53 protein-coding genes and 1 tRNA gene are annotated in these 55,709 nt (G+C 66.7%); 22 read left to right on the top strand and 32 right to left on the bottom strand.

The genetic code is table 11. The features are described from left to right. Positions 1-109: 109 nt before the first annotated feature. A complete protein-coding gene (gene rlmN, locus ACWGQ2_RS17745; protein ID WP_452019563.1) occupies positions 110-1,336 on the bottom strand; it encodes a 23S rRNA (adenine(2503)-C(2))-methyltransferase RlmN in 1,227 nt (408 codons plus the stop codon). A 130-nt stretch (positions 1,337-1,466) separates the two neighbouring features. Between rlmN and ACWGQ2_RS17740 the strand changes: the two genes are divergently transcribed. Further along, on the top strand, positions 1,467-1,988 hold the full coding sequence (locus ACWGQ2_RS17740) for a GNAT family N-acetyltransferase (RefSeq protein WP_452019562.1): 522 nt from the start codon (positions 1,467-1,469) through the stop codon (positions 1,986-1,988). Between the two features lie 20 nt (positions 1,989-2,008). On the opposite strand, the gene ACWGQ2_RS17735 is transcribed toward ACWGQ2_RS17740, so the two are convergent. Then, a complete protein-coding gene (locus ACWGQ2_RS17735; RefSeq protein WP_452019561.1) occupies positions 2,009-2,830 on the bottom strand; it encodes a DUF1295 domain-containing protein in 822 nt (273 codons plus the stop codon). Between the two features lie 81 nt (positions 2,831-2,911). After that, positions 2,912-3,382 (bottom strand): nucleoside deaminase, encoded by a 471-nt coding sequence (locus ACWGQ2_RS17730; RefSeq protein ID WP_452019560.1) that lies wholly within the window; start codon positions 3,380-3,382, stop codon positions 2,912-2,914. A 174-nt stretch (positions 3,383-3,556) separates the two neighbouring features. On the opposite strand from ACWGQ2_RS17730, the gene ACWGQ2_RS17725 reads away from it, so the two are divergent. Next, the gene (locus ACWGQ2_RS17725; protein ID WP_452019559.1) at positions 3,557-4,372 is read left to right on the top strand and encodes an SMP-30/gluconolactonase/LRE family protein; all 816 of its coding nucleotides are present in this window, start codon (positions 3,557-3,559) and stop codon (positions 4,370-4,372) included. Here ACWGQ2_RS17725 and ACWGQ2_RS17720 read toward each other — a convergent pair. Together ACWGQ2_RS17720 and ACWGQ2_RS17715 are read right to left on the bottom strand one after the other, a co-directional pair. Beyond that, entirely contained in the window at positions 4,369-5,625 is a 1,257-nt protein-coding gene (locus tag ACWGQ2_RS17720) for an MFS transporter (protein ID WP_452019558.1), read from the bottom strand. The two genes, ACWGQ2_RS17725 and ACWGQ2_RS17720, sit on opposite strands and share 4 nt — an antisense overlap. A 164-nt stretch (positions 5,626-5,789) precedes the next feature. Continuing rightward, on the bottom strand, positions 5,790-6,959 hold the full coding sequence (locus tag ACWGQ2_RS17715) for an MFS transporter (protein ID WP_452019557.1): 1,170 nt from the start codon (positions 6,957-6,959) through the stop codon (positions 5,790-5,792). An 86-nt stretch (positions 6,960-7,045) separates the two neighbouring features. On the opposite strand from ACWGQ2_RS17715, the gene ACWGQ2_RS17710 reads away from it, so the two are divergent. Next, positions 7,046-7,615 (top strand): TetR/AcrR family transcriptional regulator, encoded by a 570-nt coding sequence (locus ACWGQ2_RS17710; protein WP_452019556.1) that lies wholly within the window; start codon positions 7,046-7,048, stop codon positions 7,613-7,615. A gap of 85 nt (positions 7,616-7,700) precedes the next feature. Here the strand turns inward: ACWGQ2_RS17710 and ACWGQ2_RS17705 are convergent, their stop codons facing one another. The 6 genes from ACWGQ2_RS17705 to ACWGQ2_RS17680 all read right to left on the bottom strand — a co-directional run bounded on the left by ACWGQ2_RS17705 (position 7,701) and on the right by ACWGQ2_RS17680 (position 14,487). Continuing rightward, positions 7,701-9,419, bottom strand: coding sequence for a CocE/NonD family hydrolase (locus ACWGQ2_RS17705; RefSeq protein ID WP_452019555.1), 1,719 nt, complete (start codon positions 9,417-9,419; stop codon positions 7,701-7,703). Positions 9,420-9,436: 17 nt separating this feature from the next. Beyond that, complete coding sequence (locus ACWGQ2_RS17700; RefSeq protein WP_452019554.1) at positions 9,437-10,369, bottom strand: MBL fold metallo-hydrolase; 933 nt, start codon at positions 10,367-10,369, stop codon at positions 9,437-9,439. Further along, entirely contained in the window at positions 10,369-11,301 is a 933-nt protein-coding gene (locus ACWGQ2_RS17695) for an alpha/beta hydrolase (RefSeq protein ID WP_452019553.1), read from the bottom strand. The genes ACWGQ2_RS17700 and ACWGQ2_RS17695 overlap by 1 nt, the downstream gene beginning before the upstream one ends. A gap of 12 nt (positions 11,302-11,313) precedes the next feature. Continuing rightward, entirely contained in the window at positions 11,314-12,435 is a 1,122-nt protein-coding gene (locus tag ACWGQ2_RS17690; protein WP_452019552.1) for an FAD-dependent oxidoreductase, read from the bottom strand. A 56-nt stretch (positions 12,436-12,491) separates the two neighbouring features. Next, complete coding sequence (locus ACWGQ2_RS17685; protein ID WP_452019551.1) at positions 12,492-13,424, bottom strand: phosphotriesterase family protein; 933 nt, start codon at positions 13,422-13,424, stop codon at positions 12,492-12,494. A 64-nt stretch (positions 13,425-13,488) separates the two neighbouring features. Further along, complete coding sequence (locus tag ACWGQ2_RS17680; RefSeq protein WP_452019550.1) at positions 13,489-14,487, bottom strand: phosphotriesterase family protein; 999 nt, start codon at positions 14,485-14,487, stop codon at positions 13,489-13,491. 242 nt (positions 14,488-14,729) lie between these two features. On the opposite strand from ACWGQ2_RS17680, the gene ACWGQ2_RS17675 reads away from it, so the two are divergent. Genes ACWGQ2_RS17675 through ACWGQ2_RS17655 form a run of 5 tightly spaced genes read left to right on the top strand, consistent with a single transcriptional unit; the run spans position 14,730 to position 19,653 of the window. Then, positions 14,730-16,445: an MFS transporter gene (locus tag ACWGQ2_RS17675; protein WP_452019549.1), complete on the top strand. Its 1,716-nt coding sequence runs from the start codon at positions 14,730-14,732 to the stop codon at positions 16,443-16,445. Between the two features lie 28 nt (positions 16,446-16,473). Then, the gene (locus tag ACWGQ2_RS17670) at positions 16,474-17,646 is read left to right on the top strand and encodes a cytochrome P450 (protein WP_452019548.1); all 1,173 of its coding nucleotides are present in this window, start codon (positions 16,474-16,476) and stop codon (positions 17,644-17,646) included. Beyond that, the gene (locus ACWGQ2_RS17665) at positions 17,643-17,834 is read left to right on the top strand and encodes a ferredoxin (protein WP_452019547.1); all 192 of its coding nucleotides are present in this window, start codon (positions 17,643-17,645) and stop codon (positions 17,832-17,834) included. The genes ACWGQ2_RS17670 and ACWGQ2_RS17665 overlap by 4 nt, the downstream gene beginning before the upstream one ends. Continuing rightward, entirely contained in the window at positions 17,831-18,988 is a 1,158-nt protein-coding gene (locus ACWGQ2_RS17660; protein ID WP_452019546.1) for an NAD(P)/FAD-dependent oxidoreductase, read from the top strand. Before ACWGQ2_RS17665 ends, ACWGQ2_RS17660 begins: the two co-directional genes overlap by 4 nt. A 53-nt stretch (positions 18,989-19,041) precedes the next feature. Continuing rightward, positions 19,042-19,653, top strand: a complete 612-nt coding sequence (locus tag ACWGQ2_RS17655) for a TetR/AcrR family transcriptional regulator (protein ID WP_452019545.1) — start codon at positions 19,042-19,044, stop codon at positions 19,651-19,653. A 92-nt stretch (positions 19,654-19,745) separates the two neighbouring features. Here the strand turns inward: ACWGQ2_RS17655 and ACWGQ2_RS17650 are convergent, their stop codons facing one another. The 7 genes from ACWGQ2_RS17650 to ACWGQ2_RS17620 form a co-directional block, all read right to left on the bottom strand. Beyond that, entirely contained in the window at positions 19,746-21,269 is a 1,524-nt protein-coding gene (locus ACWGQ2_RS17650; RefSeq protein ID WP_452019544.1) for a GMC family oxidoreductase, read from the bottom strand. A 40-nt stretch (positions 21,270-21,309) separates the two neighbouring features. Further along, the gene (locus tag ACWGQ2_RS17645; protein ID WP_452019543.1) at positions 21,310-22,734 is read right to left on the bottom strand and encodes an aldehyde dehydrogenase family protein; all 1,425 of its coding nucleotides are present in this window, start codon (positions 22,732-22,734) and stop codon (positions 21,310-21,312) included. 120 nt (positions 22,735-22,854) lie between these two features. Then, positions 22,855-23,814, bottom strand: coding sequence for an AraC-like ligand-binding domain-containing protein (locus tag ACWGQ2_RS17640; RefSeq protein ID WP_452019542.1), 960 nt, complete (start codon positions 23,812-23,814; stop codon positions 22,855-22,857). A gap of 123 nt (positions 23,815-23,937) precedes the next feature. Beyond that, positions 23,938-24,951 (bottom strand): NAD(P)-dependent alcohol dehydrogenase, encoded by a 1,014-nt coding sequence (locus ACWGQ2_RS17635; protein WP_452019541.1) that lies wholly within the window; start codon positions 24,949-24,951, stop codon positions 23,938-23,940. Next, a complete protein-coding gene (locus ACWGQ2_RS17630; RefSeq protein WP_452019540.1) occupies positions 24,948-25,841 on the bottom strand; it encodes a carbohydrate ABC transporter permease in 894 nt (297 codons plus the stop codon). The genes ACWGQ2_RS17635 and ACWGQ2_RS17630 overlap by 4 nt, the downstream gene beginning before the upstream one ends. Positions 25,842-25,844: 3 nt before the next feature. Beyond that, the gene (locus ACWGQ2_RS17625) at positions 25,845-26,789 is read right to left on the bottom strand and encodes a carbohydrate ABC transporter permease (RefSeq protein ID WP_452019539.1); all 945 of its coding nucleotides are present in this window, start codon (positions 26,787-26,789) and stop codon (positions 25,845-25,847) included. Continuing rightward, entirely contained in the window at positions 26,789-28,165 is a 1,377-nt protein-coding gene (locus ACWGQ2_RS17620; RefSeq protein ID WP_452019538.1) for an ABC transporter substrate-binding protein, read from the bottom strand. Before ACWGQ2_RS17620 ends, ACWGQ2_RS17625 begins: the two co-directional genes overlap by 1 nt. A 194-nt stretch (positions 28,166-28,359) precedes the next feature. Here ACWGQ2_RS17620 and ACWGQ2_RS17615 point away from each other — a divergent pair, with 194 nt between their 5' ends. From ACWGQ2_RS17615 to ACWGQ2_RS17605, 3 genes are all read left to right on the top strand, one after another. Then, on the top strand, positions 28,360-29,217 hold the full coding sequence (locus ACWGQ2_RS17615) for a sugar-binding transcriptional regulator (protein WP_452019537.1): 858 nt from the start codon (positions 28,360-28,362) through the stop codon (positions 29,215-29,217). Positions 29,218-29,297: 80 nt separating this feature from the next. After that, positions 29,298-29,374 (top strand) — tRNA-Met (locus ACWGQ2_RS17610). A gap of 161 nt (positions 29,375-29,535) precedes the next feature. After that, a complete protein-coding gene (locus ACWGQ2_RS17605; RefSeq protein ID WP_452019536.1) occupies positions 29,536-30,933 on the top strand; it encodes an APC family permease in 1,398 nt (465 codons plus the stop codon). Here the strand turns inward: ACWGQ2_RS17605 and ACWGQ2_RS17600 are convergent. From ACWGQ2_RS17600 to pstS, 3 genes are all read right to left on the bottom strand, one after another. Further along, positions 30,930-32,426 carry a mannitol dehydrogenase family protein gene (locus tag ACWGQ2_RS17600; RefSeq protein ID WP_452019535.1) on the bottom strand — a complete coding sequence of 499 codons (1,497 nt, stop codon included), beginning with the start codon at positions 32,424-32,426 and terminating at the stop codon, positions 30,930-30,932. The two genes, ACWGQ2_RS17605 and ACWGQ2_RS17600, sit on opposite strands and share 4 nt — an antisense overlap. A 97-nt stretch (positions 32,427-32,523) precedes the next feature. Continuing rightward, positions 32,524-32,724 (bottom strand): hypothetical protein, encoded by a 201-nt coding sequence (locus ACWGQ2_RS17595; RefSeq protein WP_452019534.1) that lies wholly within the window; start codon positions 32,722-32,724, stop codon positions 32,524-32,526. A 168-nt stretch (positions 32,725-32,892) separates the two neighbouring features. Further along, a complete protein-coding gene (pstS, locus tag ACWGQ2_RS17590) occupies positions 32,893-34,008 on the bottom strand; it encodes a phosphate ABC transporter substrate-binding protein PstS (protein WP_452019533.1) in 1,116 nt (371 codons plus the stop codon). 263 nt (positions 34,009-34,271) lie between these two features. Between pstS and ACWGQ2_RS17585 the strand changes: the two genes are divergently transcribed. Then, on the top strand, positions 34,272-34,655 hold the full coding sequence (locus tag ACWGQ2_RS17585) for a DUF1304 domain-containing protein (protein ID WP_452019532.1): 384 nt from the start codon (positions 34,272-34,274) through the stop codon (positions 34,653-34,655). Here the strand turns inward: ACWGQ2_RS17585 and ACWGQ2_RS17580 are convergent. The 8 genes from ACWGQ2_RS17580 to ACWGQ2_RS17545 form a co-directional block, all read right to left on the bottom strand. After that, on the bottom strand, positions 34,652-35,536 hold the full coding sequence (locus tag ACWGQ2_RS17580) for a DNA-3-methyladenine glycosylase family protein (protein ID WP_452019531.1): 885 nt from the start codon (positions 35,534-35,536) through the stop codon (positions 34,652-34,654). The genes ACWGQ2_RS17585 and ACWGQ2_RS17580 overlap by 4 nt on opposite strands. Continuing rightward, entirely contained in the window at positions 35,533-36,219 is a 687-nt protein-coding gene (locus tag ACWGQ2_RS17575; RefSeq protein WP_452019530.1) for an alpha-ketoglutarate-dependent dioxygenase AlkB family protein, read from the bottom strand. The genes ACWGQ2_RS17580 and ACWGQ2_RS17575 overlap by 4 nt, the downstream gene beginning before the upstream one ends. Further along, positions 36,216-36,815: a methylated-DNA--[protein]-cysteine S-methyltransferase gene (locus ACWGQ2_RS17570; protein WP_452019529.1), complete on the bottom strand. Its 600-nt coding sequence runs from the start codon at positions 36,813-36,815 to the stop codon at positions 36,216-36,218. The genes ACWGQ2_RS17575 and ACWGQ2_RS17570 overlap by 4 nt, the downstream gene beginning before the upstream one ends. Then, positions 36,812-37,282, bottom strand: a complete 471-nt coding sequence (locus tag ACWGQ2_RS17565) for an RNA polymerase sigma factor (RefSeq protein WP_452019528.1) — start codon at positions 37,280-37,282, stop codon at positions 36,812-36,814. Before ACWGQ2_RS17565 ends, ACWGQ2_RS17570 begins: the two co-directional genes overlap by 4 nt. Before the next feature lie 318 nt (positions 37,283-37,600). After that, positions 37,601-39,046: an AAA family ATPase gene (locus tag ACWGQ2_RS17560; RefSeq protein ID WP_452019527.1), complete on the bottom strand. Its 1,446-nt coding sequence runs from the start codon at positions 39,044-39,046 to the stop codon at positions 37,601-37,603. Positions 39,047-39,060: 14 nt separating this feature from the next. Beyond that, positions 39,061-40,236 (bottom strand): acyl-CoA dehydrogenase family protein, encoded by a 1,176-nt coding sequence (locus ACWGQ2_RS17555; RefSeq protein ID WP_452019526.1) that lies wholly within the window; start codon positions 40,234-40,236, stop codon positions 39,061-39,063. Then, a complete protein-coding gene (locus tag ACWGQ2_RS17550) occupies positions 40,233-41,117 on the bottom strand; it encodes an amidohydrolase family protein (protein WP_452019525.1) in 885 nt (294 codons plus the stop codon). The genes ACWGQ2_RS17555 and ACWGQ2_RS17550 overlap by 4 nt, the downstream gene beginning before the upstream one ends. Before the next feature lie 162 nt (positions 41,118-41,279). Continuing rightward, a complete protein-coding gene (locus ACWGQ2_RS17545; protein ID WP_452019524.1) occupies positions 41,280-42,794 on the bottom strand; it encodes a SulP family inorganic anion transporter in 1,515 nt (504 codons plus the stop codon). A 143-nt stretch (positions 42,795-42,937) separates the two neighbouring features. Here ACWGQ2_RS17545 and ACWGQ2_RS17540 point away from each other — a divergent pair, with 143 nt between their 5' ends. Beyond that, complete coding sequence (locus ACWGQ2_RS17540) at positions 42,938-43,516, top strand: GNAT family N-acetyltransferase (protein ID WP_452019523.1); 579 nt, start codon at positions 42,938-42,940, stop codon at positions 43,514-43,516. A gap of 28 nt (positions 43,517-43,544) precedes the next feature. Here the strand turns inward: ACWGQ2_RS17540 and ACWGQ2_RS17535 are convergent, their stop codons facing one another. Beyond that, on the bottom strand, positions 43,545-44,612 hold the full coding sequence (locus ACWGQ2_RS17535) for a serine hydrolase domain-containing protein (RefSeq protein WP_452019522.1): 1,068 nt from the start codon (positions 44,610-44,612) through the stop codon (positions 43,545-43,547). Between the two features lie 59 nt (positions 44,613-44,671). Between ACWGQ2_RS17535 and ACWGQ2_RS17530 the strand changes: the two genes are divergently transcribed. Both ACWGQ2_RS17530 and ACWGQ2_RS17525 read left to right on the top strand, forming a co-directional pair. Beyond that, positions 44,672-45,562 carry a dihydrodipicolinate synthase family protein gene (locus ACWGQ2_RS17530; RefSeq protein ID WP_452019521.1) on the top strand — a complete coding sequence of 297 codons (891 nt, stop codon included), beginning with the start codon at positions 44,672-44,674 and terminating at the stop codon, positions 45,560-45,562. Between the two features lie 94 nt (positions 45,563-45,656). Beyond that, entirely contained in the window at positions 45,657-47,342 is a 1,686-nt protein-coding gene (locus ACWGQ2_RS17525; RefSeq protein ID WP_452019520.1) for a RecQ family ATP-dependent DNA helicase, read from the top strand. Positions 47,343-47,382: 40 nt separating this feature from the next. Here ACWGQ2_RS17525 and ACWGQ2_RS17520 read toward each other — a convergent pair whose 3' ends face one another. Continuing rightward, the gene (locus tag ACWGQ2_RS17520) at positions 47,383-47,862 is read right to left on the bottom strand and encodes a CinA family protein (protein WP_452019519.1); all 480 of its coding nucleotides are present in this window, start codon (positions 47,860-47,862) and stop codon (positions 47,383-47,385) included. 125 nt (positions 47,863-47,987) lie between these two features. Between ACWGQ2_RS17520 and ACWGQ2_RS17515 the strand changes: the two genes are divergently transcribed. Genes ACWGQ2_RS17515 through ACWGQ2_RS17500 form a run of 4 tightly spaced genes read left to right on the top strand, consistent with a single transcriptional unit; the run spans position 47,988 to position 52,103 of the window. Next, positions 47,988-49,100: a glycosyltransferase gene (locus ACWGQ2_RS17515; RefSeq protein ID WP_452019518.1), complete on the top strand. Its 1,113-nt coding sequence runs from the start codon at positions 47,988-47,990 to the stop codon at positions 49,098-49,100. Continuing rightward, entirely contained in the window at positions 49,097-50,164 is a 1,068-nt protein-coding gene (locus ACWGQ2_RS17510) for a glycosyltransferase (protein WP_452019517.1), read from the top strand. The genes ACWGQ2_RS17515 and ACWGQ2_RS17510 overlap by 4 nt, the downstream gene beginning before the upstream one ends. After that, entirely contained in the window at positions 50,161-51,207 is a 1,047-nt protein-coding gene (locus ACWGQ2_RS17505) for a glycosyltransferase (RefSeq protein WP_452019516.1), read from the top strand. Before ACWGQ2_RS17510 ends, ACWGQ2_RS17505 begins: the two co-directional genes overlap by 4 nt. Then, positions 51,204-52,103, top strand: coding sequence for a glycosyltransferase family 2 protein (locus tag ACWGQ2_RS17500; RefSeq protein ID WP_452019515.1), 900 nt, complete (start codon positions 51,204-51,206; stop codon positions 52,101-52,103). Before ACWGQ2_RS17505 ends, ACWGQ2_RS17500 begins: the two co-directional genes overlap by 4 nt. A 40-nt stretch (positions 52,104-52,143) precedes the next feature. Here ACWGQ2_RS17500 and ACWGQ2_RS17495 read toward each other — a convergent pair whose 3' ends face one another. Then, positions 52,144-52,920 carry a glycosyltransferase gene (locus tag ACWGQ2_RS17495; protein WP_452019514.1) on the bottom strand — a complete coding sequence of 259 codons (777 nt, stop codon included), beginning with the start codon at positions 52,918-52,920 and terminating at the stop codon, positions 52,144-52,146. A gap of 274 nt (positions 52,921-53,194) precedes the next feature. Here ACWGQ2_RS17495 and ACWGQ2_RS17490 point away from each other — a divergent pair, with 274 nt between their 5' ends. The 3 genes from ACWGQ2_RS17490 to ACWGQ2_RS17480 all read left to right on the top strand — a co-directional run bounded on the left by ACWGQ2_RS17490 (position 53,195) and on the right by ACWGQ2_RS17480 (position 55,493). Beyond that, on the top strand, positions 53,195-54,076 hold the full coding sequence (locus tag ACWGQ2_RS17490; protein WP_452019564.1) for a manganese catalase family protein: 882 nt from the start codon (positions 53,195-53,197) through the stop codon (positions 54,074-54,076). A 200-nt stretch (positions 54,077-54,276) separates the two neighbouring features. Beyond that, positions 54,277-54,852 (top strand): TetR/AcrR family transcriptional regulator, encoded by a 576-nt coding sequence (locus ACWGQ2_RS17485; protein ID WP_452019513.1) that lies wholly within the window; start codon positions 54,277-54,279, stop codon positions 54,850-54,852. 239 nt (positions 54,853-55,091) lie between these two features. Then, complete coding sequence (locus ACWGQ2_RS17480; protein ID WP_452019512.1) at positions 55,092-55,493, top strand: hypothetical protein; 402 nt, start codon at positions 55,092-55,094, stop codon at positions 55,491-55,493. The last annotated feature ends 216 nt before the right edge of the window (positions 55,494-55,709 follow it).

Here is a 55,709-nt window from a genome sequence, read left to right as displayed (position 1 = left end):
GGGTTCGAAAACCCGGCCTCCCGCCGTCGTTGTTTATGTTTTGCTCCGTTTTGGGATCCTGCTCCGGTTCGCCGCGGAGCGTTTGGCACAAACCGGAGCGGAACCGGCGCTAGTCAGCCGCTGCGAGCTGGCCGCAGGCGCCGTCGATCTCCTTGCCGCGGGTGTCGCGGACCGTGGTGGGAACACCGGCGTCGATCAGCGTGTCGATGAACTCCTGGATCACGTCCGGTTCCGGCGAAGTCCAGATGGAGCCCGGGGTGGGGTTCAGCGGGATCGGGTTCACGTGGACCCAGCCGCGGCCGCGGGAGTTTAGCTTCTTGGCCAGCAGGGCTGCACGCCACGGGTGGTCGTTCATGTCCTTGATCAGCGCGTACTCGATCGAGACGCGGCGGCCGGTGGTGCGGTAGTAGTTGTACGCGGCGTCGAGCGCCTCATCCACCTTCCAGCGGCTGTTGACCGGAATCAGGTCATCACGCAGTTCATCATCCGGTGCGTGCAGGCTCAGCGCGAAGGTGACCGGGATGTTTTCCTCGGCCAGCTTCTTGATCGCGGGAACCAGCCCCACGGTGGAGACCGTGATGTTCCGGGCGCTCATGCCCAGGCCCTCGGGAGCCTCGGCGGCCATACGGTGCACGGCGTTCATGACGCGCTTGTAGTTGGCCAGCGGTTCGCCCATGCCCATAAAGACAATGTTGGTGACGCGCTCGGCGTCGTGTCCGCCGTCGCGGCGCTTGCCGCCCAGCCCGCCTTCGGCGATGACCCGGTTGGCCTGGACAATCTGGTCCAGGATTTCCGCGGTGGACATGTTCCGGGTGAGACCGGCCTGGCCGGTGGCGCAGAACGGGCAGTTCATCCCGCAGCCGCACTGGCTGGAAACGCAGAGCGTGATCCGGCCCGGGTAACGCATGAGCACCGATTCAACGAGCGAACCGTCAAACAGCCGCCAGAGGAACTTGATGGTGTCGCCCTTGTCCGTGGTCAGGCGCTTCACCTCGGTGAGCAGGGTGGGGAACATCTCCGCCACCAGCTCGTCGCGGCGCTCCTTGGGGAGGTCGCTCATCTTCTCGGGGTCTGTGGTGTAGTGCTGGAAGTAGTGCACCGAGAGCTGCTTGGCGCGGAACGCGGGCAGCCCCAGGGACTTGAGCTTCTCCTGTCGCTGGGCAAGCGTCAGGTCAGCGAGGTGTTCCGGGGGCTGGGAAACCCGGGGGGATTTGAACTGCAGCAGGGGCCGGCCGTCTGGCTCCTTGGCCTGCTCCCAGCCTTCGGTTGCGGGACGCACCTGCGGCTTGTCGCCGGGCACGCTCAGGGCAGCTGGGGAAGTTTTGGGGGAAGTCATCCCTTCCATTTTTGCATGTCTTGGCGAATCGTGTATTTGCCTTAGTCCAGTTCTCACACAGCGGAAACACGGCGGTAATCCGGGGTTCGTAGATTGAGGTGAACCAGTCCCGCAGGCCCAGGAGGTTCACTTGTTCCCGCTTCCCCCGAACCTGACCATCCGTGAAGTGCCCTGGTCCAACCCGGTGGGCGCGGACCTGCGGCGGGCGCAGCAGGCTGAACTTGACTCCCGCTTCGGGGGCACCGGGCACGACCCGTCCCCGCCCACCGAAGAGGACACAGCTGTGTTCGTAATCGCCTATGAACGCAGTTCGGGACAGCCGCTGGGGTGTGGGGGGCTCCGGCGGCTGGACCGCTCGACGGCGGAAATCAAGCGGATTTACGTGCTGCCCTACGCCCGCGGTTCAGGAATCGCCACAGCCATCCTGTCCTCGCTGGAATTCCGTGCCCGAGCCGCGGGTTTCGGAGCCGTCACGGCCGAGGCTGGATCGGCCCAGTCCGACGGGAAGCGGTTCTACTCCCAGGCGGGGTACACCGAGGTGCCGAACTTCGGTCCGTACGCCGACCTGCCGCATTCGACCTGTTTCGCCAAGGTAATTGAGCCCGGCGCACGGTCCACTCAGCTCAGCGCTTCTCTCACCTCGAAGCTGTAGCGCGCAGGCCTGCAGTACCCTCAGCCCGCTTCGAGCGGGCGGGAGCGGCCGCGCTGCGGCAGCGGAATGATGGGTGAGGTGCGCCGCTGGTACTGCGCGTACGCGGGATAACGGCTGGACGAAATGCTCTCCGTGAAGACCGTGGATCCGGCGAAGAGCAGCGTCAGCAGCACGGGGCCGGCGATGGTGAGGTGCAGCCAGACGCCGGAGGCGGTTACCGCGAAGCCGTAGAACAGCCACCACTGTGCCTGTTCGAAGAAGAAGTTGGGGTGCCGTGAATAGCGGAACAGTCCGGTCTGGACGAAGCCCTGCCCGGCTTCCCGGCCCGCGGCCCGTTCGGCCTTTTTCCACTGCTGGTAGTTCCACTGCTGCTGGTCAGCCGTGGTCTCCCCCGCGAGGGCTGCCACGAACAGGACGGCGAGCGCCCAGTCCCAGGCACTGAGCGGTCCCGGATTCTCGAATACCGTCAGGGCCGGAAGTGTCATCAGCCAGATGATCAGGTTCTGGTAGAGGCTAATGAATGCCAGGTTGAACAGCTGGAACTGCCATGGCCGCAGCCTGCCGCGAAGAATCGCCCACCGGTAGTCTTCGCCGCCGGGCGCGTAGCCGCCCTTGCGGGCGAAGTTGAAGGTGAGCCGGGCGCCCCAGAGCGTCACCAGGACTGCCATCAGCACCAGCCTTGCTTCCCAGCCCGACGCCGCGGCGAACACCCACACGTACGCCACCGGAACGATCGACCAGATCCGGTCTGTCCAGGAGTATTCGCGGGTGATCAGGGACAGGATCCACGTGGCGGCAGAAGTCGCCAGAAAGATCCACAGGCACACACGAACCGGGTCCATTCTTGGAGGATACGGCTCTCACTGCCGCCGCGGGACCCCCGCAGTGCCGGATGACCGGAACGGGCTCCAGACGCCGGCTGGTTAGTAGTCGATGCGCGACGCCGCGGCGTTCCAGGCGTCAAAGGGTGCGGTCCGGGTGTCACCGGGCAGCTGGTTCACGGGCATCGAGCGTTCCTCGAGAGGAGTCTCGAAGTATTCGTAGAAGACGACGTCGTCGAACCCTGCGGCCGCGGCGTCGTGCCGGTCCGCTGCGTAGACCACCCGGTCAATCCGCGCCCAGAGGGCCGAGGCCAGGCACATGGGACAGGGTTCGCAGCTGGTGTAAAGCACCGCACCGCTGAGGTTGAACGTTTCCAGTGCGGCGCAGGCGTTGCGGATGGCCGTCACTTCCGCGTGCGCGGTGGGATCATTGCTGGCGGTAACCCGGTTGACGCCGTCGAACGTCCTTCCGTCCGGGGTGACAATGACGGCTCCGAACGGTCCGCCGTTGTCTGCGACGTTTGCGGTGGCCAGCTCGATGGCCCGGGAAAGGTATGCGGCGTCTGAGTTCATGGGTACTGCCCCCTGCGATCATGGCCCCGGCGGTCTCTCCGGCCGGGAAATGCCAGGTAGTTAGCACCGGCCGGTGCCCGCCTTCGCAGAACTGAGATTAGCACCACGTCCCCCGCCGGAGCAGGCAGGTCCGATAGATTACTTCCGCACCCGCAATCCTCAGGAAAGGCAGGCATGGACCAGACACAGTGGACCCCGGTCAGTACCCACGCACTTGAACTCGGTGAAGGGCTGCGGCGCACCGCGGACGGCGCCCGGTGGGTGGACCTGGTGAACGGGGAACTCTATGCCTGGGCACCCGGGAACGGAACTCCGGTGCTCACCCACCGTCTTCCGGAGCCGCTGGGTTTTGCCGAGGACGATCCAATGGGACGGCTGATCGGCGCGGCAGGCACCGGCGTCGTCGAGCTGCTCGCTGACGGCACGTCCGTGCCGCTGGCTGGAACCGGCCTGGACCCGGCGCGCCATCGCGTCAACGACGGCGCCTTCGCGCCGGACGGATCACTGTGGTTCGGAACGATGGTCCACGACGGGTCAGACCCCGACGGCGCGGTGTGGCGCTGGGACCCGGCGGGCAACGCGGTCGTGCGGCTGCGCACCGGCATTCCCATTCCCAACGGTCCGCTCTTCCTGCCCGACGGCCGCAGTGTGCTGGTTTCGGATACCGAGGCGGGAACAATCCTGAAGACGACGACGGCGGACCCCGGTGCTGCGGAGGTGTTCGCCCGGGTGCCGGACGGGAATCCCGACGGCATGTCCGTGGACGCCGCGGGCCGGATTTGGAGCGCGGTATGGGGCGCCTCGCGGCTGGATGTGTATGGCGAAGACGGGAAACGGCTCACCTCGGTCCCGGTGCCGGTCCGGCAGCCCACCAGTGTTCTGGTTCTCGGAGACCAGGTGCTGGTCACGAGCGCGGCCTCGGGCCTCTCCGATCCCGGGGAACTGGACGGTTACACGATCACGGCTCCCCTGGCCGCGGTGCTGCCCTAGCCTGCGGTCGGATCGCCGACGAAGCGGGCGCGGCCGGCCAGGAAGCCCATGCCCGCGGCTGCGGCTCCGATGCCCAGGAACATCACCGCGGCGGGGGTGAAGGAGCCCGAGGCGGTGTGCAGGATGCCCACGAGCAGCGTTCCGGAGGAACCCACCCCGTAGCCGACGCACTGCATCATGCCGGACACGCGGGCCGCGGTGGCCGCGTCGTGCGTGCGCAGCACGATCATGGTCAGCGCCAGCGCCGTCAGGCTGCCCTGCCCGACGCCGAGCATTACCGCCCAGACCCAGATGAGGTCCAGCGGGCCCAGGATCGTGAGCGCGAATCCCGCGCCGGTCAGCAGCGCGATTCCGGCGTTCAGCCAGCCCTGGCTGCGCAGGCGGGCTGCCAGCGGCGGTGCGAGGAAGGACCCAAGGACCTGCACCACGATCGAGCCGGCCACCACATAGCCGGCCACGGTGCCGTCGATCCCCCGTTCCCGCAGGATCGGTGCCAGCCAGGCAAAGACGCTGAAGGACATCATGGCCTGCAGCGCCATAAAGCCGGTGATCTGCCAGGCCAGCGGCGAACGCCAGACCGAAGGGCCGGCGTCGGCCTGCGCTGCCGCCGGCGTCCGGCCGCGGCGCAAGGCCAGCGGCGCGAAAAGCAGGACCACCAGGGCCGCCGGGAGTGTCCAGAACGCGAGCGCCTCCTGCCAGGACCCGGTGGCCTGCAGCAGCGGCTGGGTGAATCCGGCTCCCAGCGCGGCGGCGGCGCAGATGGATCCCGTATAGAGGCCGCTCATCAGGCCCAGCCGGTGCTGGAAGTCGCGTTTGACCAGCGTGGGCAGAAGGACGTTGACGATGCCGATGCCTGCGCCGGCGGCGACTGTTCCGGCGGCCATGGCGGTGAAGTCGCCGGTGCCGCGGACGGCGAGCCCGGCGGTGAGGACCACCATCGCGGCGAGGATGGTGCGTTCAATGCCCAGTTTCCTGGCCAGCGCAGGAGCAGCAGGAGCGACGAGGCCCAGCAGCAGCACCGGTCCGGTCGTGAGCACGCTGACCAGGGCCGGCGGCATTCCGGAGGCGTCGGTGATCTCCGGGAGGATCGCCGAGAAGCTGGAGAAGACGGTGCGCAGGTTCAGGCCGATGAGCACAATGCAGACGGCGAGCAGGATTCCGGCAGTCCGCCGGGTTGGGACCTGCTGCGGGGGTGCGGTGCGCTCCGGCGCTGTGTGCTCCGGCGCCTGAACCGTGGCAGGGGTGTTGCCCATGTCTTCGGTGTCCTCTCCCGAGGACCAGCCCCGTACGTCGCAGGACAACGGTACGAGCAACCGTGTGGCCTGACCAAAACGCCCCCCTCGAGAGGCCAGTTACGGCCCGTTTGGGCGCCGTAACCAGCCGTAACTGGCCTCTCGATGGGAAGTGGGCACTCCGGCTAGGTGCGGCGGGCGCCGGTTCCGGCCGCGGAGGCAGCGCCGTCGTTCTCTGTCGCGGACGCACTCCCACGGACCCAGGCTGGAATGATCGACAGGACCCCGACGGCGGCGGCCAGGCCGAAGGCGGGCAACGGCGTCTCAGGCTGAAGAACGGCGCCCAGCCCCACGGAACCGCCTGCCTGGCCCACGGCGAGGGCAATAAAGAGGGCAACCGTTCCCGCAGAGCCGTTTCCGGGAAGAATCCGCACGGCCCAGACGATCAGCACTCCACTCAGCGCAATATAACTGGCACCGAACAGCGCTGCCGCGCCGTACGCGACGGCAGGGAACCCCGGTGCTGCAGCCAGCAGCAGCGTCGCGGCGGACATCAGTGCGGCAGTCACGGTCCACGCCGTGCGCAGGCTCCAGTTCTGGACAATCGATCCCGCTCCGGCGCCGAGCATCCCGAAGGCTCCCAGCACCATCCACGCGCCGATCGAGTACACCTCCGTGTCGGTGCCCGCAGCCAGGATGGTGCGTCCGAACGTCCAGACCGCAGCACTCGCCGCACCCGCCAGGCCCGCGGCCATCAGCGGCCGGCCCAGCAGCCCCAGTTCCTTCCGGCCCGGCCGTGGTGCCGGCGCCACCGCCGCCTTCTTGCGGTCGGAAAGCAGCGTCGCGATGGTGGACAGAACAACGACGGCGGCAATGGCCGCCCATCCGAGCCGCCACTGGCCTGCCACCAGGATCAGCAGAAGCCCTGCGGCCACGAGTCCGGCGCCGGTTCCGGAGTTGACGATGGTCTGTGCGTTCTCCTGGCTCCGGGACCCGACGTTGGACTCGATGAGGGTCACGAGACCAGGCGTCGCAAACCCGGCACCTGCGCCGGCAAGGATGACGGCTGCCGCCAGCACCCCCGCATTCGGTGCAGCGGCCACTCCAGCGGCGCCAAGCGCAGCGGTTGCCCCGGCCAGCAGAATCACCAGCCGCGGACGCCCGCCCAGCCGGGCCGCGAGCAGTGCGGTAACGCAGTAGGAGAGGAAGCTTCCGGCCTGGATCGCTCCGGACAGTCCGGGACCCAACTCAAAGGCTTCGGCGAACCGGGGCAGGAACAAGCCGTACCCGAACCGGGCCAGACCATAGGTGGCCGCGATCAGGGCCAGCCCGCTGGCCACGAGTTTCCACTGCACTGCCGGCCTCCCACTTCTTCGATCAGAACGGTCGTTACAGTCAAACAGAACTACCGTTACAGAACAAGGCTGGCTAGAGTTAGGCCATGACCACCGGCCAGAAACTCCCGGCCCGCGGGCGGCTGCTTGCCGCTGCCGAAGACGTGTTCTTTTCCCGCGGCATCCGGGCCACCCCCGTCGATGACCTGCTGCGCGCCGCGGACGTTTCCGCCGCCACGCTCTATGCCCACTTTGGCAGCAAGGACGGGCTCGTTGCCGAGGCACTGCGGGCCCGGCTGGCCGAATGGCAGGCAGTGTGGGACCAGTGCGTGGTTCGTGCCGGCAGTGACCTGGACCGGCTGCTGGCTGTCTTTGATGCCCTCGCTGCCTACCGGGAACACCAGCCTGCCGCCCGGTGGTGCGCTTTCCTTGCAACAGCAACCGAACTGCCCGACGCCGGAGAAGAGCTTGCCGGAGTTCTTGCAGCGGACACCGGCCTGCTCAACGAACGGCTGCGGCACTTTGCCCGCCCCCTGGCCGGTGACCGTGCCGCCGATCTGGCCGACGACGTCGTACTGGCCTACAACGGCACCCTGGCGGCGTACCTGCGCGGGTACCCGGCGTCGCCGATCGAGACCGGGCGCCGCGTCGCTGCCGCGGCAGCCGCCGCCTACTAGCTCCCTCCACCAATCGAAAGGCCAGTTACGGCTGGTCTGAGCGCTCAAACCGGCCGTAACTGGCCTCTCGGTGAATGGGGTACGGCTAGCCGACCGTAAAGGGAAGCACCAGCCGGGAGTGATGCTCGGCGTCGCGGTAGATCTTGTGCGTTACCGGCCGGCCCACCGGCAAATGGAAGGCATCCGGGGGCAGCAGAGCGTTGTGCTCATCGGCCAGCGGTTCGTTGTTGGACAGTTCCGCCACCAGTTTGTGCCCGGGAAGGAACGTGTTGGCGAACGGATACAGCCGCACCACGTACTCCTCGATCTTCCCCGGCTCCACCGGAACCGCCCGCGTGTGCGGATGGTACGGGTTGCCCTCGGTGGTGCGTTCCGTGTCCAGCTCCCGGTGCGAGGCCTTGAGGTAGCCGGTGGTGATGAGCTGGCGCTTGCCGTTGGGTGCCGCATCCCAGAGCCGCAGGATGAAGTTGGTGTCCGGCTGGTCAATCTCGACGAACAGGTGCGCCGCCCCGGTGCCGATCATTTCCGTCCGCTGCTCGAAGGCGTCGGTGGACCAGGAGAGGATTTCCACCTTGTCCGTCACGGTCAGCGGCGCCTGGTAGAAGCCGTCCGGCGCTGCGCACTGCGTGCCCAGCAGCTCCGGTTCGTCAGAGAGCTTGCGGCGGGTGCGCAGGTAAAGCGGCTTGTACTCCACGTCCTTCGGCGGCCATGAGTCGGCGGTGACAACCTCGCGCGACCCCTCCACGAAGACGCTCACGGCGGGTTCGTCCATGACACCGTTGTCGATGCCCTTGATCCAGTAGTCGTACCAGCGGAACATCTTGTCGTGTTCTTCGATGAACGGCCGGGACTGCATGGGCGGGTAGGGCCCAATGTCCAGTTTCTTCGGGCCCTTCAGTGCGTGAAAGAGCTCGATTGTGCCGTCCAGCGTCCAGCCGCGGCCCTGGTCCAGGTGGAGCCAGACCGGAATGTCGATGTTCGGGGCCAGCGTGATCGGATTGCGTTCCTCGTACCATTCGCCGTCGACGTCGTTCATCACAATGTCGAACCAGGCCTCGTGGTTCGTGGGGTAGTTCAGTACGTGGACCAGGTTCGGCCAGGCCGCGACGTCGGGATCCGCAAGGCGCTCGGCAACCAGCTTCTTCAGTTCCGCGGGTTCGAATTTCTCCACCATCCGGGACTTCACCCGGTCGGTGAACGCCCAGCCGGAGTCACCGCCGCGGCCTTCCCGGGCGGCCCGCGGCATAAACCACATGACACCGCCATGGTAGGTGGTCTCGTAGAAGTCGTAGTGCCCGCCGGAGACGAAGATCGCCTTCAAGTGCGGCGGCCGTTCGGCGGCGGCGAGGACCTGCATGGAGCCGAAGTAGGAAATGCCCACCATGCCCACGTTGCCGTCACACCAGGGCTGCTCGGCAACCCATTCGATGAAGTCATAGGCGTCCTGGCCCAGTGAGACTCCGCCGGCGTTGTAGTTGCCGATGTGCTCGCCGCCGGAGTCACCGGAACCGCGCAGGTCGCCGATCACGTGGACGTAGTCTTCCTTCACGATCCTGGCTATGTCCCCCGCCTCGATGCAGCCGTCCCACATGGGGCTGGGGCGGCGCTGCGGCGGCATGGTCAGCGCCAGCGCCTGCAGTTCCTTGCCGTACGGGCTGAGCGCCACCAGCGCAGGGCGCGGCTTGTCCCCGGCACCCTGGTAGGCGTCGGCAGCGAGTTCGACTCCGTCGCGCATCGGGATGCGCAGATCCTTCTGGACCGTGATCGGCATCCCGCCGGCCTGGATCGTCTGGAAAGTGGCCATGTGTGGTGCGGCTCCTTCTAGGAAAGCTTCCGGGTGTACTGCTTGCGGTAGGCATCGAGCGTCGTGAAGAACGGCGAGGGCTCCAGGGTGGGATCAGCGGTGTAATCCAGGTCCGCTGCAACCTTTTCGAACGGTGAATAGACCGAGCGTGTCTCCGTCAGGCCTGCCTCGAGCGCGACGGTGACGCTGGCCCGGATCCGGGCCTCCAGCGCCAGGGACTCGTCCAGGGCGCGCCTGGCCTGCCCGGCGTCGAGTTCGACGCCGTAGGGCTCGCCGTCCGCTCCGCGGTAAGGGTGGCCCAGGTATAGCCGCTCCGGCCGGACGGTATCGCGCAGGTATTTCAGGCTCGCACGGTAGGCATCCGGATCGGTGTACCCGGGGAACCGGTTCGCCGCTCCGTGGATCTGCACGGCGTCACCCACGAAGACGGCGCCGTCCAGCTGGTAGGCCACCGATCCTTCGGTGTGCCCCGGAACAGAATGCACCCGGACGCGCACGTCGCCGCCCAGGGAGAGGGTTTCCCCGCCCTTGAGCAGGACGTCAGGTTCCATCTCCCCTGAAATTACGGCCTGGGCGGACTTGGTCTGCTGTTCGATCCCGTCCGGCGCGTTCAGGTAGCGGTGCCGGCCGTGCACGTATTCGTCCACGTGCGCCTGGCGCGAACGCAGCAGCGGCGCATCGGCCTGATGAAGGACCACCTTCGCCTTGCCGCCGGTGAGCTCATGCAGCGCCTGTGCCCCGCCGAGGTGGTCAATGTGCCCGTGCGTGAGCAGGATCCAGCGGACCTCCTTGATGCTGCGTCCCAGTTCCTTCAGCGCCGGAAACAGTCCTTCCGCCGGCGACGACGCAATGCCGGTGTCCACGATCGCCGGTTCCGGCGCGTCGATGAAGTAGCTGTAGAGCCCAAACCGGCCCCACGGGGAGACCAGCGGGTGAACGGCGGCCGGCATCAGGATGCGCTTCTGGCACGGAGGAACTCCCCTGCTTCAGTCAGGGCGCCGTAGAGCTCCGGGATCCAGGAGAAGTTGGCCACGAACCCGTGGTTAGCACCGTCATAGCGGCTCAGGACCGTCTCGACGCCGGCGGCGCGGAGTCGCTCGGCGTAGAGCTCGCCCTCATCTCGCAGCGGGTCGAACTCCGCAGTGATGACCAGTGCCGGCGGCAGGCCGGAGAGGTCTTCGCGCTTGATGGGTGAGACCCGCGGATCCTCCGGGTCCGCCCCGCTGTCCAGGTAGAACGCATTGAACGGTTTCAGTCCGGCGGTTTCCAGCCCGTAGCCCACCGCGTTCTCCCGCATCGAGGCGTAACGGTCGACGTCGAAATCCAGGTCCAGCGACGGATAGAACAGGATCTGTCCGGTAATGGCGTCAAAACCGCGGTCCTTGGCGAGGGCGGTGACGGCGGCGGCGAAGGTTCCGCCGGAGCTGTCCCCGGCCACGGCCAGGTCCTTTCCGTTCCAGTTCAGCGCCTGGCCCTGCTCTGCCACCCATTTCACAACGCCGTAACTGTCTTCCAAACCAGCGGGGAAGGCTGCCTCCGGCGCGAGCCGGTAGCCAACGGAAACGACCTTCCAGCCGCTTTCCCTAGCAAGGGCGCGGGCCACGTGGTCGTGGGTATCCAGGCTGCCCAGGAAGAAGGCACCGCCATGGAAGTAGACCAGCACACCGTAGGAGTCGGCCTCGGCCGGAGTGTAGATGCGCACAGGTACGTCGCCGGACGGCGTTGCCGCGACGGTGTCCTGGACATGGTGTACCGGGGTGCGGTCCGCCACCGGCGGAACCTGGGCGGCTTCGTCGGCGCGCATGGCTTCGGGATTCAGCGGCCCTTCCGGGAGTGCCGGCAGGGTGGCGAGGATCTTGGCGATTTCGGGGTGGATTGGCATAGCTGTGTTTTCCTACTTCGCGCTGGCCTGTTCGGGGAACGCATTCTCAACCGCGTTGGCGTTCCAGCCGAGGCGGGACAGGCGCTGCAGTTCATCGGTTACGGGTTTGCGGGCGGCCTGGTACGCGGCGAGGGCTTCCGGAACGGAGCCGGCTGCCAGGAAGGCGTCGGCAAGTCCCTGGGCGTCCTGGATCGCCGAGTTAGCGCCCTGGCCCTGGTGGTGCAGCATGGCGTGGGCGGCGTCGCCGAGCAGGGCCACACTGTCCGTGTGCCAGTTCCGAACCGGGTCAATGTCGAACACGGACCGGCTGGTGACCTTGCTCAGGTCTAGGTTCCGGGCAATGTTCACGATCCGCTCGTCAAAGCCCTCGAGCAGGGAAACGAGGTAGTCATTGGTGATTTCCGGAGCCCAGGAGCCGTCCGCAGACGGGGCGGTGATGTCATAGGAGAGCTCGCCGCGGTGCGGCAGGGGCAGGTTGTAGGCGATGGTGCCGTTCTGGCCCATGTAGAACCGGGGGTTGTTGTCCTCGGTGCCCAGGCCGAAAGCATCCTCGAGGGAGATGACGGCGCGGTAGGCGTGCTCGCCGGCGAAGACCGGCTCCTGGTCGGAGAACAGCTGCTTGCGGACCAGTGACCGAATGCCGTCGGCACCGATTACGACGTCGGCCGTGACGGTATTGCCGTTTTCGAACGTCAGTTTGGCCTGCCCGCCCAGGTCCTCGATGGCGGTGAGCTTGTGGTCCAGGTGAACCACTTCTTCGGGCAGGACACCCAGCAGGGCATCGATGAAGTCGCCGCGGTGGATGATGCGTGTGTGGTTGGGCTGGGCAAAGTCGTTCAGCTGCGGCCAGACCTCCTGGGCGAGCACCTGGCCGCCGTCTGCAGAAAGGATTTCCAGGTAGTCGCTGGGGGAACTGACAGCGGCGATCTCATCGAAGATCCCCCACTGACGGAACAGCTCCACTGTGATGGGCCGCAGTCCGATCCCGGCTCCCACCTGACCCAGGGCCGGTGCCTGCTCGTACACGTGGACATTCTCCGCGCCGATGCTGCGCAGGGCGATGGCTGCGGCGGCGCCTCCGTAGCCGCCGCCGACGACGGCGATGGACAGGTTCTGGATTTCTGAAGTCTTCATGGCGGGATCGCTTTCTCTGGGGCGGCGCTTCACTGCGCCGCGGTCAGGATGGCTGGTTAGGCGTGGATAGAGAGGAAATCTGCAGGGTTGTCGACGAAGAGGGCCTTGATGGATGCTTCATCCAGTCCGGCCCGCTGCAGGTCCGGAATCAGGTCCTCGAAGATGTAGTTGACCGTGTGGCCTTTGACGCCAGGCCAGCCCAGCGGGCTGCAGTTGGCGTCTGCGGAGGCCAGAAGCTGGTTCAGGTGACCCTTTTCCACCAGATCCATGAAGTGGTCCAGACGTTCCTTGCGCGGGCGGGCCCAGAACGGCGGATCGGGAAGCTCGGTTTCATACCCGAAGGTGTCGAATCCGATGCGCCCGCCCTGGCTCATGATCCATTCGCTGGGTGTGTTCGGGGCGTTCAGTCCGTCGTCCGCGTGGCCGAAGAGCACCCGGTCCAGCGGGAGGCCTTCCTGGTTGAAGATATCGATGGCCGGCTGCGGATCGATGGCCAGGTGGGTCAGGATCGGCACGCCGGTGGCTGCAGCGGCGCGGGCCGCGGCGCGGTAGATGCGCTTGTCCAGCTCCGTCATGCGGCCGCCGCGGCTGACACCGACCTTGATGACGCCGGCCTTGGCACCGGTGTCCCCGATGCCCACGGTGATCTCGTGGACAAAGACCTTGGCCAGGTACTCAACAGAGGCCCGGGCAAAGTGCGGCAGGGCTGTGTCTCCGCCTACAAAGCCGGTGCAGGCGATGATGTGGACACCGGTCTTCCTGGACAGGGACTTGTAGTAGTCCACGTCCCGGCCGTTGCAGATGCCGGTCGCGTCGACGAACGTTCCGCCGCCGTACTCGTGGAACTGCCGCAGCTTCGGCACGGTCTCCGCGTACCGCTTCTCCGGCGTTTTCCACCACTTCGAGTCCAGCTCGCTGCCGGGCATGCCGTAGCCGATGTGCTCGTGGACCGCCACGATCCCCAGCTCTTCAGCCGGGATCGTTCCCAATACTGTGTTTACCTTCGACAAACCAACACCTCGAAAACTAGAAGAAACCTGTGGGAGGGTCCGCTTAGCGGACGGAAAGAAGCGCCTGCGGATTGTCCGCGGTGATGAGCTTTGCTTCGGCTTCTGAGAGGCCCTGGCGGCTCAGGAACGGCAGGAAGCTTGTCAGCACGTGGCCGTAGGGCAGTTCATAATCCGGCTGGCCCACTGCAACGCCGATCGCATTGGAGGAGAGCAGGATCCGGTCCGCGAAGCCGGCTTCCACCAGTTCGAGGACAAGGATGGTGCGTTCGGCATCATCCAGGTATGCGCCGTCGTCGTTCAGGCCCACGTGGTCCAGGGCCACGTAGGCGCCGGCGCGGGCAATTTCGACGGCGGTGCCGGCAGAGTCCTTGCGGTCCATCCCGCCCACCACTACGCGGTCCGCTGGCAGGCCTTCCTCCAGCACCAGGGCCAGTTCCCGGACGGCATCCGTGCCGAAACGCACCGACACAGGGATCCCGGTTGCCAGCGCCGTGCGGGCTGCACCCCGGAACAGGCTTTCCTCCGTGGGGGTGATCCCGGAACGGTCGGCAGCGGTCGCCACCAGGCCTGCGGCGGCACGGCGCTCCAGGCGGGGAATCACCATGCCCTCCTTTACCTCCTGGGAGAACAGTGCGGCGAATTTGTCAGCAGGCCAGGGCGTTGGCGGGTTGGTCTGCGGGGTGAGGAAATATCCGCCCAGCATCTCTTCCGGTCCCATTCCGGTGGAAGCCACAATGTGGACGCCGGTGGCCTTCGAAAGTGCTTCATAAAGCGGCAGGTCCCGCCCATGGAACATGCCTGTGCTGTCCACCACCGTGCCGCCGCCGGCATTTCGGAAGTCCGTCAGCTTTCCCGCCAGGACCTCGAAGATTTCCGCGCGGTCCATGGTGATGTCCGGGGCGTACTCGGCGCCGGGAACAACGGAGAGAAGTGCTTCATGCACCGCCGTGACCCCCAGCGCGGCGGCGGGAACCGGCCCCAGAACGGTATTGACCCGGGGGCCGGAAGTGGTGCTGGCGTCGTCGCCGGCGAAGTCGCTCACGTGGCGTCTCCTAGGAAGATTGGTGCGGATGCGGGTGTGACCTGTGCCATGTTCCCGCGGCTGTGTGGCTATCCTCACAGTTTTCTTTACATGATGTCAAGCTAATTCCTATCGAATTGTTTGTGAAGCAGCCACATGGTTGTGACTGTTGACACGCTGTAAACATTGCCTTCACACTGTCTCCAGTGACGCCGCTCACTAAGGCGTTCCGCCTGTCCGTAGGAAACGAAGGAGTTTCACCGATGAGCCAGAACATCCAGACGGCAGGTGGCGGCTCAGCCCGGGCAACCTTCATTGCCGCCTACAGCGCCGTCACGCTCGCCCAGATGACCAATGCACTGCCCGGGGCCCTGAACGGCACCTTTGCGGCGGAGTTCCACACGTCCGGCGCCGGGCTTACCTGGATCGCCGGGGTGTTCATGATCGGCGTCGTGGTGTTCGAGCTCAGCTGGGGCGTCCTCGGCGACCTCTTTGGTCGCAAGAAACTCCTCATTGCCGGAGCAGGGCTCACCATTGCCGGTTCCGCACTGGCAGCCCTGGCACCGGTCACCGGCGTCATGATCGCGGCCCAGGCAATCGGCGGCATCGGTGCAGGCATCCTCTTTCCGATCTCGCTCTCGATGATCGCCGCGATTACGCCTGACCCCCGTGCCCGCTCCAAGGTGATCGCCACCTGGGCCGGTTTCCTCTCCCTGGGCGCAGTCATCTCGCCCGTCCTCGCCGGACTCACATCCCAGCTGTTCACCATTCCCGGAGCGGCCCCCGGAGACCCCAACGTCTACAGCGGCTGGCGCGTGGCGTACTTCGTGGCCGCCGCACTGGGTGCCATCCTGCTGCTGCTCTCCCTGCGCGCCCAGGATTCCGCAGCCCCGCAGGGCCGCAAACTGGACCTGCCCGGCCAGGCCACCCTGGCACTGGGCCTCATCGCTGCCCTGTTCGCCACCGTCACCGCCGTCGATTCCGGTTTTAGCTCACCGGCGGTAATCACCGCCTACGTGGCCGGCGCTGCACTGCTGGGAATGTTCATTGCAATCGAGTCCCGCACATCACAGCCGCTCATCCACCTCTCACTCTTCAAGAACCGGGCCTACTCGATTACCGGCATCGTGGCGGTGATCGGCATGTTCGCCTTCCTGGCGGTCTGCTTCAGCACGTCCGTGGCAGTCGGCGGACTGGCACTGACGGAAACCTGGAAGGTCGGCGTGCTGTTCGTCTTCATCCAGGGTCCCGCCTTCGTATTCATTCCGGTGGTCGGCTGGCTGATCCACCATGTGGCCCCCCGCTGGGTCCTCACTGCCGGATTCGCCCTGATGGCCGCAGCAGGGTACTGGCTGTCCGGCTTCGCCCTGGGTACACCGGAAGCCTTTGGCGGTACCCCCTGGACGGCATTCATTCCGCCGCTGGCCCTGCTCGGCACGGGCTTCGCGCTTACCGTCGGATCTGTCACGGCCGTCGCCATCAACACGGTGGCACCGCAGGAGATCGGCATGGCCTCGGCCACCACCAACCTGCTGCGCGACCTGGGCTTCGCCCTCGGACCCGTCATCGGTTCGGCCATCGCCTTCAGCGTTGGCGCCTCGCTCTTCGCGGCACCGCTGGCCGGGATCCTCGGCGGCGCCGGACTGCCCCCGGAGGCAGCTGAGGGACTGTCCCAGATCCCCCCGCTCGCTTTCCTCTCCGGCTGGCCGGACGTGATTGCAGGCTTCAGCGGACAGGCAGCAGCTTCCGGGGCACCCCAGGCCGCCGTGGACGGCATGGTCCAGGCACTCAATTCAGCCCAGCCCGCCATTCAGGGGGCAGCCGGATCCTCCCTGGGACAGGGGTTCCAGACCGTCTATCTGGTAGCCGGAATCACTGCGACCGTCTCCGCCATCCTGACCCTCTTTGTTCCCGGACGGTCCTCGTCCTCCCCCGCCGCAGAAACCGAAACCCGTGCAGCAGTGCCCGCCGGAAACTGAGAAAACCACCCACAAGAAGGAGCCCGCCGTGAACCCACGTGCAGAGTCAGATATCGATCTCTGGGACGACGCCGTCCTGCTGGACCCGTTCCCCGCCTACACCACCCTGCGGGAACAGGCCGGCGTGGTGTACCTGCCCAAAAACGACCTCTACGTCCTTGCCCGCTACGACCTCATTCGAGACGCCCTGGCGGATCCGGACACGTTCTCCTCAAAGTCCCTGGGTTTCAACCCCATGGTGAATGAGGCACTGCAGGGTACCTCGCTGGCCTCGGACCCGCCCCAGCACACCCAGCTGCGGGCGGCCCTGTCCGAGAACCTGACTCCGCGGGCACTTCGCAAATTGAAGGTTGTCATCGATGAAAAGGCAGACCTGCTGGTGGCCGACTTGGCCTCCCGTGGCAGCTTCGAAGCAGTCGATGCACTTGCCCGGGCCTTCCCGCTCGAAATCGTGGCGGACCTGATCGGGTTCAACGGCCAGGTCAAGGCCAACATGCTCCGCTGGGGCCAGGCCGCCATGCAGGTGCTGGGCCCGCTGAACCAGCGCACCCAGGAGAACTTCCCGATTGCCGGGGAGCTCTATGGCTGGTGCGCCTCCGTCACCGCTGAGGACCTAACGCCGGGCTCGATCGGCCGCGGGATCTTCGACGCCGAGGCACGCGGGGACATTCCCGCCGGTTCTGCCGGACACATCATCCACCAGTACCTCGGAGCCGGGGTGGACACCACGATCGCCGCGATCGGCAACGCAGTAGCCCTCTTTGGCCGCCATCCGGAGCAGCTGGCCATCCTGCGCGAAAACCCGGACCTGGTGCCCTCCGCGTTTGCCGAAGTACTGCGGTTCTGGCCGCCGATCCATGTGTGGGGGCGCACCGCCACCCGCGATGTCGAAGTGGACGGCACGCTCATTCCGGCGGGCTCACAGGTGGGCATCCTCTTCGGCGCAGGAAACCACGATCCCAGGCATTATGAGGACCCGGACACGTTCGACGTGACCCGAAACCCGGTGGACCACCTCTCCTTCGGCTACGGTCCGCACGGCTGCGCCGGGCAGGGGTTGGCGCGGCTCGAAGGGCACGCCGTGATCGCGGCCCTCGCCCGGCACATTCAGGAAATCACCACGGGTGAGGGCGTCCGCGTCCCCAGCAACATCACCCGCAGCTTCGAAGAACTCCCCGTAGTAAAGGTAGTGGCAGCATGAAGATTGAACTGGACCGTCCGCGCTGCGAAGGGCACGGTCTCTGCGAAGAGGCCGCCCCGGAACTGATGCACCTGGATGACGAGGGCGAGCTCGTCATCGACGTCCCGGAGGTGGACGGCGCCGCCGTGGACGCCGCCAAGGCAGCGGTGCGGATCTGCCCGGTAGCGGCACTGCGGCTGGCATCGTGACGCTGCGCCGAATCGTCGTCATTGGCAACGGCATTGCGGGCCTGACGGCCTGCGACGCTCTGCGGGCGGCGGGTTTCGACGGCGAGCTGACGGTAGTGGGGGCGGAAGCGCACCAGCCCTACAGCCGCCCGGCGCTGTCCAAGGCGCTGCTGCACGGCGAGAACCAGCTCAGCGCGCATGAACTTCCGGCACCGAGCCACGGGGCCCGGGAAATCCTCGGTGTCAGCGCCCGCGGGCTGGAAGTCCAGGCGCAACGCGTGCGGCTGGACGACGGATCCGAACTGCCCTATGACGGGCTGGTGATTGCGTCCGGTTCCAGTGCAAGGCGGCTGGGCGGGGAGGATTCCCCGGAGCTGACGCTGCGCACCATCGAGGACGCCGTGGCTCTCAAGGAGCGGGTAGCAGGCAGTTCCAGTGTGATTGTGGTTGGCGGCGGAGCGCTGGGCATGGAAATTGCGTCCGGTGCCCTGCATCAGGGGTGCCGGGTGACCCTGGTTTCCGATGTCCAGCCGCTCACCCGCCAGCTGGGCAGCCACCTCTCCGGGACATTCATCGATGCAGCCCGCCGGCAGGGCCTGCGCTTCGTCACCGCCGGAAAGGCACGGCTGACGGGCACCGGAGAGACTCCCGCCGTCGCGCTTCCGGACGGCGCGGTACTCAGCGCGGACCTGGTGGTCAGCGCCGTCGGCGACGCAGCGAATACTGCCTGGCTGGAAGGAACGGGGCTGCTCACGGACGGACGGCTGCAGGCCGACTCCCGCGGACGCGTTCGCCCGGAGATTGTTGCAGCGGGCGACGTCGCGTGGTTCCCCGGGGCGCAGGGGCACCAGCGGGTGCCGCTGTGGACCAGCGCGATTGAGCAGGCCAAGACTGCGGCGCTGGGGCTTCTGCACGGGAACGCGGCTCCGGAGCTGGCCTTCCAGCCGTACTTCTGGACCGAGGGTTTTGGCCTGTCCCTGAAGGCTGTGGGACCGACTCCCGTCGCCGGCACTCCTGACTTCCGTGAAAGCGGCCCCGCGGATCACTCGGTCCTGATGCGCTGGGCACATCCGGACGGTTCCGGAACGGCGGTGGCGGTCAACTACCGCATTCCCATTCCACGCCTGCGCCGACTGGCCAACACCGGTGCCGCAGCACCAGTTCCGGTGATTTGAGCGAATCGGGATGCCTGCCGTTGCAGGCATCCCGATTCAGTTAGGGTTATTCCATGTCGTCGCTGAGAGAAGCCCAGAAACAACTCACGCGGGACACCATCGTGGAGCGGGCTCTGGAGCTGTTTACCGCCAAGGGCTACGCGGCAACCACCATCGATGAGATCGCCAGTGCCGCCGGGACAACCCGAGTCACCTTCTACGCCTATTACCCTTCACGCACCGACCTGATGAAGGACTTTATGTCCCGGGTGAATGCCGTGCTGGAACGGGCTGCCGGACCGGACAGCACCTCCACCGCCGTCGAACTCGTGGACGCCGTCCGCGAAGGGAAACTCGACGGCATCCTCTCCTGGCTTGAATCCCGGGCCGCCCTGTGGCCGGTGTTCCGTCCCTATCTGGACGTCCTTGACGAGGCCGCTGCGGTTGACCCGGAGGTCCGCGCGATGATGGAAGCGTGGCACGAAGAAGTTATCTCCGACCTGGTGCGCGGCATGGAAGAGGCAGGCCGTTTCTCACCCGAAACCCACCACATCCGCGGCACTCTGGCGTTCACCCAGCTGGACTATGTAGCCACGCTCTGGACCCGCCGCAAGCTGGAACCCAACCGCGAGCATGCGATCGAGGTCCTGGCGGACAGCTGGTACCACCTCCTCTGCGACGGCTAGCCACACATCCACCTCATCGACATGACAGAAACTGCCCGTATGAGCGCTCATACGGGCAGTTTCTGGCCTCTCGGTGGGGATCGAGTAAGGGGCTAGCCCAGAATCATTCCCGCTGCCCGCTCGGCGATCATCACCGTCGGGGCGTTGGTGTTGCCGGTGGGAACCATCGGCATGACCGAGGCGTCGGCGATCCTGATGCCGGCCAGACCACGCACCCGCAGGTCGGCCGGGTCCACCACGGCCTGCTCGTCGGTGCCCATCCGGCAGGTGCCCACCTGGTGGTGGTAGGTAACCACTGAATCGCGGACGTACTGCGCCAGGTCCTCATCGCTGTCGGAGACGGCCGGGCCGGGGTGCAGTTCCTTGGGTTCCCAGCCGGCCAGGGCCTCGGACCGGCCGATCTCCCGGCACTGCCGCACGGAAGCGACCAGGGAGTCGACGTCGGCCTGTTCGGACAACGCGCCCAGGTCGATCCGCAGCGGATCTTCCGGTGACGGCCCGGTCAGCGTGATCTCGCCGCGGCTGGCAGGGCGCACCAGCCCGCCGAGCATGGAGAAGCCGTTCTCCGGGCCGGTCATCTCCCCGCCCGCATAATCCTGCGAGTACATCGGTACGGAGAAGAAAATCGGCTGGGTGTCCGGAACCGGCAGCTCGGGGCGGGACTTGGCGAACAGGTGCACCTCGGCGGGCGCCACCTCACCGTCGGGCACCGGGCGGGCACCGGCGGAGAAGATTACCGGAGCCAGCAGGTGGTCCTGCAGGTTCTTGCCCACCCCGGGCAGGTCCAGGACGGGTTCGACGCCGGCAGCCTCCAGCTCTGCGGCCGGACCGATGCCGGAGCGCAGCAGGAGTTCCGCGGAGTTGATGGCCCCCGCGCACAGGATCGTCTCAGCAGCATGGACGGTTCGCAGTTCCCCGCCGAGTTCGAATTCGACGCCGCGGACCGCGCCGTCTTCCACCAGCAGGCGGCGGACGTGGGCGCCCGTCAGCAGGGTCAGGTTCGGGGAGTCCATGACCGGCTTGAGGTAGGCGTGCCAGGTGTTGAACCGCTTGCCGTCCCGGACGTTCAGCTGCATCCGGGACACGCCCTCGACGCTGCCGGAGTTGTAGTCCGGGTTCAGCGCCAGCCCGATCTCCTGCGCACCGGCCAGCATGTCCTCCTGGATGGGATTGCGCGGGAAGTCCGCCACGACATCCAGCAGGCCACCGGTGCCGCGGGTGTCGGAGGCGCCGCCGTCGTAGTTTTCAATCTCCTTGAACACAGGGAGCACGTCCTCCCAGGACCAGCCGGCACACCCGGCCTCGGCCCAGGAATCGTAGTCCCAGCGGTCGCCGCGCACCCAGATGGATGCGTTCAGGGCGTGCGATCCGCCCATCACCTTGCCCCGGGGAAGGTGGATGCGGCGGCCGGAGGCACCCGCCTGCTCAGTGGTGTAGTAGTTCCAGTCCTGCGGGCTGTGCCACAGCGCGCCCAGGGTGTTCAGGTGGGCAATGTGCGGATTCGTGTCCTGGTCACCCGCTTCGAGGACGGTGACCCGCTTGCCGGCATCAAGCAGCCGGCGGGCGACGACGTTGCCGGCCGAACCGGCGCCAATGACAAGGTATTCGGTTTCCATGGAAGCTTCGTTGCTTTCGTTCGTGCTAATCGGGGGGGGGTTAGTAGCTGAGGACCTGCGGGGCACCGAGGGCCTTGAGCCCCTCGACGCCGAACTCCAGGCCGTAACCGGACTGCTTGGCGCCGCCGAACGGCATCCGCGGGTCCACGGCGCCGTGCTTGTTGATCCAGACGGTTCCGGCTTCGATGCGGGCAGCGACGGCGAGGGCCGCATCCTTATCCGAGGACCAGACGGAGGCGCCGAGGCCCACGTCCAGCGCGTTGGCCATTTCCACTGCCTCATCCACGGTTGAGTAGCGGATGATCGGCAGGGCGGGGCCGAACTGTTCCTGCGCGACCAGCGGGTTGTCGTTGTCGATGTCCGCTACGAGAGTGGCGGGGTAGAAGTAACCCGGCTGGTCCGTTGCCGGGTTTCCGCCCGTGACGATGCGCGCGCCGGCGTCCTTCGCGGCCTGGACCAGGTCCGCGACGATCTGGAACTGGGCCTTGTTCTGCAGCGGGCCCAGGACGTTGTTTTCATCCAGCCCCACACCCATCGGCATGGCGGCCGCGACGCCGGCAAGGGCGTCGACGACGGCGTCATAAATGTCCTCGTGCACGTAGAGGCGCTTCAGCGCGGCGCAGGTCTGGCCGGTGTTGATGAACGCGCCCCAGAACAGGTCTTCGGCGATGGCGGCGGGATCGGCGTCGGGCAGCACAATGCCGGCGTCGTTGCCGCCGAGTTCCAGGGTCAGGCGCTTCACGGTGTCCGCGGAGGATCGGATGATCGCCTTGCCGGTGGCGGTGGATCCGGTGAACATGACCTTGTTGATGTCCGGATGCCCGGCCAGGGACTCACCCACGTCCCGTCCGCCGGAGACCACATGCAGCACCCCGGCGGGCAGTGCCTGGTTCAGGACGGCGGCCAGTGCCAGGACGGAAAGCGGGGTGTATTCGGAGGGTTTCATCACCACGGTGTTGCCCATCCGCAGGGCCGGGGCCAGCTGCCAGATGCTGATCATCATGGGCCAGTTCCAGGGGCCGATTGCGCCGACCACGCCGAGGGGGCGGTAGTGCAGTTCGGCGCGGCCGCCTTCATCGTCCACCAGCACCTCGGGTGCCAGTTCGAACGACGCCGTGGCGCGCAGCCAGGCGGCGCAGGCACCGACTTCGAAGCGGGCGTTGGGGCCGTTCAGGGGTTTGCCCTGCTCGCGGGAGAGCAGCTCGGCGAGGCCTTCGGCTGCGGCTTCCACGGCGTCGGCCGCCTTCAGCAGGGCCGCGGAGCGTTCGGCGTGGCCGAGGGCTGCCCACTCCGGCTGGGCCAGGCGGGCGGAGGCCACGGCAGCTTCGAGGTCAGCGACCGTGTGGACGGGAGCGGCGGCTACCAGCTCACCGGTGGCCGGATCCAGGATGTCGCGGGTTTCGGGTGCTGCCGGAATGGTTCCGAGCAGGTCCGAGTAGGTGCTGAGGGATTCGGTGGTGTGCATGATTGCTCCTTTGCAACGGCGGGACGGATCGCTGATCCCACTGTGCGCCAGATCACTATTGTTCTGCTTGGCTTTGCGCGTGCGGCAGTTGTCTTCCCGTGCACGGATGCCCGCGCCGGGCTAGCGTCCGGAGCGGTAGGCCGACGGCGACTGTCCGTAGGCGGCGCGGAACGCCCGGCTGAAATGCGCTGGATCCGGCAGCCCCCACCGGGCGCCGATCGCTCCGACCGGGACATCGGCCTGCAGCGGGTCGGCGAGGTCCCGGCGTGCACCGTCCAGGCGGCGGGTCCGGATCCAGGCGGCGGCCGTCGTGCCGGAGTCCTCGAAGAGCTTGTGCAGGCTGCGGACGGACATAAAGTGGGCGGCCGCAATGTAGCCCGGCGAGAGGTCCGGGTTGGCGAGCTGGCCGTCAATGAAGTGCTGAACCCGGCGCAGCAGCCGTTCCTGGCCGCCGGCTTCGGCGTCCGGCAGGGCATGGGCCTCGTCGGCGAGCAGAGTGGAGAGCAGGTCCACGGTGTTCATGGCCAGCCGGTGCCCGATTGGACCGTCCAGCTCCGGCATCATCCGCCCGATCTGGGTGAGGAAGGGAACGACGGCGCGGCCCAGCCGGTGCCCGCGGCCCAGCCGTACGGCGGTCATCTCCGCCATGTCCTCCGGGGCGAGTCCCAGCAGCTGCTTCGGGAACATCAGCACCAGCGTGGTGAACTGCTTTTCGAAGCTCAGGGTGTAGGGGGCACCGGTGTCGTAGATGGCCAGGTCGCCCGGCTCCAGCACTGCCTCCCGGCCGTCCTGGAGCAGGATGCCGCGGCCGGAAAGCTGCAGGCTGAGCTTGTAGAAACCGCCGTCGGGCCCGTTGATCAGTTCCGGTGTGCGCTCCACGCAGTGCGCCATGGCATCAACCTGCACAATGGCCAGTTCACGCAGCCGGCGCCCGGTCAGCCGACCGGAGAAAACAGTGTCACCGGGGTGGACGGGGGACGCTTCCAGCGGCACGAAGGAATCGGAAACAATCCGCTTCCACTCGGAAAAGCTCGAGGCGTGGGCAATATCCGGTGCCACCGCTTTCGCTGCCTGGGCCATGCCTGTCCTCTCCCGTGAGTCTGGCGCGTTCAGCTTGAACCTATCACCGATCGAAAGGCCAGTTACGGCTCGTTTCAGCGCCCAGAAGAGCCGTAACTGGCCTCTCGGCAGGAACGGAAACGGTTACGGGGTGACGACTGCTTTCAGTGCACCCTCGCGGGCCCCGGCAACCAGGGCCGCCTCGACGTCGTCGAGCCCGTGCCGGGAGGTGACCAGCCCGTCCAGGTCCACCAGCCCCTTTTCGGCAATGGAAATGGCCAGCGGCCAGGTGTTCGCGTAGCGGAAGGTTCCGGTGATTCGCAGTTCGCGGCCCTGGACCAGCGGAACCGGCAGCGCAATGGTGTCCGCGCCCATCCCCACCAGGACACAGCGCCCGCGCGGCGCGAGCCGCTGCATGCCGGAAAGGACGGCCCGTTCCGCCCCGGTGGCATCGATAAAGACCTGGTATTCCGGCGCCATTTCGGGGGCGTCCGCTGCGGTGAAGGTGCGGGAAGCTCCGTAGCGGGGTGCGCCCTGCAGCCGTTCGGCACGGACATCGGTGATGGTGACGTCGGCGCCAGCGAGCGCGCAGACGGCGGAGACCAGCAGGCCAATCGGACCGGCGCCGGCAATGAGCACCCTGTCCCCCAGCTGCACCTCCCCCGCAGCGCGCGCGGCGAGCGCCACGCTCAGCGGTTCCAGCAGGGCGGCCGCGTCATCGGAGAGCCCTTCGGGAACGGGATGGGCGAAGGCAGCCGGATGGACCACGTACTCGGCGAAGGCGCCATCCACCGGCGGGGTGGCGAAGAACCGCACATCGGGGTCCAGGTTGTAGTGCCCGGCCAGGGTCTGCTCGGAGTACGGCCGCGGAATACCCGGCTCCAGCGAAACCCGCTGCCCCACCAGACCCTCATTGACGCCGTCGCCCACTGCCTCGATCCGCCCGGAAGCCTCATGGCCCAGCACCAGCGGGGCTTCGACCACAAAGCTGCCGATCCGCCCCTCCTGGAAGTAATGCGTGTCCGATCCGCAGACTCCCACCGAGGCGATCCGCACCAGGACCTCCCCCGGCCCGGGACCGGGCACCGGCCGCTCCTCCAGCCGCAGCTTGCCCGGTCCGTCCAGCACAGAGACAGACATGGATTCGCCGGCGCTCACTTGACTGCGCCCATCGACAGGCCGCGGACCAGCTGTTTCTGTGCCACCCAGCCGGCCAGGACCACCGGCAGCGACGCGAGCACCGACGCCGCCGAAAGCTGTGCCAGGAACAAGCCCTCACTGGTCATCTGGGAGACCAGGAAGACGGGCACGGTGGCCGATTTCGCGGCCGTGAGGTTCAGGGCGAAGAAGAACTCGTTCCACGCGAAGATCACGCAGATCAGTGCCGTGGCGGCCAGGCCGGGCGCCACCATGGGCATCAGCACCCGCCACAGCGTCTTGATCAGCCCGGCGCCGTCCATCTGCGCCGCTTCCAGCACCTCGGCGGGCACTTCCTGGAAGAAGGAGCGCATCATCCACACGGCGATGGGCAGGTTCATGGACGTGTAGAGCACCACCAGCGTCCAGACGTTGTCCAGCACCTTCAGCTGCCCGGCAATCACGTAGATCGGCATGATCACCGCCACCACCGGCAGCATTTTCGTGGAGATGAAGAAGAACAGCACGTCCTGGGTCTTCTTCACCGGGCGGATGCTCAGCGCGTAGGACGCCGGAACGGCCAGAATGACCACCAGCAGGGTGGAGACGCCGGTGGCGATCAGCGAGTTCACGAAGTAACTGCCCGCACCGGCGTCGAGCACCGCCCGGTACTGGTCCAGGGTGGGTGTGAAGAAGAACGACGGCGGGTTGGAGGCTGCCGCTGATTCCTGTTTGAAGGAGGTCAGCACCATCCACAGCACCGGGGAGAAGAAGCCGATGGCGATGATCCAGGTCAGGGCGGTCAGCAGCGAGGCCCCGGTGCGGGGCTTCCCCCGCCTGGACGTGGGCTTCGGCCCGCTGCGGGTCTCGGGGGTGCGTTCGGCCGGAGCCGGCTGGGTCTGGGTAGCCACGGCTTAGTCCTTTGTGTCGAAGCTGCGGAAGATCAGGCGGAGGGCGAAGGTGGCGACGATGATCGTGGCGATGACAACCACCACGCCCATGGCCGCGGCCTGCCCGATGTCGAAGCCGAGGAACGCCCGCTGGTAGATGTAGAAGGGCAGGTTGGCACTGGCCGTTCCCGGGCCGCCGGCGGTCATCAGGTAGATCTGGTCGAAGGTGTTGACCACGTAGATGGCGCCGAGCAGGACACCGAGTTCGATGTAGCGGCGCAGCTGCGGGAGAGTGACGGAGAAGAACGTGCGCCACCATCCGGCGCCGTCCACCTGCGCCGCCTCCAGTACGTCCTTGGGCTGGGCCTGCAGGCCGGCCAGGACCAGCAGCATCATAAACGGGGTCCACTGCCAGACCAGCGCCATGAGGATGGAGGCGATCGGGTGGGTGGAGGTCCAGTCCACCGGCGGAATGCCCACCAGGCCGATCAGCCAGTTCAGCAGGCCGTAGCTGGGATTCAGGATGGACACCGACCAGAGCAGCGAGCTGGCCACCGGCATGATCAGGAACGGGGTAATGAGCAGGGTCCGCACGATCCCCCGGCCGGCGAAGGACCGGTCCAGCAGCAGCGCGAAGATGATGCCCAGGATCATGGCGAAGAAAACACATCCGAGCGTGAAGATCACGCTGTTCAGCGCCGCCTGACGGAAGGTTGAGTCCGCAAAGATCTCCACGTAGTTGGAGAACCAGACAAACCGGTCGCCCTCCGGGTTCAGCAGGTTCCAGTTCTGCAGTGAGTACCAGATGGTGAACAGGAAGGGGACCTGCGTGACGATCAGGGTGAAGATCAGTGCCGGCAGCAGGGGCCCCCGCCGGCGCCATCCCTCGGCCCGGGACATGCCGCCGGACTCGCGCGCCTCGGCGTCGCGCCGGGCCTTCTGGTTATGCCGTTCTACCAGGGTGGTCATCAGCTGTCTCCTGACTGGTAGCTCTCGGCAACGGTCTGGGCGTAGCGCTGCGATTGGTCCAGGGCTTCCTGAACGCTCTTCTGGCCGGCGATGGCGGCGGAGATCTGCTGGGCGACGCGGGTGCCCAGGTCCTGGAACTCGGGGATCCCCACGAACTGGAGGCCCGGATAGGGCACGCTGCCGGTCATGGAGGTTTCCTGCGCTGCGTTGGCCATCGCGGAGAGCGTGGGTTCGGCGTAGGCCTGGGCCACTTCGGCGTATTCGGGAATCTCATAGGTGGACAGCCGGCTTCCCGGGGGCACCCGTTCCCAGCTGATCTCCTCCCCCACCAGTTCAATGAAGTCCTTGTCCGTCATCCAGGAAATGAAGTCCCAGGCGGCGTCCTTTTCTTCACTGGTTTCGGGGATGGCGAGGGACCAGCTGTACAGCCAGCCGGCGGATTCGGTTTCCTGCACGGGGGCCGGGGCGTAACCGGTCTTGCCGACCACCAGGGATGAGTCCGGGTCCTCCACGGTGGAAACCATGGCCGTGGCGTCGAACCACATGGCCGCATTGCCCTGGCTGTAGCGGGTGAGGCAGTCACCGTAGCCGCTGGTTGCCGCCCCGGGCTGGCCGGAGCTGCGGATCAGGTCCACGTAGTCGGTGACGGCCGCTTCCACCTCGGGGCTGTCCAGGGTCGCGTTCCAGTCCTCATCAAACCAGCTGCCGCCGTAGGTGTTGATCATGGTGGTGAGCGGCGCCATCACCTCACCCCAGCCGGCCAGTCCGCGCAGGCAGATCCCGGAGAAGTCCTCGTCCGGGTTGTTCAGGGTCTCGGCGAATCCGGCAATGTCTTCCCAGGTGGGTTGCTCCGGCATGGTCAGGCCGGCTTCCTCAAAGAGATCCTCCCGGTAAGCCAGGAAGGCCGATTCTCCGTAAAACGGCACCGAGTAGAGGTCATCCTCGTAGCTCAGCGCCTCCCGGATGCTGGGAATGAAGTCGTCCGGATCGTAGCCCTGGGTGCCGTCGGCATAATCCTGCAGGTTGGTCAGCCAGCCGTTTTCCGCCCACATGGGCGTCTCATAGTTGGAGACCATAACGACGTCGAACTCGCCGCCGCCGGTAGCGACGGACGCCGTGATCTTGGCCCGTGCCTCATTCTCCGGCAGGGACACGAACCGGACGTCCACGTTCGGATGCTCTTCAGCGAACCGGTCCTGCAGGGAAATCGCGTCGGTCATCTGCGGATTCGAGACGATCGCCACCACGATCTCCTGCCGACCGTCAGCGCTGCTGCCGCCGCACCCGGTAAGCACCAGGGCGGCTGCCGCCGCAGCCGCTGCCGCCTGCCGCCCGGCGCGGCCGCGGCGCCGCGGCTCTCTGCGTTCTGATCTCATACGTCACCCTTGCTCATTTGAGATTTATCCGTGCGCTCATTTGGGGAGAGACTCTAGTCAGCTAGACTCAAATGAGCAATAACAGGAAGCTCATAAGAGGTTAGGGAGGCTAAATCATTACCGGAGCAGACACCTCCCGCCAAGAGCTTTTAGCCCGGATTGGCCGGGACTATTACCTCAACAACCGCTCCAAGGTGGAAATCGCCAAGGACTACGGAATATCCCGATTCCAGGTGGCCCGGCATCTGGATGAGGCGCGCGCCCTGGGAATTGTCCGCATTGATATCCGGTTCCCGGAAGCCGCTGCGGACCTGGCGCCGGCCCGCCTGGCCGCTTCCCTCGGCGTCGAACAGGTACATATCAGCCCAACCGGTGCTGACGACCGGGCAACGCGTGAAGCGATGGCAAGGCAGGCAGCGGCCGAGATTATGGCGGCCGCAGCCCCGGGGGCAAACATCGGCGTCTCATGGTCCCGCACACTGGACCTGGCCGCCCGCTACGTCACCCACCTGCCTCCGTGTGACATTGTCCAGCTGGCGGGAGCCCTTCCTGTGCCCGGCAGCGGCAACTCGCTGGAGCTAATCCAGAACCTGGGCCGGCACGACGGCGTTGCCACCTGGCCGCTCTGGGCCCCGCTAGTGGTGGAAAACAGCCAGACGGCCGAAGGGCTTCGGCGCCAGCCGGAGATCGCCGACTCACTGGGCAAGGCCAGCTCACTCGACGCCGCAGTGGTGGCTGTCGGGGCCTGGATGCCGGGTCTGTCCACGGTCTGGAACCGCGTGGACAACCGCCTGAAGCTTGAAGCGGCCAAGGCCGGAGCCGTAGCCGAATGCTCCGGCCGACTGATCGACGCCGGCGGACGGCCCGTGCGCTCCGAGCTGGATGAGCGGGTACTGGCAGTCAGCCTCTCCCAGCTGCAGAACACCCCGAAGGTGGTCGCTGTGGCACAGGGGGCAGCACGCGCCGATGCCGTGCGCGCAGTGCTCGCCGCGGGGTTTGTCACCACCCTGCTCATCGACGAGGACCTGGCCGTGGCCCTCTCCGGCCAGTGAGGCACTTCCCAGCCGAAACAAGTGACGCGGACCACGCGATTAGTCCCCTCGGCAAGCGTACGGTAGAGTTCTAAGCACGACGCGGGGTGGAGCAGTTCGGTAGCTCGCTGGGCTCATAACCCAGAGGTCGCAAGTTCAAATCTTGCCCCCGCAACCAATGTAAAAGGTCCTGATCCGGTTTCCCGGATCAGGACCTTTCTGTTTCGCTGCCGCCTGACGCCGTGTGTGACACGCTTATGAAGGGCTGGAACCGGCGGTTTTACTAATATCGGCTCTGTGCTGGCTGGAGATAGATCGGCCACAGAGCTAAGGAAACCGTTGAAAACCACACTCACCCGCAGGCTTGGCGTGCCCGGAATCGTCCTGATGGTCGTTGCCGCTGCGGCCCCCATCACCGTTGTCGCGGCCAACTTCCCCCTCATCCTCACCGTCTCCGAATCCGTCGGGATGCCCCTGATGGTGCTGGCAGCCACGGCCATACTGCTGCTGTTCTCGGTCGGCTACGCCTGGATGACCCCTCATGTGCCGGATGCCGGCGCCTTCTACTCCTACGTTGACCGCGGGCTCGGCCGCCGGGCCGGGCTTGGCACCGCTGGACTGGCGCTCTTCGCCTACGTCCTCCTCACGGTCTCGATGACCTGCTATCTGGGCGTGCAGGCAGGAAACCTGATTGAGCTCTGGTCCGGCGTCCAGGTTCCCTGGTGGGCGATCTCGGCTGCCATGATCGCCGTCGTCGGCTTCCTGGGCTACCGGGACATCAACCTTTCCGCCAAGGTGCTGGGCACCGTCCTGGTCCTGGAAGTTGCCGCTGTCCTGGCCATCGACCTCGGTGTCCTCTTCTCCGGCCGTGATCTGACCTCCGTTCCGTTCAGCCCGGCCGAAGCCATGTCCGGTGCGCCGGGCCTGGGCCTGCTGTTCGCCTTCCTCGGCTTCTTCGGCTTCGAGGCGACGGCGGTGTTCCGCAACGAGGCCAAGGATCCGGAGCGCACCGTCCCCCGGGCCACCTACATCGCAGTGCTCTCCATCGGTGCGCTGTACATCCTCTCCTCCTGGCTGATCATCAGCGGCCTCGGGGCCGGCAACGCCGTAGTCCTGGCAACGGACAGCCCTGACAGCGTGGTGGTCGGCTTCGCCGGGGAGATCCTCGCCCCGATCATGACGGACATCGTCCAGGTGCTGGTAGTGACCAGCATGTTCGCGTGCATGCTGGCCTTCCACAACATCGTCTCGCGGTACCTCTTTACCCTGGGCCAGCGCGGCGTGCTGCCGGCCGGCCTGGCCGCTGTCCACCCCGCCCATGGGGCACCTTCGCGTGCGTCCTTCTGGGTGACCGGCGTGACCGCCGCCGTCGTGCTGGTCTCCGCCGTGGCCCAGCTGGATCCGGTCCTGGAGATCTACACCTGGTACTCCGGCGCCGGGGCCATCGGCGTGATCGTCATGATGACCCTGACCAGCTTCGCGATCGTCAGCTTCGGTACGCGCGGCGTATCCGCTCCCGGCGTGGTGCGGGCTGCGGGTGTGGCCGGCGGGATCGGCCTGCTCGGAGTGCTGGCGCTCTCCCTCTGGAACTTCCCGTTCCTTGTGGGCGGCAACCTCGCCGCGATCATCTGGGGTGCGGCGCTGGTCCTCGTGTTTGTGGTGGCCGCTGCACTGCCGGCCAGCACCCGGCCGGCGGCGGCTCAGGCACCGGAGCCGGCTGACACCTCCGGCCGCTAGCTCTCTTCCCGGTTCCCGTGCCCGCGGACGAGGTTTTCGACCGTGGCGCGGGAGCCGGCGTCGTGCAGTGACTCCAGCGCCTGCGTGTAGGCCCGGACAAAGCGCTCATTGGAGGCCAGATCGCCAAAGAGCTCTGGCTGGGAGATGAAGGCCAGCGGCTCTTCCCGGTTGCGCGCCGCCGCAGGCATGAGGGTCTCACGCAGCCGGTCGACGACGTCGATCTCCGCGCCCTGCTCATCCGTGCCTTCGGCATAGCGCGCCCAGCTGGCCACTATGGCCGCCGAGCGGCGGATCTCCCCGCCGGCGTCGAGGTTCTCGCGGATCACGGGCAGCAGCCATTTTGGAATCCGGTCCGAGCTTTCGGCGCAGAGCCGGGCCAGGGTGTCGCGGACGTGCTCGTTGGAGAAGCGTTCGATCAGTTTGTGCCGGTATTCATCCAGGTCCACCCCGGGCAGCGGTTTCAGGGTAGGCGTGGCTTCGTGCTCCATGTAATCCAGCAGGAACCGGGCGAACACCGGATCCTGGCAGACTTCATGGGCGTAGCGGTAGCCGGCCAAGTAGCCGAAGTAGCACAGGCCCTGGTGGCTCGCGTTGAGCAGGCGCAGCTTCATCAGCTCGTAGGGCTCGACGTCGTCCACCACCTGCACACCGGCGTCCTCGAAGGGCGGGCGGCCCTGCGGGAAATGGTCCTCCAGGACCCACTGCTCAAAGTCTTCACTGACCACCGGCCAGCCGTCCTCGAGGCCGAAATCCTCCGCCACCATCTCCCGGTCCGCATCGGTGGTGACCGGGGTGATCCGATCCACCATCGAATTGGGGAAGGACACGTTCGTACGCATCCACTCCCCCAGCTCCGGATCCCGCAGGTCCGCGAAGGCAGTGAACATCCTGCGGGCCACGTCGCCGTTGCCCTGGATGTTGTCGCAGGACATCACGGTGAACGGCGGAACGCCGGCGTCCCGGCGGCGCATCAGCGCCTCGGTGACCAGCCCAAACACGGTTGCCGGAACCGCCCCGGGAGCCAGGTCAGCCTGCACTGCCGGGTTGGCGGCGTCGAACTCCCCGGTAACGTGGTGGAAGTTGTAGCCGCCTTCGGTGATGGTCAGCGAAACGATGCGCGTTTGCGGTGAGGCCATCTTCGCGATGACGGCTTCCGGGTCCTCCGGCGCCAGCAGATATTCGGTGATGGAACCAATGACCCGGCCTTCGCGCGTGCCATCCGGGTTCTTCAGCACCAGCGTGTACAGGCAGTCCTGGGCGTCCATGACGGATTTCATCGCTGCGTCCTGCGGAAGCACGCCCACCCCGCAGATACCCCAGTCCAGCGCCTTGCCGTCATTCATCAGGCGGTCCAGATACATCGCCTGGTGGGCACGGTGGAAACCACCCACTCCGAAGTGGACTATGCCGGTGCGCACCGCAGAACGGTCGTAGGTCGGAACGGAAAGAGATCCAGCGAGGCCGGCCAGGGACTCGGTTTTCAGTTTGCTCATAAGTCACACCTGTGGGACGAGCGGATAGGTGCCGCTCAATTTATCATGTGAGCAACATAGTTCCACTCAGATGAGCAAACTCGCGCAGCCGGCGGGCCTAATCAACCAGTTCCGACTGTGTCTCGATGAAATCCCAGTCCCTGACATTAAGGATGGGGTCAATCACGGGGCCGCCGGCCTCGGCAATCCGATCCTGGACCTTGGGCGGAATCCCGTCCTGCCGAAGGTTCTCCCGGAGCCATTGTTTGGCCGTCGTGTCCAGGTACGGCCACCATCTTTCTATCCTGATGGGTTGCATGCTCTGCCCCCTTTCCGTCGCGGTAGGTCCACGGTGCCACCGGCCTCCAAAGGGCGCAAGGGGTGCTGTGAAGACCGCTGCAGAAGGCAGGCAGGGAAAATCTCCGGGCACAGAAAATGTCCTGGTGAGGGCGGGGTCTGGGGCGTAATGCCGGCCGAGGGCAGGGAGCTAGGGAAGCTTGGTGATGCTTTCAATCGCAGCCTTCGCGTCCTCCGCGAGGCTCTGCGGAATCGGGGCGGACTTGGCTGCATCCGCCGAGGCCTGCTGGCCTTCGGGGCTGATGACATACTGCCCGAAGGTCTTCACCAGCTCCACGGTATTGTCATCTTCGTAGCCGCTGCAGAAGATCTGGTAGGAGATCAGCACCAGCGGATAGGCGCCGGGAGCAGTGGTGGTGCGGTCCAGGTGAAGGGCGATGTCGTGGGCGCTGCGCCCGGGGACCCGGGTGGACTGCTCGACGGCGATGGAGGCGGCTTCGGCGCTGATGGGAACGTATTCACTGCCCACCTTCAGGTTCACGGTGCCCAGTGAATCGTCTACCACGGAATCATCCGAGTAGGCGACGGAACCCTCGGTGCGGGTAACGGTGCTGATGACGCCGGCGCTGCCCTGGGCATTTTCACCGCCGAGCCCGCCGGGCCAGGATCCGGAGGGGTCATTCGGCCAGGCTTCAGGAGCAGCTTCATGCAGGTATTCGGTGAAGTTCTCCGTGGTACCGGAATCATCGGCACGGCTGACGGGCGTGACCCGGGTCTGCGGCAGGTCCACACCGGGGTTGTGGCCGGCGATAGCCGGGTCGTTCCAGAACTCGATTTCGCCGCTGAAGATCCTGGCGATCGTCGCCGCGTCCATGTTCAGGGATTCGATGCCGGGCAGGTTGAAAGCCACCGCGATCGGTGAGATGTAGGCCGGGATGTCCAGTGCGCCGCCGGGTCCGCAGACCTCACGCGCTTCATCGAGTTCCTCGTCCTGCAGGTAGGCGTCGGAGCCGGCGAAGTCCACGGCACCGGCCAGCAGGGCATTCCGTCCGGCACCGGAACCGTCCGGGGAGTACTGGACCTGCACCTTGGGGTGCAGCACCCGGAACCCGCCGATCCAGGCATCCATGGCCGGACCCTGCGCGGTGGAGCCGGATCCGGAGATGATGCCGGACAGCGTGGATGTGCTGTTCTCGGCGGCTTCGCGCTGTTCCTCACCCAAGGGGTAGTCGGATCCGCAGGCGGTCAGCGCCAGCGCTGCGGCGGCGGCGACTGCCAGGGCGCGGAGGGAACGGGAAGTGCGCACGTGGGGTGCTCCTTTAGGGGCTGTTCTTGGGCTAACCGGCGTTGACGGCGTTGGGTGCCCGGGCGGCTGCGCCCGGTAGGCACGGCGCTGCCCGCCACCTCTTCAAGGCTAGCCGCCGATTAGTCTCCACCGCCAACTGGGAGCCCTGCCCACCCTTGGCCCGGTGCGGGCGCGGGTGGGAGGATGGGCCGGACCGCGGACCGCAGCGGACCGGTTTGGCGAGAACGCACCCGGCAGCGCGGTCCCCGCCCCGAGGGGGTTTTGTGCTGGTTACTGCCGCAATCTTCACCCTGGTTTCCGCCGCGGTCCACTTTTACTTCTTTGTGCTGGAGTCCATGCGCTGGAACGTGCCGGAGACCATGGGGGTGTACGGAATCACGTCCAGGGCGGACGCCGAAACCACCCAGCCGCTGGCCTACACGCAGGGTTTCTACAACCTGTTCCTCAGCGTCGGTGCGGTGCTGGGTGTGTTGTTACTGGGCGTGAGCAATGCCGTGGCCGGGGTGACCCTGATCAGCTTTTCCACCGCATGCATGGTCCTGGCCGCGGTGGTGCTGCTGGCCAGCAGGTGGCCACTGGCACGCATCGCGATGATCCGGGGCATTCCCGCGCTCCTCGCCCTGGTGTTGACCCTGATGGCTACCTAGCTGTCGTAGGCCACAGCCGTCCAGAGATGGAACAGGGCGTAGGCCCGCCAGGGCCGCCAGGGTTCGGCCAGCGCCGAGGCCTCACGCGGGGTCTCTACACCCAGGGCACGCCGCAGAACCAGGTCCCCGGGCACGAAGGCGTCCCTGTCGCCTGCAGCCCGGACTGCGAGGTAGTCCACCGTCCAGGGGCCGATTCCGGGCAGTGCCAGCAGTGCTGCACGGGCGCCGGCATCAAGTCCCGGCTTGCTGGAGCTGTCCGCCCCGGCCAGGTCGAGCCCGCCGGCCACTGCAGCAGCGAGAGCGTGGATGGTCCGGGCCCTGGCTCCGGTGATCCTTACAGCAGACTGGAGGTTCTCCCCGCCGGCCGCGGCCAGCTGCTGCGGCGACGGAAAGAGACGGAAACCGCCGTGGCCGGGAGCGCCGAACTCCTCAACCAGCCTGGAACCGAAGGTCCGGGCGGCAGCCAGTGAAACCTGCTGTCCCAGCACCGTCAGTACCGCTGTCTCCCACGGGTCCACGGTGCCGGGGATCCGCAGTCCCGGGCGCGCCTGAACCAGCGGAGCCAGAACCGGAAAGCCGGAAAGAAAACTGTCGACGGCGGCGGCCGGCGCGTTGAGGTCCAGCCAGCTGCGCACCCGGCCCAGCACGGCGCCGTCGTTCGCCGGTTCCCCGCCCTCGAGCCGGACCGTCACGCTCTCCGGCGCACCGAAACCAACCTCGGCCAGAACCGGGCCTGCGGAGGAAGGTAACAGGCGGCGGAGCACCGCGGCCCGCTCGGTGACCTGCACGGATTCAAGACCCGGGACTGCGTGAGCGGCGAGGCTGCGCACCAGCGGGCCCCAGGGGAACGGACCGGGCACGAGGATGCGGTGGGTCCTCACTCGAATCCGGTCATCCGCAGGGTGATGTTGATGCGTCCCGAGTCGAGCCCAGTCTCCGGGTCGGCGGTTCCAGGAAGCGTCTTGGGCACGCCGTGGTAGGCGAACCGGGAGGGACCGCCGAAGACGAACAAGTCACCGGAGACGAGCTCCAAATCGGTGTACGGCTTGGTGCGGGTCTGTGTATTCCCGAAACGGAATATACAGGTGTCGCCGATGCTGATGGACACCACCGGTGCACTGGAGCGTTCGTCCTTGTCCTGGTGCATGCCCATATGGGCACCGTGGGCGTAGAAGTTAATCAGCGCGGTATCGGGGGTGTAGTCCTCCGGGTCGATGATGTCCGGCGCATACCCGGCCTGCCCTTCGGCTAAGTACGCGGCCCGGATTGCGTCGCGCCCCAGGTCCACCAGCCAGTCCGGAACCTCGGCAACCCGGCCGCCGCCGGCGTCGTCTGCCGTCCGGGTGTATTTGTAGGGCTGCCAGTGCCAGCCCAGGCAGACGGTCTGCACGGACATTTTGTGCCCGCCGGGCAGCACTGCGGACCGCATGGGAACGGGTCCCACGGCCCAGGCCCGGCAGGCCTGGACGATTTCATGCTGCCGGGACGGTTCCAGCCAGCCCGGCACGTGCACGGCGCCGGCGGAGGGAGCGGAACGCTCGCGCGGAAACAGCTGTCCGGTCATGCCGCGGCCTCCATGGCCAGCAGGGTGGCCTTGGCCTCGGTGCCGCCCAGGTAGTTGCCGATCTTGCCGTCCGACCGGACCACACGGTGGCAGGGCACCACAACGGGCAACGGGTTCCGGGCGCAGGCGGTTCCCGCGGCGCGCACGGCGCCGGGGCTTCCGGCGAGGGCGGCCAGGGCGGCGTAGCTGGTGGTCGAGCCGTAGCCAATGTCCGGCAGGTGTTCGACGACGGTGCGCCGGAACCCGGTGGCCAGACGGAAATCGAGCGCCAGGCTGAACTCCCTGCGGGTGCCGGCGAAATACTCCTGGAGCTGCCGGACCGGCTCGGCCAGGCGTTCGGGAGCCTGAAGGATTCGCGGGCTGATCCGGGCGCCCAGCTGCGCCAGCACGGCGTCGTGCCCTTCAACCCCGAAGCCGACCCGGACAAGGCCAGCCGGGGTGGCTGCCAGCAGCAGTTCCCCCACGGGTGAGGGCATCACGGTGTAGGCGACGTCGAGCAGGTCCTGTTCCTGGGCGGCGGCGGCGAGGCGGGTGTGCAGGCGGGCCAGGGCCGTGTCTTCACCGGCGCGCAGGCCGGTGAGGGTATCCAGTGTCATCGCAGCTCCTCGGCTTCCAGGGTTCGCAGTTTCTTGATGCCGTCCGCAGCGGCCCGCCGGCACGCCGCCTCCGTGCCACCCAGGAGCACGGCGATTTGAGCGAATGGCAGTCCGGCCAGGTGGTGGTAGGCCAGGGCTTCGCGCTGGCGCTGCGGCAGGGTCCGCAGTGCAGCCCAGAGTCCGTCATGCTCGCCTGGTCCCGGGGCAGTTGCTCCGCGCTCAGGCAGCTCGGGGACCAGGACGGGCCGGCGTGCTGCGGCCCGGTGACCGTCGATGGCCTTGTGCTTGGCAATGGTCACGAGCCAGGCCTGCACATTGGCGCCCGGCGGCAGCTGCGGGTAGGCGCGCAGCGCGGCCAGGAATGTCTCCGACCAGGCGTCTTCGGCGTCGTCCGGGCCCAGCACGGCACGGCAGACCCGCAGCACGGTGGCGCCGTGTTCCCTGACGATCGCTTCGAACGGTTTCACTTCCACATACTGTAAACGCGTGGCGGGTGCGTTTTGTGAGTGCGGGCGGGTGCGGACTCCGTGCGGGCAGGCGCAGCGCCGTCGTCATCCTGTGGCGCATTAGTGTCCTTCTGGCCGGCCCCTAAGAATTCTGTGCCGCAATAACGCAGTTTTGAACCTCCGAAAGCAGCGTTACTGCCACACAGGAAGCGGAGGACCCTGACCAAGCGTCGTTATTGCGGCACAAGATACCGGCCGGGGATGGGCCTCCCACTCCTGCACGGCCCCCACCACCACCCCGGGATGTTCCCGATCAACCCCGGGACTCACGGCACCGAGTCAGCCCCAGGCGATCCCGGGCCCGGGCCCAGGCGTCCCCGGAAACGCACCGTTCGCAACGAATCCGGCAGCAGGATCCGCACCGCCGAGCAGGCTGCGGGTCATGGCCTCGCACTGTCCGGAGAGGTCTGCCGCGGCCGCCAGTAGGTGCGCATCAGCCGGATCCTCGCCGGCTTCGGCCGACGCCAGGATGGCCCGGCGCACCAGTTCCCGGGCGAACGACGCCGTTGCTCCCTCCGATTGGTTCGCCACCTGTGCCAGTGCGGCGTCGGAGAACGTATCGGCGGGGGCGTAGAGCTGGAGCAGGCGCACCCGGTCCGCTTCGTCCGGCAGCGGGATCTCCACCGCAAGGTCCACCCGCCCGGGCCGCTGGGCCAGGGCAGGCTCCAACACGTCCACCCGGTTGGTGGTCATGATGAAGGCGATGTCCGCGTCGGCGTCGAGTCCGTCCAGGGCGTCAAGAACCTGGAAGAGCAGCGGCTGGGGTCCGTGGCCCATGCTGCGGTCTTCGGCCACCAGGTCAATGTCCTCGAGCACCACCAGGGACGGGGCCATCGCCCTGGCCAGGCTGGCGGCCTGCTCGACGGCGCCCAGCGCCGCACCGGTGAGCAGCACCGCCGTTGTGCCCGGGCTTTCGCTGAGCAGGTGCCGGACTGTGTGGGTCTTGCCGGTTCCGGGCGGCCCGTAGAGCAGCACGCCGCGTTTGAGGTGCTGCCCGGCGGCCTGCAGGCGGCTGCGGTGCCCGGCAATGCCCAGGACGTGGCTGCGCACCCGGTCCAGGACGCCGTCGGGCAGGATCACTTCGGCGCGCGAAAGCTCCGGGCGTTCCAGGAATGTCACGCCGGCTCCGCTGCGCCCGTACGGGTCGAAGCCCAGCGACACCACCTGACCTCGCAGCACGCTGTTGACCCGCAGATCCTCGTGGATGGCTGCCAGCAGCGCTGCTGCAGCGGACCGCTCCGCTGCCATGACCGCAAGCGAAAGATCCGGGCTGCCGGTCTGCGGGTTTCCGTTGCGCTGCATCACGGCCACCGGAACGCCGTCGTGGCGGAACAGCCGGATCCCCAGGGCTACCGCTTCACGGCTTTCCTGCGGGCCGACTGCCACGTTCACGAAGTCCGGCTGGCCCACGTTGATGTACCCGTAGCCTTCCTCCTGCACCACGTCAGCCAGGCCCAGGTGCTGGCGCTGCTGGCCGCCGCCCATTCCGATCAGGGTGTTTTCATCGTCCGCCGCCGCGAGGCGTTCCAGCGCAATATCTGCGTCGGCGAAGCGATGAAACGGGATTTCCTCGGTCACGATCGGCACGTCCTGTGCCGGCACGCCAAGGTGGCGGCTGATGGCATCCTTCAGACGTTCCCGCTCGGAAGCCTGGGCGCGCTGGGACTGGGCCAGTTCGACGGCGGTGTTGAAGCTGGCCAGGAAGTCCGCGAGATTTTTCTCCATGGCGGCAGACCCTATCAGCGGAAGGCGCCCACCCCGGCGATTGAGCGGCCCAGGATGAGGGCATTGATGTCGTGGGTGCCTTCGTAGGAATAGACCGCCTCCGCGTCGGCATGGAAACGCGCGACGCCGGTGTCCAGGGTGATGCCGTTGCCGCCCACCACTTCGCGGGCGAGGGCAACGGTTTCCCGCAGGGACGTGCAGGTGAACATCTTGGCCATGGCCGAATCCTCGTCCCGGAAGATGCCTTCTTCCTGGCGCTGGGTCAGGCGGACCACCATGCCCAGCGACGCGGTGAGGTTCGCCATCATGGTGGCCAGTTTCTGTTGCGTGAGCTGGAAGGAGGCCAGCGGCCGGCCGAACTGCTGGCGCTCCAGCGTGTAGCGCACGGCGGCTTCGTAGGCGCCGGCCTGCATGCCGGTGGCGATCCAGGCGACGTCGGAACGCAGCCGGCGCATCAGGGCTGCCACGTCCTTGAAGGAGTTGATCCCGGCCAGCCGGGCGGAGTCCGGCACCCGGACCCCGCGCAGCTCAATGTCGAAGTTCTGCATCATCCGCAGGGAGGTTTTGCGCAGGATCTTGGTGAGTGAAACGCCGTCCGCGTCGCGCGGAACCAGAAATGCCTTGACGTGCCCGTCCGCCTCATCCCTGGCGAAGACGGCCAGCACATCAGCGGTTCCGGCCCCGCCGATCCAGCGCTTGGCGCCGTCGATGATCCAGCTCTCCCCCTCGCGGCGCGCGGACGTGGCCAGCCCGCCGGCAATGTCCGAGCCGTGCTCCGGCTCGGTCAGCGCGAAGACGCCGGTGTACTCGAAGGAACGGATTTTCGGGTCCAGTTCCGCTGCCTGTTCGGGGCTTCCGCCGTGCAGGACGGTGGAGCGGAACAGACCGGACTGCGCGTTGTAGTACGTGGCCACGGAGGCATCGGTGCGGGCCAGTTCAAAGTTCCGGAAACCGCCGTAGAGCCCGGACGTGCGGCCCTGGCTGTCCGTGGCGCCGTCGGGGGCCATCAGGTTCAGGTCCACCAGCGGCTGGCGGATCTGTTCCGGGAAGTCGCCGGCTTCCCAGTACTCGGCCAGCAGCGGGGAAACCTGTTCGTCCAGGACCGCGCGCAGCTTGGCGAGGACCTCGAGTTCCGGTCCGGTGAGGAGGCCGGAGTAGCCGTAGCGGTCGGAGCCGTAGAGCTCGGTCATGATCCCAGACCGAGCAGCCGGACGGCGTTCTCCTTGAGGATCTTCGGCCGCACCTCGTCCTTCATCTCGAGGGCGTCGAAGTCCCGCCGCCAGCGGTCGGGGGTGATCAGCGGGTAGTCCGAGCCGAAGAGGACCTTGTCCTGCAGCAGTGAATTGGCATGCCGCACCAGGTTCGCCGGGAAGTACTTGGGCGACCAGCCGGAGAGGTCGATCCAGACGTTGGCCTTGTGTGTGGCAACGGCAATGGCCTCGTCCTGCCAGGGAACCGAGGGGTGGGCCATGATGATCTGCAGGTCAGGGAAGTCCGCTGCAACGGCGTCGAGCAGCATGGGGTTGGAGAGGCCCAGTTTCAGGCCGAACCCGCCCGGGAGGCCGGATCCAATGCCGGTCTGGCCGGTGTGGAAGAGCGCCGGGACTCCGAGGTCCTGGATCAGGGACCAGAGCGGGTAGAAGCTGCGGTCGCTGGGGTCGAAGTTCTGCACGGTGGGGTGGAACTTGAAGCCCCGCACTCCGTAGTCCCCGGCCAGCACCTTGGCGCGGGCGAGCGCGTCCGTGCCGGAAGTTGGGTCCACCGAACCGAACGGGATCAGGACGTCATTGTTCCGGGCAGCGCCTTCGGCGATCTCCTCGCTGGAGTTCGGCGGGTGCCCGAGGGCCTTGGACGCATCCACGGTGAAGACGACGGCAGCTGTCTTCCGCTCCCGGTAGTACGCGGCGATCTCATCCAGTCCGGGGCGGGGACCGTCGGTCTTGAAGTGCTTGGAAGCGGCGTCGACCAGCGGCTGGGGAAGGGCGTTGTGCCCATGGTCATCCACCTCAATGTGGACGTGGGTGTCAATGGCGTCCAGGGCCGCGACGTCGAGGCCGAGTGTGTAAACCATGAAGAGGGTACTTCCTGTCGGAGCTGACCTGCGGATTCACCCCATCCTGTCGACATTAGTTGAGAAAGTCAACGGTTTTCCCTCCCGCGAGAGGCCACTTGCGGCTCTTATGGGCGCTCAAAAGAGCCGTAACTGGCCTCTCGGCGGTACGCCTGTGCCTCGCTAGGGCAGGTTCCCCGAGAGCTTCTCCCGGATGGACGCGGACGCTTGGTTCAGCCCGGTGATTTCCACGGACTTGCCGCGGGACCGGTACTTCTCCGCGATTGAATCCAGAGCGGCCACCGTCGAGGCGTCCCAGACATGCGAACCGCTCATGTCGATCACCACCCGCCCCGGATCCGAGGCGTACTCGAACTGCGTGTAGAGGTCGTTGGAGGAGGCGAAGAAGAGCTCGCCGAGCACCAGATAGGTGGCAGTGCCGGCGTCGTCCGTTAGGGTGCGCTGCACGGTGACGAAGTGCGCCACGCGGCGCGCGAACAGGACCATGGCCGTGAGCACGCCGGCCCCGACGCCGATGGCCAGGTTGTGGGTCAGCACCGTGGCCAGCACGGTGATCAGCATGACGGCGGTCTCCGACTTGGGCATGCGGCGCAGTGTGGAGGGGCGGATGCTGTGCCAGTCGAACGCGGCGTACGCCACGAAAATCATCACGGCCACCAGCGCGGCCATGGGGATCAGGGCCACGACGTCGCCGAGCACCACCACCAGGATGAGCAGGAACACGCCGGCCAGGAAGGTGGAGATGCGGGTGCGCGCGCCGGAGGCTTTGACGTTCATCATCGTCTGTCCCACGACGGCACAGCCGCCCATGCCGCCGAAGAACCCGGTGACGATGTTGGCGATGCCCTGCCCGGCGGCTTCGCGCGGCTTGGAGGAGCGGGTGTCCGTGATGTCATCCACCAGTTTGGCCGTGAGCAGGGATTCGAGCAGCCCAACGAACGCCATGGCTATGGCGTAGGGCAGGATCCTCTCCAGTGTTTCAAGCGTGAGCGGCACATCCGGGAAGAGCAGGGACGGCAGGCTGTCCGGCAGGGCACCCTTGTCCCCCACCGTGGGGATATTCCAGCCCGCGGCCACGGCGGCAGCGGTCAGCAGGACGATCGCCACCAGCGGGGCGGGCACCGCCGTCGTCAGCCGCGGCAGCAGGAACACAATCAGGAGCCCGACGGCGGTGACCGGGTAAACCAGCCACGGCACCCCGATCAGCTCCGGCAGCTGGGAGGAAAACACCAGGATGGCCAGCGCATTCACGAAACCGACCATCACGGAACGGGGAATGAACCGCATCAGTTTCGCCACGCCCGCCAGGGCCAGCAGGATCTGCAGGATCCCGGCCAGGATCACCGTGGGCACCAGGTACTCAATGCCGTAGTTGGCCACCACGGGAGCGATCACCAGGGCGACGGCGCCGGTGGCCGCTGAAATCATGGCCGGCCGGCCCCCGACGAACGCGATGGTGACGGCCATGGTGAAGGAGGCAAACAGGCCCATGCGCGGATCAACGCCGGCAATCACCGAGAACGCGATCGCCTCCGGGATGAGGGCCAGCGCGACGACGAGCCCGGCGAGCACCTCGGTCTTCAGCAGCCGCGGCGAGCGCAGGGTGCGCAGCACAGTCTGCCGGGGTGCGGTGTCCCGTGAGGGGACTGACTTCGGCGAAGGGGCAGGAAGGGACAAGGCAGTTCCATTTCGAGTGCGGGGAAGTCCGGCGGCCGGGGCGGATTGCCGGGGCCGTTCGTCGGATCCGGTTCAAGATTACCGCCGGGCCGCCCGGTCCCGGATCACGCCGCGGCGCTAGCGGGAGGCCAATAATGGGTGCCATGCCAGAAGATGCCTTACCCCTGCCGCCGTGGCCGGCGGACGCGCCCAGCTTCGGCCGGGTGCTGCTGCGCCCGGTGAGCAGCAGCGATACCAGCATGGCTATGGCACTGGCCACGGATCCCTATGTTTGTGACACCGGAACGCTTCCGCTGAACGCCGGCGAACAGGAGGCGCTGGCCTGGGTGAAGCGCCAGCAGGGGCGGCACAGCGAAGGCAGGGGGTTCTCCTTCACTATTGAAGAACAACTATCCGGCCTGGCGGTTGGGCACTGCGGCCTGTGGCTGCAGCATCTCGCGCAGGGGCACGCGAGTGCAGGCTACGCCGTCGTTCCGCAGTTCCGCGGGAGGAGATTCGCCGCCGACGCGCTTGCAGCGCTGACGTCCTTTGGCTGGACAGTGCCCGGACTGCAGCGGATCGAGCTCTTTATCGAGCCATGGAATGCCGCTTCGATCCGCACCGCTGAACATGCCGGATATGCAGCCGCAGGTATGCGGCGGGACTATCCACTGGCCGGCGGAGAGCGCCGGGACGTCCGGGTTTACGCGGCCCGCCGGCCGCAGGAACAAGGCGCACACTAGGCACACCAGGTCAGGACCTACGCCTCGCTCAGCCCGCCTGCAGCAGGGCAGCGATCTCCTTGAGTGGCTCCCACACGCCGTCCTCGGAGTTGGACACCAGCGCCAGGGTGACGTCCGCATCGGGGTAGTACCCCAGGAAGGCGCTGGCACCGGCGTTGATTCCGTCCTTGTAAAACGAGCGGACCTCGCCTGATGCACCAAGCCGGAACTCCAGCCCGTAGCCGTAGTGCAGCTCGCCAGCGTCCAGATCAGAGTGCTTGACCTGCGGGCTCAGGAACGCCGCCGTGGACTCGGCGGAAAGCAGCCGGCCGGCGCGCACGGCATCGAGGAACCGGACCAGGTCCGCCGCCGTGGCATGGGCGCCGCCGTCGGGAGAGCCGATCGGCGGGTAGCTGAAGATATTCTGCCGCCAGGAGGTGATGCGCCCGGCCTCATCCCGTACCGGATCCCAGCCTTCGGCTACATTGGGCGCTGCCTCCTGCATCGAAAAGAACCCGGAGTCCTGCATTCCCGCAGCGGCGAAGACATGCTCCCGGACGTAATCCCGGTAGCTTTTCCCGGCCACCGCTTCCAGCGCCAGCCCAGCAAGGACGTAGCCGCAGTTGCAGTACCGGCAGCCGGTGCCGGGGGCAAAGTTGGGTTCCTTATGCACAAACTGCGGCAGGAAATCGGCCGTTTTGGTGACCGAGTAGGTGGGCCTGTCCACCCACAGGTCTTCGTAGGATTCGCCGGCTTCTTCATCGGCGTCGTCCCCGATGCCGGACGTGTGGGTCAGCAGCTGCCCTATGGTGATCTCCGGGGCAATCCGGGTGCCTTCCAGATCAACGTACCTGCTGATCAGGGAATCCAGGGCCAGGGTCCCGGCGTCGACCTGCTGCAGCACGGCCACCGCAGTGAAGAGCTTGGTAACGGACGCGACGTCGAACCGGGTATCCAGGGCCACCGGCACCTCCCAGCGCCGGGATGCCATACCCCAGGCGCCCTGAGCCAGGACTTCACCGCCGCGCACGAGGCACAGCGCGCCGGAAAAGCCGCTGTGCGCCGCAGCGTCATGAAGAACACGGTCCACAGCGGAGAGGTTAGTGTCTGGGAACATAGCCGAATACTAACGGGCAGCGGAAACGTACTCGCTGCGGGCTCCGGAAGGATATTGAATTGTTTACCGGCCTCAGCGCTTTTCCCCTAACCCCGTTGCAGAATGACTCCCTGGACGAGCCGGCTTTTGTCCGCCTCATACAGCGGCTGGCTGCATCCGGCGTGGATTCGGTTGCTGTGCTTGGCTCCACCGGCTCCTACGCCTATCTCAACCCGGAAGAGCGCCGGCGCGTGGTGGAGCTGGCGGCCGCGAATGCCGGAGCGAAACCGCTGATCGTCGGCGTCGGCGCCCTGAGGACCTCCGAGGTCCTGGCGAATCTCCGATCCGCGGAAGACGCCGGAGCAGCAGGCCTCCTCCTGGCTCCGGTGAGTTACCAGGCTTTGACTGACGACGACGTGTACGGGCTTTTCCGCGACGTCACCGACGCCACGGATTTACCGGTCATCTTGTACGACAACCCCGGCACAACGCATTTCGCCTTCAGCAACGAGCTTTACGGAAGGATCGCTGAACTGCCCGGCATTGCCTCAGTCAAGATTCCCCCGGTGTCCGCGGCAGCGGCTCCGGAACGTATCAGCGCCGTGCGGGCCGCAATTCCGGACCACGTGAGCATTGGAATCTCCGGCGACGGCGCTGCTGCCGACGCACTGAGCGCCGGCTGCGACGCCTGGTATTCGGTGGTGGCCGGCGCCTTGCCGGAGCCCGCCCTGCGGATCATGCGCGCCGTGAAGGAAGGCCGTCAGGAAGATGCGGCGGCTGAATCGGCACGGCTGTCCCCGCTCTGGAACCTGTTCGCGGAACACGGCAGCCTCCGGGTCATCGCGGCCGCCGCCGAGCATCTGGGCCTCGCCGGACAGGACTGCCTGCCGTTGCCGGTGCGCGGCCTGAAAGCAGAAGCGCGCCGGCAGGTTGCCCGCACCGTCGAAGCACTGGAGCTCACTGCCGGGTAGGGCACGTTGCGCGGGTTCGCTTCTCCCGATGCGACACGGGCACTGGGTAATCAGTAAGCTGATAATCCGCGAAAATCCTTCAGGAGGAATGCCCATGTCACCGTCCCGCGCCGACCTTCAGCGCACCGCTTCGGAGGTCTTTGGCTGGGAGGACTTCCGGCCGGGGCAGCTCGAGGCGATGGAAGCGGCCGTTAATGGGCGGGACGTCATCTGCGTCATGCCCACCGGGGCAGGGAAGTCCGCCGTCTACCAGGTACCGGCCATGACCCTGCCGGGCACCGCCGTCGTCATTTCGCCGCTGATAGCGCTCCAGCGTGACCAGGCGGATGCGATTAATGAGGCCGCCGGGACCACCTGCGCCTACGTACTGAACTCGTCCCAGCCGCAGGCTTACTGGGACGAGGCATGGGCCGCCGCCCGCCGGACCGGCGGCGCCGGCGGCGCCGGCGGGGCCGGCGGGGCCGGCGGGGCCGGCGGGGCCAAGTTCCTTTTCCTGGGCCCGGAGCAAGTGGCACGCGAGGAAGTGCTGGAGCAGCTGCGGGAGCTGGACGTATCCCTCCTGGTCATTGATGAAGCGCACTGCGTCTCCGCCTGGGGCCACGACTTCCGGCCCGACTACCTGCAGCTGGACCTGCTGGTCCGCGCACTTGAAAAACCGGTGGTGGCACTGACGGCGACTGCGGCACCTCCGGTTCGTGCGGAAATCGCCGAACAGCTGGGCATGCGCAGTCCGCTGCAGATTTCGCTGGGGTTTGACCGGCCCAATCTCCATCTGTCAGCCGCCCGGTACGAGGACGCCGAGGACAAGCGCCGCGCCGTGCTTGAGCAGGCGGCGCAGCTCGCTTATCCAGGCCTGGTCTACGTGGCCACCCGGAAGGAAACCGAGGAGTACGCTACGGCGCTGCAGGAGTCGGGACTGCGGGCGGATGCGTACCATGCGGGCCGCAGCCATGAGGACCGGCAGCGGATCCACGAACAGTTCCTGGAGGATGGACTGGACATTGTGGTTGCAACGACGGCCTTTGGCATGGGCATCGACAAGCCGAATGTCCGTTTTGTCATCCATGCGGATATTCCCGACTCGGTGGACAGCTACTACCAGGAGATCGGCCGCGGAGGGCGCGACGGCGAACCGGCCGAAATCTTCCTGCATTACCGCCCCGAGGACCTCGGTATCCGCCGGTTTTTCGCGGCCAAGTCTCCCGATGAAGAGGCCCTGGGGAAACTCTTCAAGGCGATCAAGAAGCGCAGCGAACCGGCAGAGCCGTCCGAGCTGCGCGGGGAACTGGACCTGAACCCGCGCCGATTCTCCGCCCTGCTTGGCCTGCTGGAACAGTCCGGTTCCGTTCTGGCTTCCGACGACGGCTACTCCGCGCGGCACGGCGCCGGTGCAAAAACTGCCGTTAGGGCTGCACGTGAATTCTCCGAACAGCGCCGGAACATCGAAGAATCCCGGCTGGATATGATGCGCCAGTACGCGGAAACCGGTGAATGCCGGCGCCGCTTCCTGCTGAATTACTTCGGTGAAGACGCCCCGGACATGTGCGGCTACTGTGACAACTGCGAGCACGCGGAAGCTGAAGGTGAGGAGCTCGGGCCCAGGGAATCCGAGACGCCCCAGCCGTTTCCCCTGCAGTCTGAAGTCATCCATTCGGAGTGGGGTCCGGGAACGGTCATGAGCTATGAGGACGAGACCGTCACCGTGCTCTTTGATTCCGAGGGTTACAAGACGCTCTCCGTTGAGCTGGTGCTGGAAAAAGGGCTGCTGCAGCCCGCCTGAACCGGCTGCCCCGGCGGGTTGGGAGCGCAGCCCAGGGGGCCTAGGCTTTCTGGGCCAGTTCGTACAGCTTTCGAAGCGCGGCGGCCTCGGTCTTCTCCAGTACTTCTTCCGGGCTCCCGTCGAAGGAGTACTCGGCTGAGCCGGTCTCGCCAAACAGGCTCCAGCCGATGAAAACAGTTCCAGCCGGCTTGCCTTCAAGCGGACCGGGACCGCCTGCACCGGTAGTGGAGATTGTCAGGTCGGCGTTGAAGAGCTTCGCGGCCCCGGCAGCCATTTCCTCTGCGCAGCGTGCACTCACGACGGGCCCTTCACTGACACCGAGCACAGTCTGTTTGATTTCCGTCAGGTAGGCGACGATCCCGCCGCTCAGCCATTCCCCGGTATCTCCGCCCTTCCCGAGGGCTCCGGTGAGGTTTCCGCAGGTCAGAGACTCCGCGAGCGCCACCATCAGGCCGGCTCGTTCAACTTCCCCGGCGATGCGGTCCGGCAGTTCTTCCAGGGCGTCCTGCACTGCATCCATTTAGCTCTTTGCCACCTTTCAGCGTTCGTATGCTATTGATTACTAACGGTACTTACTATTTACACCACTCGCACGGCAGCAGCCCCACCCAGGGCTCATGCCACAACCGAAAAAGGGGTCCCAGATTGCTGCCACAAAACCGCATTCGGGTCGCCAGCGTTCCGTCCGGGCACGTCTACATCCGCCATCTTGACCCGGCACAGGACCTCCCTGGCCTGCCATCCGTTCTGCGCCTGGCCGATCCGGATCCGGACTCCCCGGACAACCCGGCAACCGGCAAGTGGTGGCCGCCCGTCATGCTGAATGCCGGCTGGATCGACGCCAACGCCGGGTCATTCGATGTGTTCCACATCCATTTCGGCTTCGACGCCCAGGAGCCGGCTGCCCTGCAGGAGGCCGTTACCGCCCTGCGCCGGCATGCCAAACCGCTCATCTACACCGTGCATGACCTCCGCAACCCGCACCATGAATCCCCGGACGCCCACAACGCGCACCTGAACGTTCTTATCCCGGCCGCTGATGCCCTGATCACCCTCACAGAGGGGGCGGCAGCGGAAATCGAGCGCCGCTGGGGCCGCACAGCAGTGGTCATCAAGCACCCGCACGTCGTTGAACTGGACACCATGGCGGACTACGCAGGCCGCCCGCGGCGGAACGGAAGCCCCTACCGGGTAGGGGTCCACGTCAAAAGCCTGCGCGCGAGCATGGAACCGCTGCCGGTGATCAAAACCCTGCTGGAAACGGCCCGCCAGGACGGCGGAATGGTGGTCCAGGTCAACGGACACTGCGACGTGCTGGAACCGGACGGAGCCCGGTACGACGCCGCGCTGGCACAGTTTCTGGAACGCGAGTCCCGTACCGGTGAACTGGAACTTCACATCCACGATTTCCTGCCCGACGAGCAGCTCTGGGAATACCTGGCTGCCTTGGACCTGTCCGTGCTGCCCTACCGCTTCGGCACACATTCGGGCTGGCTTGAGGCCTGCCGCGATCTGGGCACAGCAGTGGCAGCCCCGGACTGCGGGTTCTACGCAGACCAGGGCCCGGTTTTCAGCTACTCCCATGATGAGGCGGGACTCGACGCGGCCTCGCTGAAAGCCGCCGTGCGCGCGGCGCGAAGTGCGGGACCTCCAAAACCGCTGGCCCCGGAAGACCGCGCCCGGCAGCGCGACGCCGTCGCCGCCGCGCACGCCGGGATCTACGCCCGGCTGCTGGAGCGAAGCGGAGTCCTGCAATGAGGCTCTGCGTCATCGGTCCGTCACGCTTCCCCATCAGCGAGCCCTTCGCCGGCGGTCTTGAGGCTCACACCCATGCCCTGGTCTCCGCGCTGACTGCGCGGGGCCACGAGGTCACGCTTTTCGCCGCCGCGGGCTCGGACCCCAACCTTGGCGTCAGGTTCCTGGACGTGCCCGCGTTCCAGATGAGTGAAGCCGCACGCAGCGACGTCGGTGCCCTTCCGGAGCAGTGGATGGGCGAGCACCACGCGTACCTCTCGCTGATGCTGGATCTGGCCGAATCCGGCGCGGAGAAGTATGACGCCGTGCTGAACACCAGCATCCACCACCTGCCCGTCGCCATGTCCCGGATGCTCCGGCTGCCGCTGGTCACCACCCTCCACACTCCCCCGGTGGGCTGGCTCGAATCCGCCCTCCATGTCCGTGGTCCGCTGACCCGCTTCATTGCCGTCAGCGCGCACACCCGTGATGCCTGGGCTCCGCTGGTGGACAGCACAGCCATCCGCAACGGGGTGGACACCGGAACGTGGCAGCCCGGCCCGGGCGGCGGACCAGCGATCTGGTTCGGGCGGATCGTGCCGGAAAAGGGTACACATCTGGCGATCCGGGCGGCCCGCGCCGCGGGAATCCCGCTGGACCTTGCCGGCCCCGTATACGACCGGGCCTACTTCCAGTCCGAGGTGCAGCCCTGCCTCAGTGACAGTGTCCGGTATCTGGGGCATCTGGACCACGCGCAGCTGCGCCGCGCCGTCGGGAATGCCCGCGCAGCGCTGGTCACGCCCCGCTGGGACGAGCCCTATGGGCTGGTGGCTGCGGAGGCCCTCGCCTCAGGTACACCGGTGGCCGCGTTCCGCCGCGGTGCCCTCCCTGAGATCCTCACCGACGAATGCGGCCGGCTCGCAGAACCTGACGATGCCGCCGCCCTGGCCGACGCCCTGAACGGCGCCTGCAGCCTGGACCGCGCCGCAGCCCGGAACCGGGCAGAGACCTTCTGTTCACATGAGCGGATGGTGGATGAGTATGAAGCCCTGCTCCTGGACACCACTTCCCGGATGGCCGCTGCATGATCGGGTATTACATCCACCATCACGGCATGGGCCACCTGCGCCGTGCACAGGCCATCGCCGCCCACCTTCCGCCCGGCAGCGTCACCGGCCTGTCTTCCCTCCCCCGTCCGGCGGACTGGACCGGCCGCTGGGTACAGCTTGAACCGGACAACGCTTCCCCGGGTCCGCGGAACGTAGATGCCAACGGCCACCTGCACTGGGTGCCCGCCCGTGATCCGGGACTGCGGGCGCGGATGGCGCAGCTCTCCGCCTGGATCCAGGAAACCAACCCTGCAGTCCTGGTTGCCGATGTGTCCGTTGAGGCCGCACTGCTGGCCCGCCTCCACGGCGTCCCGGTGGTGACCGTGGCCTTGCCCGGGGTGCGGACTGACCGTGCACACACGCTGGGTTTTGGGGTCTCCGACGCCGTGATCGCTGCATGGCCTGCCACGGCAGGCCAGATGCTGCACGCCGGTGCGGAAGTCCTGGAGCGGCTGCAGCCCGTCGGTGCGATTTCCAGGCTGCCGGTGCAGCCCGGCCGTGCTCCCGGGCGCATCGCGCGAGTGCTGGTGCTTGGCGGCGCCGGCGGCGGCGGAATGGACGACGCCGCTCTGGCCGGTGCGCGGAGCCAGACACCCGGCGTGCAGTGGATTCCTCTCGGGACGAATCCCGGCAACCGGAGCCCGGACCCGCTTCCACACCTGCTTGCCGCCGATCTGGTGATCACCCACGCGGGCCAGGGATCACTCGCGGACGTCGCCGCCGCAGGCATCCCGGCAGTGGTTGTTCCCCAGGACCGGCCGCATCAGGAACAGGCCGCCACCGGCCGGGCGCTGGCTGCCATGGACCTTCCCGTGATCGTGTCCCGGGGGTTTGACCGCCGGGACTGGGCAGAGGTACTCGAGTCCGCTGCGACGCTGGACGGCCGGAAATGGACGGCGTGGAACGACGGCGCCGGAGCCGCCCGTGCCGCAGAGGTTGTTGCCGGGATCGCGGGAATCAGGACCACACCCGTGCCGCCCGGTGCCTCGGATGCAGGGATGCGCCTGGGAGCAGACGCGTGAGAACTGCGCTGATCACGCTGGTTCACGGGCGCCATGCCCATCTTGCCGCCCAGCAGCAGGCCCTCCTTGCCTCCTCGGCACCTGTGGGGGACTACATAGTGGTGGCGATGGACGACCCGGCAATCCCCCCTCCCCACCCCCGGCTGGGAGGAGCCGTTATCCAAGCGGACTCCGGAGGCGGAAACCTGCCCCTGGCCAGCGCCCGAAACGCCGGTGCCCGCGCCGCACTGGCCAGGGGAGCCGAGCTGCTCATTTTCCTGGATGTGGATTGTCTGCCGGCTCCCGGGCTGACCGGGGGTTATGTCCAAGCTGCTTCCCGGCCGGAGGGCGCCGGCCGGTTGCTCTGCGGCCCGGTCACCTATCTGGATCCTCCCGGCCCGGGCGGGTACGACCTCCAGAACCTGCATCTGCTGGACTCTCCGCATCCGGCCCGGCCGGCACCCCAGCCCGGCACCGTAATACCGGACGGGAATCCGGACCTGTTCTGGTCCCTCTCCTTCGCGGTGAGCGCGGAGACCTGGCAGCGGATTGGCGGGTTCTGCGAGGACTACACCGGCTACGGCGGGGAAGATACGGACTTTGCCCGCCTCGCCGGACGCAGCGGCGTCGGACTGGCGTGGGTGGGCGGGGCCCGCGCCTACCATCAGTGGCACCCCACCCAGGATCCGCCCGTTCAGCATCTGGCGGACATCGTGCGCAATGCCAACCTCTTCCACGTCCGCTGGGGTTCCTGGCCTATGGGAGGGTGGCTCGCGGCATTCAGGGAACGCGGGCTGATCCGCGGCGGGACCGGGTCCGAGCGCTGTGAGCTAACGGGCGAGGGCATAGCTGAGTCCGGTCAGACTCCGACTGCAGCTTCTTCCTCAGCGCCCGCTCCGAGTGCCCGGCCTGCCTGATCCGTACTCCGGCATACGGAACGCCCCCGGCGAGACGGAGCTAAAGCGCCACCCAGACTGCCAGCGAACGTTCCAGGACCCACAGCGGAGCCCACAGCGCCGACGTCGCTGGAAACACTTCAGCGCCGCCGTCTCTCCTCCTGCCCGCTTCGGCCAGGCCGGCGGCACAAACGGCAGCCGCTGCAGGCAACAGCCGGAAGCGGCGGGTTCCGCCAATCAGAACGGGCAGCAGCGCAAGTTCGGCTGCGAGCCGCGCCGGCTGCGCGAAGTCGTCGTAGGCCTGGCGCACACGCTGGGACCAGAAATGCCGTGCGCTGCACGGCCGCCGGGCCACATTCAGTGCCGGCGCCCGCACTTCCCGCCCCCTGCGGCCCGCACCGTGCGGATCAGTTCCAGATTCTCGAACAGGACGCCGCCGCTGTAACCCCCGGCGCGCAGCAGCACGGATCTGCGCACCCCCCAGCGTGCCGGGATAATCCGACCCCAGCGCGCGGTTCAGCAGGCTCCGCGCCGTGTCCCAGCGGGCATGCCACGGCAGCGCGCAGAAATAGTTCTGGGGACGGACCACGTCCCCGTCCTCCAGCAGGAGCAGAACCCGGCCGAACACCGCTTCGCTGTAGCGCACGTCGTCGTCCGCAATGACGCAGAGCTCCGTCCGGGCTGCTTCCAGCCCGGTCAGCACACCGGCCACCTTGCCGTTGAGACAGCTGTGCACGGGCGCCAGATGAACGACGCCGGGAGGCAGCTCGGCCGTGTGTGCCTGGAATACCTTCGGTTCGGATCCGTCCACCACCAAAACCTCGGCCCATTCGGCCACGCGTGCCAGATACTGCGGGAGATCCCCCAGCCCTGCCGCTGCTGCGCCTCAGCGGCAGGATGTACGTAGCGCCAGGTTCCGCCGGGCCCGCGCATTGTCCGCTCTGCACGTTCATGCGAAGGAGTATAAACAGAAAAGATAAGTTTGCTTAGTACTTCACAGGGCTGCCGAAAGTAGCTACGTTTTTACACGCAAGGGTCCTCCGCCTCCGGCCCACACCGAGAGGCCGGCGCGTGCAGACGGTGGATCGTCCGAACGGTTTGGAGAAGGCAGACTGTTTTTCCACAAACAGGAACTGCAGTTCAAGGCAACCCCGGACCAGCCTGACGCCGTCTATGCCCGCAAGCTCCAGGAAGTCCTGGGCGGCCAGTACGGTGAAATCACGGTGGCTATGCAGTACAGCTTCCAGGCTTGGAACACCCACATCCCCGGCAAATACCGTGACCTCCTGTTCGGCATCGGTGCCGAAGAGTTCGGCCACGTGGAAATGCTTGCCACTATGATCGCCCAGCTGCTGGAAAAGGCTCCGCTGGGAATCACGAATGACGCCGTGCAGTCAGATCCGGCAATCGCGGCCGTGATCGGCGGCACGGACATGCAGCAGGCCATCGTCGCAGGTGCCGGGGCCCGCCCCGTGGACAGCAACGGCAATCCCTGGCAGGGCAGCTACATCACTGCCAGCGGCAACCTGCTGGCGGACTTCACTGCCAACGCCAACGCGGAAATGCAGGGCAGGGTGCAGGTCGCCAGGCTCTATCACATGACCGACGACGCCGGAGTCCGGGACATGCTGTCCTTCCTTCTGGCGCGGGACACCATGCACCAGAACCAATGGCTGGCAGCGGCCCGTGAACTGCAGGAGGAAGGTGCTGAGACCCTCCCGGTGCCGAGCAACTTCCCGATCAAGAAGGAGGAACGCTCGGTCTCCTACCAGTACCTGAACTTCTCCGACGGCGCGGCCGCGGCGGAGGGCACCTGGGCCTCGGGCCCAACTCCGGACGGTCTGGGAGAGTTCACCTACCATGACGGCCCCACCACCTCGGCCCCCATGCCGCCGCCCACCCATCCGGATTCACGGTTCTACGGCACCACCGAACTGCCGAACACGGTGGAGAAGGTCTCCGGGGCAGTGCAGGACAAGCTCAAGATGGAATAACCGGCATCGTGTTCCGCGGAAACGGAACACGATGGGAATACGCCCGGAACAGGAACGGGGCAGGCACAGACTGTGCCTGCCCTGCTCCTGTTCCAATGCCGCTGCAGGACGGCCGGCGGAGCCAAAGAGCCGTTATGTACATTTGTACATAACGGCGGTAATAGTGGGACGGTCCTCACCCCTCTCCGCAAGGAATCCCCATGACAAGCTCAGGCAGCCCGGCCGCGGGCGGTCCATCCACCCGCCGCTTCGATCCGGACCGCCGGGACCGTCTTATCGATACGACCCTGGAGGTCATTGCCCAGCACGGCGCCGGCGCAACAACGCACCGGAAGATCGCAGCGGCCGCGGATGTGCCGGTGGGTTCGGCCACTTACCACTTCAAGTCCCTGGATGACCTGCTGACTGCCGCATTCACGCGCCTGGCAGAACGCACGGCCGCCAGGTATGCGGAGGATCTTGGTGCCGCGGCATCTCCGACTGAGGCCCTTGACGTCATCACCGGCTACATCCTGGGAATGCTCGGAACCCCCGGCACAATGCTGCCATCCTACGAGCTTTATCTGATGGCCGCCCGCCGACCCGAGCTGCGGAAGATCACCGACCGCTGGATGGCCCGGAGCCGTGCAGCCCTGGCACGGCACTTTGACGACAGAACAACCGTAATGCTGGACACCATGATCGAAGGGCTGTCCATGCACAGCACACTCTCGCTCCAACCCCTGCCCGAAAACCTGGTCCGTGAGGCCCTTCAGAGAGTGGTGACGTCCCGATGAATCCCTTGCACCCGCTCCGGCACCTCCTTCGGCCCGGGCACGGAGAGCCCGCGGCGCCGTCGCCGTCCTCTTCCTGAGCAACGGGGCCGTCTTCGCAAATCTGGTTCCCCGCTACCCTGCCATTGTTGACCACCTGGGGCTGGCCAACGCCCAGTTCGGGTTGGCTGTCGCGGCATTTCCACTGGGCGCCCTGCTTGCCGGACTGACCGCGGGTCGCACAGAACTCACACGGACTGCGGGTGCAGCGACTCTACCGGCGGTCAATTATTAACTCGTTCCACGCTGTCTGGAGCATCGGTGCCGTACTGGGTGGGCTGATGGGAACTGCGGCAGCCGCCCTCAGGATCCCCCTGACACTCCATCTGGCAGTTTCCGGGGCTCTTTTCACACTGCTGGCGGCGGCCTGCTACCCGTTCCTGCTTCCCGGCAGCGAACCGCGGGGCGCCGAAGCCGCTGAAGCGGAGTCAGCGGCGGGGAAAATTGCCACCACTCCGGCTCCGCTGCACCGATACGGGATCCTGGCTGCCCTGGTGCTGGTCGCCATGGCCGGGACACTGGTGGAAGACGCCGGGAGCTCCTGGGCCGCCCTGTATCTGGCGAACAGCCTCGGCGCGTTTCAGTCGCAGGGATCGGTTTCGTAGCGCTTGTCGGTGCCCAGTTCGCCGGCAGACTTGCGGGCGACCGGCTCGTTGACCGGGCTGGGTGTTGCCACTCTGGTTCCAGCTGCCATGCAGAGCGCTGATGCGCTTCCCGGACTTCCCCCCCCGTTACCTTTTTCGTAGCCCGTTCCTGATGCAGGATATGGGTGTGTTGGCCGGTCGGTTCCGGCATGGTTTTTGCCCCCAGTCACCCATGAT

The sequence above is a fragment of the Arthrobacter sp. NPDC055585 genome (assembly GCF_053619115.1).
This window is presented reverse-complemented; position numbering and strand designations above follow the sequence as displayed.

Coding starts and splice junctions, on each gene's coding strand:
- rlmN (WP_452019563.1), bottom strand. CDS start 1,336: ATGACTTCCCCCAAAACTTCCCCAGCTGCCCTGAGCGTGCCCGGCGAC.
- ACWGQ2_RS17735 (WP_452019561.1), bottom strand. CDS start 2,830: ATGGACCCGGTTCGTGTGTGCCTGTGGATCTTTCTGGCGACTTCTGCC.
- ACWGQ2_RS17730 (WP_452019560.1), bottom strand. CDS start 3,382: ATGAACTCAGACGCCGCATACCTTTCCCGGGCCATCGAGCTGGCCACC.
- ACWGQ2_RS17725 (WP_452019559.1), top strand. CDS start 3,557: ATGGACCAGACACAGTGGACCCCGGTCAGTACCCACGCACTTGAACTC.
- ACWGQ2_RS17720 (WP_452019558.1), bottom strand. CDS start 5,625: ATGGGCAACACCCCTGCCACGGTTCAGGCGCCGGAGCACACAGCGCCG.
- ACWGQ2_RS17710 (WP_452019556.1), top strand. CDS start 7,046: ATGACCACCGGCCAGAAACTCCCGGCCCGCGGGCGGCTGCTTGCCGCT.
- ACWGQ2_RS17705 (WP_452019555.1), bottom strand. CDS start 9,419: ATGGCCACTTTCCAGACGATCCAGGCCGGCGGGATGCCGATCACGGTC.
- ACWGQ2_RS17700 (WP_452019554.1), bottom strand. CDS start 10,369: ATGCCGGCCGCCGTTCACCCGCTGGTCTCCCCGTGGGGCCGGTTTGGG.
- ACWGQ2_RS17695 (WP_452019553.1), bottom strand. CDS start 11,301: ATGCCAATCCACCCCGAAATCGCCAAGATCCTCGCCACCCTGCCGGCA.
- ACWGQ2_RS17690 (WP_452019552.1), bottom strand. CDS start 12,435: ATGAAGACTTCAGAAATCCAGAACCTGTCCATCGCCGTCGTCGGCGGC.
- ACWGQ2_RS17675 (WP_452019549.1), top strand. CDS start 14,730: ATGAGCCAGAACATCCAGACGGCAGGTGGCGGCTCAGCCCGGGCAACC.
- ACWGQ2_RS17665 (WP_452019547.1), top strand. CDS start 17,643: ATGAAGATTGAACTGGACCGTCCGCGCTGCGAAGGGCACGGTCTCTGC.
- ACWGQ2_RS17655 (WP_452019545.1), top strand. CDS start 19,042: ATGTCGTCGCTGAGAGAAGCCCAGAAACAACTCACGCGGGACACCATC.
- ACWGQ2_RS17650 (WP_452019544.1), bottom strand. CDS start 21,269: ATGGAAACCGAATACCTTGTCATTGGCGCCGGTTCGGCCGGCAACGTC.
- ACWGQ2_RS17645 (WP_452019543.1), bottom strand. CDS start 22,734: ATGCACACCACCGAATCCCTCAGCACCTACTCGGACCTGCTCGGAACC.
- ACWGQ2_RS17640 (WP_452019542.1), bottom strand. CDS start 23,814: ATGGCCCAGGCAGCGAAAGCGGTGGCACCGGATATTGCCCACGCCTCG.
- ACWGQ2_RS17625 (WP_452019539.1), bottom strand. CDS start 26,789: ATGACCACCCTGGTAGAACGGCATAACCAGAAGGCCCGGCGCGACGCC.
- ACWGQ2_RS17620 (WP_452019538.1), bottom strand. CDS start 28,165: ATGAGATCAGAACGCAGAGAGCCGCGGCGCCGCGGCCGCGCCGGGCGG.
- ACWGQ2_RS17600 (WP_452019535.1), bottom strand. CDS start 32,426: ATGAGCAAACTGAAAACCGAGTCCCTGGCCGGCCTCGCTGGATCTCTT.
- ACWGQ2_RS17595 (WP_452019534.1), bottom strand. CDS start 32,724: ATGCAACCCATCAGGATAGAAAGATGGTGGCCGTACCTGGACACGACG.
- ACWGQ2_RS17575 (WP_452019530.1), bottom strand. CDS start 36,219: ATGACCGGACAGCTGTTTCCGCGCGAGCGTTCCGCTCCCTCCGCCGGC.
- ACWGQ2_RS17570 (WP_452019529.1), bottom strand. CDS start 36,815: ATGACACTGGATACCCTCACCGGCCTGCGCGCCGGTGAAGACACGGCC.
- ACWGQ2_RS17560 (WP_452019527.1), bottom strand. CDS start 39,046: ATGGAGAAAAATCTCGCGGACTTCCTGGCCAGCTTCAACACCGCCGTC.
- ACWGQ2_RS17555 (WP_452019526.1), bottom strand. CDS start 40,236: ATGACCGAGCTCTACGGCTCCGACCGCTACGGCTACTCCGGCCTCCTC.
- ACWGQ2_RS17550 (WP_452019525.1), bottom strand. CDS start 41,117: ATGGTTTACACACTCGGCCTCGACGTCGCGGCCCTGGACGCCATTGAC.
- ACWGQ2_RS17540 (WP_452019523.1), top strand. CDS start 42,938: ATGCCAGAAGATGCCTTACCCCTGCCGCCGTGGCCGGCGGACGCGCCC.
- ACWGQ2_RS17535 (WP_452019522.1), bottom strand. CDS start 44,612: ATGTTCCCAGACACTAACCTCTCCGCTGTGGACCGTGTTCTTCATGAC.
- ACWGQ2_RS17525 (WP_452019520.1), top strand. CDS start 45,657: ATGTCACCGTCCCGCGCCGACCTTCAGCGCACCGCTTCGGAGGTCTTT.
- ACWGQ2_RS17520 (WP_452019519.1), bottom strand. CDS start 47,862: ATGGATGCAGTGCAGGACGCCCTGGAAGAACTGCCGGACCGCATCGCC.
- ACWGQ2_RS17510 (WP_452019517.1), top strand. CDS start 49,097: ATGAGGCTCTGCGTCATCGGTCCGTCACGCTTCCCCATCAGCGAGCCC.
- ACWGQ2_RS17505 (WP_452019516.1), top strand. CDS start 50,161: ATGATCGGGTATTACATCCACCATCACGGCATGGGCCACCTGCGCCGT.
- ACWGQ2_RS17485 (WP_452019513.1), top strand. CDS start 54,277: ATGACAAGCTCAGGCAGCCCGGCCGCGGGCGGTCCATCCACCCGCCGC.